This is a genomic window from Corynebacterium sp. UMB8791, assembly GCF_054166365.1.
Genome location: NZ_JBSZCG010000093.1, coordinates 1 through 41,869 on the forward strand (window position 1 = coordinate 1; position 41,869 = coordinate 41,869).

Below are 41,869 nucleotides of genomic sequence, written 5' to 3' on the forward strand. Positions count from 1 at the left end.
ATGGTGCGTAAACGCCCAGACGCCACCACCCCCGATACCCCACAGATTGGATCAACGATGTCCCAGCCAAAAGACGACCTACCTGTCAACCGCCCCGAAGTGTTTGGTGCTGCCGCCTCGGCAGATTCGACCGACCACGCCACCTGCATCCAGACGATCAACGCCGTCGCCCCAAGGCCGGACAACGCGCGGCCAGGGGTCAAGCGACTACTGCAGGGCGACGGCGCGAACCTCATCGTCTTCAATTTCTGCCCTGGCCAGACGTTGCCGGATCACAAGGCGGCCCACCCGATCACCGTGCAGTGCCTCAACGGGTCCCTCGAGTTCGAGTGCGGCGGCGAGCGTTTCCCGCTCAAGCAGGGAGAAGTTGTCCACCTGCGCGCGTACGTGCCGCACGCGGTCTACTGTCCGGATGATGCCCTGTCGCAGGGTAACATTTTGCTGATCAGCATGCTTACGGGCGAACGCCACGGCGAGCAAGACAGCTAACCCCAAACACAACCCTAAAGGTGCACGATCTCCACGTCGTCCCAAACTTCGGCGAGGTACTCGGCGGCAACTAACCGATGACAGGTGGAGGGGTCGGCTTCGGAGCAAAGGAGCACGGCGTCGTCAAAAAGCGAGCGGTCCAGCGACGAAACATCCCCAGCGTCGTACTCCTCGCGCAGCTGTTTCGAAAACTCATCGAAGCCAACCTCGTCATGCCGATACGCGCGCATCAGATCCGCCGACGGCGCGAGAGCCAGCTCGTGCGTGTACGGCATGTCCAGGATGACCCGCAGGAAGTAGCGCAGGTCGTCCTTCTTAGTAAACCCGGCGAGCTGGTTCGTGTTCGAGCGGCGAATATCCACCACGCGCCGCACGCCGGAATCGCGCAGAATGTCGAAGAACTCCTCCGCGCTCTTGTGTGAAAACCCGAGTGTGTAAATTCGCATAATCCTCCTAGATCACGAAGCCTTGCCCGCAGCCACCGGGTCGTAGCCCTGCTCGCGCAGCTCCGACGGCGCGTCGATCGAAAGGTCTTCAGGCTTCGGCGCAAGTGCATCAGTCACGCAGCCCACGGTACCGCAGGGACTCTTGCTTATCGACGCCCCACTGCCCCACCAAACGTCTCCCGCTGTGCCCTAATGTCCCTTAAGCCCGGATTACTCCCATCTGCAATTCTGTTCACAAATTCCCGACTCCGTTTGTGACGCCTATCCCTTCCCCTATCCTGTTCCCATGCCTACGATCCGCCGCGCCAGGCCCGACGACGCCGAAGCCCTCGTCGAACTGTCCATCGCCACGTTTACGGAGACCTTCGGCCACCTCTACGATCCGGCCGACCTCGCGGCCTTCCTTACCGAAGCCTACGACCTGCAGAAACACAAAATCCTCCTCGCCGATCCCGGCTACGCCACCTGGCTCGTCGAGGACAACGGCGCCCTCGTGGGCTACGCCCTCGCTGGGCCCTGCAGCCTCCCCCACCCCGACGTCCTCCCCGAAGACCGCGAACTCAAACGCCTCTACCTCCTTGCCGATCACCAACAGTCCGGCCTCGGCTCCACCCTCATCGAGCTCGACCTCGACTGGATCGGCCCGCGCACGGCGTGGCTCGGGGTCTGGTCGCAAAACTTTGGGGCGCAGCGCTTCTACCACCTCTACGGCTTCTCCAAGGCCGGCGAGTACTTCTTCAAGGTCGGCAATCATCGCGACCACGAATTCATCTACCGGCGCCCCGCCCTCTAACCTCTTCCGTTCAATCTCGAACGATTTTGGCGTCGTTATCCGACGGGCATTCCCAATTTTCGGGCACGGGCATTTGGAACTCATTCACGAGTATCTCGTATGCCGTTTGAGGACAGTCGCGTATAACGGCTGCTGTTTGGATCTTTCGCCATTTCAAGCGTGACTTATTTAGGTGCGCTTTCCATCTGCCTAGATCGGTATCGAGGTTGAACTCCTGGCGGAGGCTCTCTAAGACATCTTCCAATGACGGGCGGAAACGGTGCCCACCAGTAGGGAAATGGATTTTTGAGAGTCGAGGGAATTCCGAAGTAAATTTCTTTACCTTTTGATCATTGGTTGAATCCAACTTCTTTGTTAGGCCTAGAAGGTGGGCTACTTCGTCCCGATGCGCGTGAACGTGGAAGTGCGAACTCGGTCTGTTGCTTTTGTTGCGGTCGTACTCAACTCTGAAAAGCGGTTCGTCGTTTGATTTTGCTTGAGCGTGAACAGCGAAGCTGGAGTTCTCCACGGCCAAGAAACTGTGAGTTGAATCCCAGGTGCATTTAAACGTCGGACGCAATCCGAGTATTATGTGCCCGTTCCAAGATAGAGGAATGATGCCTACACGGTCCTCTATCTGCTTTAGGCGGATCGAAATGCTGCCGTTGTCAACTATTTTGCTACTAAACTCAAAATGCTGTCCGGTGAACGCCTCCACAGTGGCGGCCAGGTCTTCGCTGAACTCGGCGACCAGGGCCTGTAATTGCTCAGCGTTTTTAGTCATCGCCAAGGAGCCAGCGTAGTTCCGAAATACGCTCCCACACGGCGAATTCACGGGGCGTGAGATTGTAGTTGTCCGCACGCTCTTCAAACTCTTCGAACGAGTCCCCAGAAAGGGATTCGATCGACTTTTTGAGTTCAGCAAGCTCATGACGTGCAGCTTCTTTCGACAGATTTTCAACGAGCGGGGCGGTCATGATCGCTCCTTTCGGGTAGGGCAAGTGAAAATTGAAAATGAACTATATGCCTTTATCTTAACTTTGCAAAAGACAAATGGATCCTGCCACCCCCAAACGATATGGAACAAACGTGCGATATGTTTCTGGATTTTCCTGGTGAATGCGGTGCTGACCAAACTCCGTGAAACCGGCACGATCGTGCCGAAACTGCCTCTTGTGCACCACTATTCCGCACAATATACTTCAAAACGGCACGATCGTGCCGAAACTCCAAAAGGCCGAAACCCTCCAGAATCACAACACCGAAAGGCCCCCATGCCCCCGACACCCCGCAGTCTCGGCGAGCAGGCTCGCGAGCAACGCCGTGCCATGCGCCTGACCCAGGCGGACGTGGCCGACCTGTCGATGGTGTCGGAACGGTTCATTCGCGAGTTTGAACAGGGGAAACGCTCGGTTCGCCTGGATAAGGTTGAAGCCGTGCTGGCGGTGCTTGGCTTGGATGTGGTGGCGGTGCAGCACGTTCCGGAGGCGCTGCGCTAGCCAGGCGCAATTCTGTTCACAAAATCGCTAAGGACAGTTTTCGACACCTTCCGCCCAACCCTCCGCGCAGCTGGCCGTCGATAAGTTAGCTCAATTTCATTCATCGGCTAAGGTGTGTGGGGTCACATTATTGTCGAGCGAGAGAGGATTTCATGAGCGAGCGCGCCACGGACCCCGTACCTTTCAGCAGCGAGCACCAGGAGGTTGCCGCTGACGAGTTCGAGCTGGAGAACCTCACACCGGCGGACAAGCGCGAGATCCGCCGCACGCGGCGAGCCCCGTCTCCGGACGGTAGTACCTGGTCGTGGGCGATTACGCTGTTCGGTACCGCGGTCGGCGCCGGAATCCTCTTCCTCCCTATCGACGCCGGCTCCTTCGGCTTCTGGCCCCTCCTCCTTGCGACAATCCTGGTTGGGCCAATGGTGTTCTTCTCGCACCGGATGTATTCGAGGATTGTGTCGGCCTCGCCGGTCAAGGGCCTGGACGTCCTGCAGGTCATCACGTCTCTGGCCGGCCGGAAGCGTGGCTTGGCCACGGCGCTGATGTACTGGCTGGCGATCTACCCGATTGTGCTGATTTATGGCGTTTCGGTGACGAACACGATGGACAGTTTCATCGTGAACCAGATGGGCGGCCCGCACGTGGACCGTTGGCTGCTGGCCACGATTTGCGTCGGCGTGATGACGGGCGCGTACGCCCTCGGCAAGAAGGCGACGCTGTGGTTCGCAAACTTGCTGGTCTACCCGCTGATCGTGGCACTGCTGGCGGTGTCCCTGTACCTGATTCCGTATTGGGATCTGGAGAGTTTCATGGCGTATAAGTCGGATGTGCCACTGTGGAAGGCGATGCTGTTTGTGTTGCCTGTGCTGGTGTTTTCCTTTTCGCATATGGCGGCTGTGTCGCAGTCTGCGTTGGATGTGCAGAAGTCGCACGACGGTGATGTTGCCGGTACGGAGAAGGAAGTATCCAAGATTGAGCTGATCACCTGCACCCTCCTGGTCAGCTTCACGATGTTCTTCGTCTGGTCCTGCACGCTCGCCCTCGGCGCGGATGGCATGGCCGCCGTGCGCGAGGAGAACATTCCGGTCCTCTCCTACTTCGCCAACACGACGAATGCCCCGTTCATGGCGGTGGTGACTCCGGTGGTCGCGCTGTGTGCGATTGCGTCGTCGTACTTTGGGCACATGCTTGGCACGGAGGAGGGCACGCAGTACCTGTTGCGTGCGGTGGCGCCGAATGCGACGGAGAAGTGGAATCCGCGTGCGGTCCGCGCGGGCATCTATCTCTTCGTCTTCGTATCGACGGTCGCTGTCGCCATCTTCAACCCGTCAATCCTGGATTTGATCTCGGTCGTCGGCGGGATCTTCATTACTTTGCTGGTCTACATAGTGCCGATGCTCCTCTTCCGCCACGCGACCGCCTTCCGCCATTACGCCAACCAGCCGGAGGCGATCTTCGTGTTCGGCCTGGGCATCGTGATCATTTGTGTCACGGTCTGGCAGATGGTGGCGTAGTACGGCGGGTTGCACGTTTATGGTGTGGATGTTACAGTTATAAGTGTAAACCCTCTGGAGGTGAAGCGCTGTGACAACGAAAACTAATCCGGCAATTGAGGTCACTCAAGCTGTCGAGCAGCAGGCCAGCCAGGTCGTGGCTAACCCCGAAACGTTTCATGATGCCGTGCGCGGTACGTTTCCACCTGCATTAGCCTCATTTATCGAGTCCATCTTGGCCAGGGTCGCGCGTGGAGAGAGCGTCGCGCTTTCCCGCCCCTCCGAGATACTCACCACCACTGAGGCCGCTGAGTATCTCGGGATCTCTCGGCCGACTCTGATGAAACGGATTCGAGAAGGCGAAATCGATTACTTCAAAGCCGGGTCACACACGCGGCTTCGCAGGGAAGACGTCGTCGCATACTTGCAGCGGTGCCGTGCGCGCGCACGTCACGAGTTCGATGCGATTCGAGAGCTCGATAATGAGATCGAAGGCCTGTGAGTATTCCAGTCCTTTTTGACGCTAACGTCTGGTACTCGCGCACTCTCACCGACTGGTGCTTCCTTCTCTTCCTGGGCTCTGATAAAGATGTCGAGCCACCATTCTTTCCAGTGTGGACCGAGGATATTATCGCCGAAGCTCAGTATCATTTGCGCAGAAATAACCCACACGCTCCCGAGGGTGCTATTTCAAAACGCTTCAAGCGAATTCGCGGTGCGTTGGCGGAATGGGAAATCTCCGGTTTTGTTGTTGGTAATTATGGGTACGCGGACATTCATGATTATCACGTTCTCAGCGCTGCCGTGGCTGGCAACGTCCAGTGTGTCGTCACCAGCGACAGGGGACTCGTTGACTATGTCGACTCACAGCAGTTTCTGTTTGACGTGCTGACTCCGGATGATTTCTTTTGCCACATTTTTGAGGCGTTCCCAGGGCTTTGTAAGAGGGTAGCGCAGGAAAACGAGGCTTATTGGGAGAAGGTAAAGGGCGTCAAAGCGGCGGACCGGCCGATAACCGCCGTAATGCTAGAGCGCTCGGGCTGTCCGAATTTCGCAACGGTTATTGATTACGTTTTAAGGTAGCGAGTGCAGTCGGCGTTTCGCGCACCACATTCCATTGCTGATTGTTCGCGAACTGGGGAAATGGCATGCGACTCGGTCGAAAATAGAGATTGTGGTGCACAGGGAGTTCGCAGAGTGCCAAATCTGACATCGCGTAATATCTAGCACTTTGCTCACCTGGGAACTATAAATGGACAGACCAAATGGGGTTGCATCTCTTGGCATGCGTCTCACTTTGCTAGGCGCCAAATTCCCTCGCCGGAGGTCGCCGACCTGAGGGAATGTAGTGGAGCCTCGCCGAAAAGCCGGGTTTTGGTGCGCAGCGCTCCGCCGCTACGTAAATCAGACGCAGCCCGGGAATACTCTCAGCGCCGACGCGTTAAGATAGTTGACACGTCACATAAATGAGAGGGGCTAACGATGCACATCGGAATCCTGGGGGCAGGCAAGCTCGGTACCGTCCTGGGCGGGCACGCTATCGCCGCAGGCCACGAGGTCACGTTTGCTGGTTCGGGCGATCCGGCGGCGATCGACCTGATTGTGCGCGCGCTCGTACCGGGCGCGGCGACTGCCACCGGAGGGGACGTCGTCAAGGTTGCCGGCGTCGTGATCCTTGCGTTGCCGCTGCGGAACTTCCGCCAACTGCCCGCCGACGCTCTGGCGGGAGCGCTGGTCGTCGACGCGATGAACTACTGGTGGGAGACGGACGGCCACCACCCCGAGCTTGCGGAGGCGAACTCCTCGCGGCTGGTGCAGGACCACCTGGCGCAATCCCGCGTGGTGAAGGCCTTCAACCACATGGGTTACCACGATCTTGATGAGGGCTCCGGGACCGGCAAGGCGATTGCGGTGGCGGGGGATGGCGAAGGGGACGTCGAAAAGGTGGCGGGGCTCGTTCGCGACTTTGGGTTCGATCCCCTGCCCCTGCACTCCCTCGATGCCGGGGTTGCGCTGCAGCCCGGGCACCCCGCGTTCGGTGCGAATGTTGACGTGCACACGCTACGCACACTGATCAACGACAAGGAGCAGGCATGACCACGGTAGATCCCGCAGCTATTGAGTTCGGCTTAGATACGTTCGGCGACATCCCTCGCAAGGAGGACGGCGCGCTGTTCACGCACGCCGAGGCGATCCGCGCGACACTCGAGGAAGCCAAACTCGCCGATGCCATAGGTGTCGACGCCTTCACCGTCGGCGAACACCACCGGCCCGACTACGCCATCTCCTCCCCACCGACGATGCTGGCGGGCATCGCCACCGCCACGCAACGGCTCAAGCTGGCGTCCGGGGTGACGGTGTTGTCCTCCGACGACCCTGTCCGCGTCTTCGAACAGTTTGCCACCCTCGACGCGTTGTCGAACGGCCGCGCAGAGGTAATCCTCGGGCGCGGATCCTTCACCGAGTCCTTCCCGCTCTTCGGCTACAACCTCGAGGACTACAACCAGCTCTTCGAGGAGAAGCTCGGCCTGTGGGCCGAGGTGGTGAAGGAGGAGCCGGTGACCTGGTCCGGCCAGACCCGAGCCGCGCTCAACAACGCGGACCTCTACCCGAAAACCGAACATGGCCTGACTACCTGGGTCGGCGTCGGCGGTTCGCCAGAGTCCGTCGTGCGCACCGCGAAGTACGGGTTCGGCCTCATGCTCGCGATCATCGGCGGCGCACCCGTCCGGTTCAAGCCGTACGTGGACCTGTACAAGCAGGCCTCGGCGCAGTTCGGAACCACCGCGCACCCCGTGGGCGTGCACTCCCCCGGCTTCGTCGCCGACACTGATGAAGAAGCCAAGGAACTCATCTTTGAGGAGTACGCAGCTGCCCAGCACCGCATCGGGAAGACGCGTGGGTGGCCGCCGCTGACCCGCAGCCGCTTCGAGTCAGAGATCAGCCGCGGCGCGCTCACGGTGGGTTCGCCGGAGACGGTGGCGGCGAAGATCGCCAACACGGTCCGCACGCTTGACCTGGGGCGATACGACATGGTGTACTCCACCGTCGGGCACATCCCCCACGCCGCCCGCATGCGTTCGGTGGAGCTCTACGGGACCAAGGTCGTGCCCCTGGTGCGCGACATGCTTGCCGACGCCTAGCACCCTAGCCCCGCGCCACCGGCCCCGGATTGCGGCGCGGCTTCAACGTCGCGTACGGCACCTACCGCGGGAGGATCACCTCGACTGTGCCGCACCAAATTCCATTGCCGACCGGTTGCGAACTGGCCTTTTACCCGCACGGTCCGCCGTAAACCAGGGTTCTGGTGCACAGCTAACTGACAGAAACCCTTGTGTCAGCGGAGCTAGTGACAAAAGACGCATCCGAAAATTTGCGACCTGGGAAAACACATGTTTTCAAAAACGGGAAATTGCGTCCTTTGTCACTCGCGCCCTGCGGACTCACCAGAAACCCGGGTTATGGTGTGTGCTCCTTCATCGCCAACGCGGAAAACTCCAGGTAATTCTTTTCGAAGCCGATTTCCGGGCCTGAAAGATATCGGAAAGATATCGGGCCCCACGACACGCACAAAAACGATATTTGAGCAGGTCAGCGAATTGTTTCGATATCTTTCTATCTCTTTTTATCTCTTTCGGCGCGGGAACGCACCACATTCCACCCCACGCAATCAGCGACTTGGGCTTTTGCACTCCCGCCCCGCCGAAAATCCGGGTTCTGGTGCACAGCAAACTGCCAGAAATCCTGTCGTCAGCGTTGCCAGTGACAAAGGACGCACCCCAAAATTCGTGACCTGGGAAAACACCCGTTTCCAAAAACGAACGAAATTGCGTCCTTTGTCACTCGCACCCTGTGACCAAGCCACCAACTACGCGCGTTGTGTCAGCGTGTAGGTCCACTCGCGTAGTTCCTGCGGCAGCTCGCTGAGGGATGGGTTTTTGATGTGGGCGCGGTCGACTGGGGCGTAGTGCTACAGCCAGTCTGCGTAGCGGTACCAGTTGCCTTCGGCCTGATTGAACAGGTAATTGCGCAAAAGTCGGGCAGCGCCTGGGAGGTGCCAGAGTTCGTCCCAGAAGCGGCCGGTGGTCTGGATGTGTGCGGCTCATGGGCGTTCCCACGTCGTTGCCGTGTCGCGTCTCCACGGGCACGCGGAGCAGAAATTGAGTACGGCGCAACACTGCTACCTGACGCAGTCCGCAACTTCCACGATTACACCGTGGCTCGCCTGGACGTCGTGGCACGACGCCTCCGAGGCAGCCTGGTCCGCCGAAGTGAAAACCGCGCAGGGCCGCACCGTGCCCGCGTCCGAAACGCTATGGATACGCACGCGCGAGGTCTGGATCTACGCCGTTGATCTCGATGTCCGTCCAATATTCTGCGACATCTCCGAGGTCATGCCGTCTACCTTGCTTGAGGAAATCCCGAGCAAATGGCGCGCCGGGCTTGTTCGGTGGGCTGCCAGCCGCGGCACGTCAAGCGTTGACGTCGACGTTGAAGCGCTTCGCTGGCTCTAGCAACCGAAGCACAGAGCACCATCGCTTGCGCCGTGGAGATCCGGTGAACGTGATGGTGTTTTCTTCGCCCCTAACGTGTATAAATATCAGGATTCAACTTTGATTGGGCAGCTCTTGAGCAGACCAGATACTCTGTTATACGAGGTTAAAAGACTATGGATGTCTTCATCGATAAGGCTAGAAAGTCGAAAAATATCGTGTAAGCGTTCCCGGAGAGCGTGCGACGCCGGGATTGTTAAAGGCTTGAGTAATACGCATTCGTGGTGGGCTACGCGATTCCGGAAATACGACAATCGGTATAGGAGCCAACGAACCTCGTCTGGGTCGGTGGCGGGGTTATAAAATGCCCTGTGGAGTGCGTCGTCCCAAATGGTTTTTCTGTAACTGTTAGTAATCTTGTCCTGGCGTTCACCTTCAGTGAACGGAACAAGGTTGTGCCACTTTCCAAAACTCACCTGGGACAATATGTCCCCCTCCGTGATTGGCGCTTGACTACGTGCGTGAGTGGGATTTTGGTCTCTTTTGCTTTTTGCCTCCACAGCCAGGCTAGTGGCGCCTGCTTTTGCGGACTCGAACAATTTGTTGAGCGGGTGCGGTAAGCCATTTTGCATAGTGAGCCAGTCCGGGTCGTGTGTTTGCTGGCGACACCACGATGAAAGCTGCTCATAAAATGCATTTCTCGTGACTACTTCTACTACGGCCAGGAGTTCCAGAAAAGCAGCGGAGATTTCGACATTCCACTTGTAGAGTGCAAGCGCGTCTTTCCTTCTCCCATCGGCCAAGATTAGATACGGGCGAGTACGTTCTCCGCCAAACCGATCGAGCATTGCTTGATGCCGGTCATAGTTGTGCTTCACAAGATCCCCCAGTCTTTCATTGTGTTTCCACAGAGTATGCTACAGTGAACTGCGAAAAGGCTCCTCGGTACTTCCCGAAGAGTCAGAGAGTGAGGGAGCGTTCCGTAGTTTTCACTACAGGGGCGCTCCCTCTTTAATTGTTATCTAAGCCGCCTTCTGTATGAGAGTGCACCAAATTCCACCCCGAGCAATCAGCGACCTGGCCTTTTACCCTCCTGCCCGCCAAAAACCCGGGTTCTGGTGCACAGCTAATTGCCAGAAACCCTTTCGCCAGCGGAGCCAGTGCCAAAGGACGCACCCGAAAATTCACGACCTGGGAAAACAGCCGTTTCCAAAACCGAAATTGCGTCCTTTGGCACTTGCTCCCTGTGACCAAGCCACCAGCAAGCCACCAACCTGCCACCAACCCGTCGTGCGCATTCCCTCACAACCGATGTGCGAGTAAAGTAGGCCCGTAATTTATGGGCAAACAGCCCAGAAGCCACGAGCCCAAAGGGCCACGAGGAAAGGGAGGCGCATTATGCGTGTTGGCATTGTCGGCTATGGAAACTTGGGCAAGAGTGTGGAGCAGCTGGTGAAGCTGCAGCCGGATATGGAGTTGTCGGCGATCTTCTCGCGCCGCAGCAAGCTGGACACGGACACCCGCGTGTTGCCGGTGGCGGAGTTTGGCCAGTTCAAGGACGAGATTGACGTCGCGATTCTGTGCCTGGGTTCGGCGACGGATATTCCGGAGCAGGCGCCGGAGTTCGCGAAGTACGTGCCTACCGTGGACACCTACGATAATCACCGTGACATCCCACGTCACCGCAAGGCGATGGACGAGGTCGCGCGCGAACACAACACGGTGTCCATCGTTTCCACTGGTTGGGACCCGGGCATGTTCTCGTTGAACCGCGCGATGGCGGAGGCAATTCTGCCGAATGCGCAGCAGCACACGTTCTGGGGCCCAGGCCTGTCGCAGGGGCATTCGGATGCGGTGCGCAGGATTGAGGGCGTCGCGAAAGGTGTGCAGTACACGATTCCTGCGCCGGATGCGTTGGATCGCGCGCGCCGCGGCGAGACCGAGGGTCTCGACGGCAAGTCCGCCCACAAGCGCGTCGTTTACATCGTGCCGGAGGATGGCGCCGACACCGCCGCCATCGAGCACACCATCCGCACGATGCCTGATTATTTCGTCGGCTACGAGGTCGAGGTCAACTTTATTGACGACGCCACCTTCGTCCGCGAGCATTCCGGCATGCCGCACGGCGGCCACGTGATCACCACTGGTGGCGTCGGCGAGAACCACCAGCTTGTTGAGTACACCCTGGAACTCTCCAGCAACCCCGACTTCACCGGCGCCGTCGCCGTCGCGTACGCGCGCGCGGCTGCCCGCCTCGCGGAGGACGGCAAGTCGGGTGCCTTCACGGTGTTGGAGGTTCCGCCGTACTTGCTGTCCCCGGTCGCCCTCGACGACCTGATCGCCCGCGACGTCTAACCCCGGCGTTGGGGTAGAAAGTGCGATAAAAGCCCCTTAGGGAATTTGTGAACAGATTTGCATGCGCAACAGGGCTACACTTCCTGGAAACACTGTTTTCAGGAGGCCTCCGTGAAGAAGTTTGTAGCCCTGATACTGCTCGCATTCGCCGTTTTCATCGCGCCGAGTGCTTCGGCGATCTCCGTGCGTGGCGACGCCGCTTCGCCCCGGTCCGCGGTGGCTGTGGTGTATGCGGGTGGGGGAGTGGAGGCGTCGAGAAATGGGTGGGAGGCGCGGCCGGCCCTGAGCCTGAGCAAGCTCTACCTGGGCTATTGGGTGCTGTACCACGGGGCGCCGCGGCATAAGGCGCAGGTGGAGGAGATGGTGCGCACCTCGAACGATGGCATTGCGAGCACGCTGGATGCTGCGTACCCGCAGGCGATTGACGCGATCGCGCGCGACTTCAAATTGAGCGCTACTCAACGGCGTGGTAATTGGGGAGTGGCGAGTACGTCGGCGGTGGACGTCGCGAGGTTTGTGCAGGCCATCAGGCATGATCCGGTGGCCGCGCCGCTGCTGCGCGGCATGGCGCACGCGGCACCCGTCGCCGCGGATGGCTTCCCGCAGAACTACGGCACGTCGGGACTGCCCGGTGTCCAGAGCACGAAGTTCGGCTGGGCCGACGACCGTCGCAGCTCCACCGCGACGGTCAGTTATGGCAATGGGTTCGCGGTCGCGGTGCTCACGTACGGTGATGCGCATGCGAACACGGTCGATGCGCAGCGTGCCGTCGATACCTCGGTGATGCCGGGGCCGGGCGGTGGCCGCAAGGTCGTTGACATGTTGCCGCCGCAGACTCCGAACGAGATCAGGAACATGGTTCCGAAGCATTGGGAGGTCCCGGCGGGCTCGTCGGTGCCGTGGTAAGGCGAGGTCCTGACCAGCCATTACGAGAATAGAGTGGTCTAATCTCCCAAGGTTTCGACGTTTCAAGAAAACCTTGGGAGATTAGGGGGCAGGCGCAATTCTGTTCACAAAATCCCGAGCAAGCTTGTCAGCACACCTTCCACCACAGAACTCCGAAACCCGCGCCACTACTACTCACCCTTGCGGTACCTGCGGGAGCGCCCTCCTCCCACGGCGACGAGTAGTCCGTCATCTTCCCATCCGCTAATAAGGTTGGAGGCCGTTGAGCGGGACACGTCGCAGAGTTCGACGAGGTCCGTGGTGCGGATTTCGCCGAATTCGGAAAGCCATTGCAGCACAACGTTGCGTGCGTTATCCGGATCGGTACCGAGGTACCAGGCAGGCCGCGCGGTGGGGGATTCGTGATCGCGGAGCACCGCGCGGCTCGTCTCGTTGAGGAGCCACGCGTCCCCATGCTTGCGGATAAGCGGTTCGCCATTGACCGTCGTTTGGTGCGCCGCGGTCAGGGCCAGTTCGGCGGCTTCTTCCGTGGACTGCAGTGCTTCGGCAACGCTTCGGCGGGTGATGAAAGGGTGGTTGAACAGGAGGTAGAGGATGATGGCGATGCGTGTGTCGCGCTGGCGGGGCGTCGGCACGATGCGTGAAACGAGGTCCAGTACGGGTAGCTCAGGCTGCCCACCCACGAGCGTCGTTTCGATGTACGGGCCTGGCACCTGGATGATCTCCGGCGGCCGGTGGCCGAGTGTGATCATGGATTGGTACATGCGGTCAACGCCGACGCCCTGCTTGTCCACGAGGCCGATTGCTCGGTAGAGGTCGGCAAGGGCGGGGTAGCGGGCTTCCCGGTTGCTGAGCACGTTTGCCGCAGAAATGGCGGGCATGAATGGGCCGGGGCTGCGCACGATGAGGGTGCTATCGAGTTCGATCCAGCGGACGTCGACTGGTTCTTGTCGGTTCCAGTCGCGGTGAATCATGGCGTTGAGCAGGGCTTCGCGCACGGCGCTGTGCGGGATCTGCGGAATTGGCTGGTGTACAAACCCAGAAACGATGGTGTTGTTCTTGTTCACGATGCGCAGTGCCTGCTCGATATCTTCAAGCTGTTCAAGTGTCGACGTCCCCGCGTTGCCACTGACACGATTCAGTATGTTGCCGCCATGGACGTCGAAAATTGTCAGTTCGAGTACCGCGCGCGGGGTGGCGGCGAAGAGGGTGACACCTGCTTGGGTGAGGTTGTTGTTCGCATCGAGTGCTCCGAGGCCACGCAGTAGCTCCTCGTCGGTGAACTCGCGGAAGGCTTCTTGTTGACGCCGAACAATCTCAAGCGCTCGCGGCCGAACGTCGCTAACGCTGAGGTCGGACGCCTGCGCCATCGGGTCGAAGTTCATTTGCGAGCGCTGGTACTCCCACCATTCGGAGAGGTCCACCGGCTTGCACGAGTCGCCGACGCGCCAGCGCAGCTGATCACTCGTGTTGGGGACTGGTTGCTGGGACGCTGCCACAAAGAGGATCAGCAGCCGCTGCCCTTCAACTACTCGTTCTTCGATGGAAGGGGCAACCTGCACACGCTGGTAAATTTCTTGCCGCAGCCAATCGACGTCCAACTCCGTCCCAATAATGTGCCCCGTTTTGTCTTCGACACCGACGATGAGTGCGCCACCACCTGGGGTGTTAGCCATGCAGGCGACTTCGTCGGCGAGTTTGGTGGCCGCCATCGGGTTCCGGGGTCCGCCCGGCTCGATCTCAGGCCCGTTGCGACGCCCAGCTTCTTCCTTGAAGTCGACATCCTGGGTTTCGGTCGTCCTATGGACGCGTCCGTCCGCCGCCGTCGCCAGAATTGCGTCGACCTGTTCAGCCAAATCTTGCCGAAGGGGGTGAAAGCCGGGCTGCATACGACCCCTCCGACCTGCGATTGTTTGAATAGATATGTCTAATCTACCAAGGTTTCTGCGTTTCGGGGAAACCTTGGACGATTAGGCAGCTGTATTCGGTTAGGGTGGCAGGGGCCGTGATGGTGTTACGGCAGCATCGCTGCGATGTTGGCTGGCAGCATTGGCTTGAGCGCTGGCAGCGCGACAGCGCCGAGCACACCCGCGATCAGCAGTGCAACCGGTGTCCAGAATGCCGCAGCGCGTTCGGACTGCGTCATCTTCGAGGACTGCTGCAAGAGCTTATTGGTCTCGTACTCGCGGCCAGTAGCACAGGCTTCCAACGCCCGTTGTGCTTCGCGTAGGTATAACTGGTTTTTGTGTTTGGAACTTTCCTAGTTACGAGGTCGAGGTCATCCCTGTTGGCGTCAGTGCCAGTAATAAAGCGGAGAAGGTGTGCGGTTCCCGCGTACCCCTTTGCCTCAGCCTCCTCGGCGTATTCCTTAAGCTCACGCAGCTCCTGGGTTGCTTCAGCTGGGGTGTAAGAGCCGCTGTAGCCGACGTATTCTCCGTAAGGTCGTGCCTCAATCCAGCACTTATTGTTCTCAAACTTGTTGACCGCATAGGCGCCAGGAATGTTTGAATACTCGTGGGCGCCAGCGGTCGGCGCGAACGCCCCGACGGTCATGGTTGCGGCGAGGGCTACGGCTGCAATTTTCTTCACACCGAAAACTCCTTTGGGTGACAGGAAAAACAAGGTTCTTGTATATTCAAGCCCCCTCAGCGGTTGTCAAGGCTGCGGCCCGGGCGCGAAGTCAAGTGCAATTCTGTTCACAAAATCCCGAGCAAGCTTGTCAGCACACCTTCCACTCCAAAACCCCGGAACTCGCAGCGCCCCGGCCTACCCAAGCAGCGCGTTGTCGATGAGCCGCACGCCGTCCACCGTCGCCGCAACGAGCGCCAGGCCGGGCTCGGACGTCGGCTGCAACGTATCCGGATCGACGACCACCAGGTAGTCCAGCGTCACGCCCTCCGAAGCGGCAAGCTCCGCGCGCACGGCATCCACGTCCAACGCGCCCGCCTCGGCCTGCTCCTGCAGCGTCCGTAGCGAACGCGACAGCGCCAACGCCTGCGAACGCCCCGCCTCCGAGAGGCGCACGTTGCGGGAAGACTGCGCCAGGCCGTCCGCGGCGCGCGCGATGGGCAGGGTGCGGATCTCCACGTCGTGGTTCAGGTCGCGAACCATTCGGCGCAGCACCGCGACCTGCTGCGCGTCCTTCTGCCCGAAGTAGGCGATGTCCGGTTTGGCTAGGTTGAACAGCTTGTTCACGACGGTCGCTACGCCGTCGAAGTGCCCAGGCCGCGACGCGCCCTCCAGGACGGTGCCCATCTCGCCGGTGCGGACCCAGATCTGTGGAATCCCGCCGGGGTACATCTCCTCAACGCTGGGCGCGAACACGATGTCCACGCCGAGGCTTTCGCAAAACGTTGAGTCGGCCTCAATGTCGCGGTGGTAGTTGCGGTAGTCGTCGCAGTCGCCGAGGTTGTCGAACTGCAGCGGGTTGAGGAACACGCTGGTAATCAGCGTGTCCACCTCGCCTCGCGCGCGCTCGATAAGGGTGCCGTGCCCGGAGTGCAGGGCGCCCATTGTCGGCACAAGCCCGACGGTTCCGGTCGCTTCGGCGCGCGCCGCGCGCAGTTCTTCAACAGTGGTAATGACTCGCATGGTGGCCTTCCTTAGTCCTCGAACGATTCGGCAGCAGCAGGGAAGTCTCCCTTTTCGACGTCCTCCCGGTACCTCCGCGCCCCCTCCAGCAGCTGCGCGCCCAGGTCCGCATACTGACGTACAAACCGCGGCGTTTTGCCGCCGGCGCGGAACCCGAACGCGTCCTGCCACACCAGGATTTGCCCGTCAGTGCCGTTGCCTGCGCCGATGCCGATGGTCGGGATGGGAACCTCCTGGGTCACCCGCGTCGCGATTTCGGCGGGCACCATCTCCAGCACGACCGCGAACGCGCCCGCGTTTGCGACGGCGGTGGCGTCCTCAAGCAACTGCTGGGCCGCGTCACCGCGACCTTGGACCACGTAGCCTCCGAGTGCGTGCTCGGACTGCGGCGTGAACCCTATGTGGGCGCAGACGGGAATGCCGGCGTCGACAAGCGTTTTGATCGTCGGCGCCATCTCGACGCCGCCCTCCAGCTTCACTGCCTGCGCCCCGGTCTCCTTCATCACGCGGACCGCCGCGGCGAGCGCCTGCGACGGCGACTCCTCATACGTGCCGAACGGCAGGTCAACCACCACAAACGCACGCTGCGTCGAGCGCACGACCGCGGAGGCGAGCGTGATCATCTCATCGAGCGTAATCGGCAGGGTAGTGGTGTGGCCGAGCACCACGTTGGCCGCCGAATCCCCGACGAGCAGGAAGTCGATCCCGGCCTCGTCGAAGATCTGGGCGGTCATGGTGTCGTAGCTGGTCAGCGCCGTAAATTTGCGGCCCTCTGCCTTCGCCTGCGCGAAGTAGCGAGTACGGAGTCGTTTCATAGGGCCTTATATTAGGACGCTGGGTGGCGCCTCGCTGGCGGTTATTGAAAATCGGATGTCCACCATGGTGTACACAAAACCCTTTACAATCGTGCGAAATGCACTAGGTTGTGTAGAAACACTTTGAAAAACGGGGGGACACTTTGCGCACCTATACCTTGGCACCACTGCTCGCCGCCACACTTCTCGCTGGCTGCTCCAGCACCACTCTTATCGACGCCCCCTCCGCCCCCTCCAACGCCCCTCCCTCAGATTCTGCTGGTCAAAAAGCCTTCGTCTTCGAATCCGGTACCGTCCCCATCGGCGACTTCGACCCATTCACCCTCGCACCCGAGGACTACTTCGATCCCTGCAACGACATCACCGAGGACGAATTCCGCCGCGCGGGCTTCACCGGCGAAATCAAGAGGAGCACGGACGGGGAGATTGAATCCTTTTACGGGGCGTCAGCCTGTACATTTATCGACCGAGAAACGCTTTCTTTCATCGGTATGGCAAACGTGGATGCTAATCGAGAGGTTGCAGAAGATCAGGACGTAATTCAGGAAGGGTTTTCGTCTGAGCTGCTTCCAGAAATTTACGCTTATCATCAGGGACACTTTTCTTCGATGCCCAACACCTGCGTCGCGCAAATCGACACTGAGCAGGGAGGAATAGCAGTCTCTTATTACACACACGACGAGTCTGTCTCAGTGGATGATCATTGTCGTATCGCTGCAGAGTCAATTGAATCACTTTATCTATTAGGCAATAGCTAGTTTTTGGGGGGAAAATGACAAAAGTATTTATTGAAGTTGAAGATGTTGAAAGCGCAGTATCATCACTGAATTCCGTAGCACTGGATTCGATGTCTTCTCTGCATACCGGGTATATGCTGACTTCGGGAACCTTCTCCGCCGTCTCCGGCCTCCGCGAGGCAGGGGAGAAGCACGGGGCGATCTACTCGGAGCACGCTCCACTTGCGACGGACGCGTTCACGGGGAATGTGAAGTCGTCGGCAAAGGTGCTGAAGGTCTGCCTGGACAATACGGTGATGGCGGACGATTCGATCGCGGGGATTGTGAACGCGGTCGGGCTTAGTGGAACGCCTGGGTTGAGCGGGTTGGGTTCAAATCTGGGGATGTCGTCGGCGGCCGCGGTTGCGAAGAGTTACAAGACGCAGCCGTTCAGCAACAGTGCGGTGTATGCGTCGACGGATGGGAGCTTCGAGTCGCTGGTGAGCAACATCCTGACCACGAATACCGCGGTGCCGACGGGGTTAGCGTCGAATTGGACGTCGAATGCGCAGCGTATTTACGAGATGGTGGAGGCCATCGCCCCGGCCATTGCGTCCCTCGAATCTTCGGCGGAGACCGAGTTCGTCGCCCAGGCGATTGCGCGTCTCCAGCTGATTCAGGCGGCGGGTTCCGAGTACGCAGCCAACTCGGCGGCGCTTGCTGGGAATAACACGGGGTTGGCGGCGCTGGCGTCGTCGTCGCAACTTATGGCGGCGGCAGCCCAAGCTGCGGCGATAGCAGCTGAGGCCGTATCCCCGGCCGCGGTGAAGGCCGTGAAGGAGGCCTTCGTCAGTTCCTACCCGATGTACGTCAACTCGTACCTGCCAGCGACAAACCCGACGTTCGTCAAACTGCTTCCGGACCTCACCGACGTCACCGGTTCCGACTTCTCTATCAGCGGCCCGCCGAGCCCCACCGCCCCTGAGTTTGCAGACGCCCCAATGCCAGCGGGGCTCGCCAGCATCTTTGCGCACAACGGCTACACGGATCTCGCGAACGCGCGTGGCCCGCAGGATGTGTTGCAGCAGTTTGGGAAACCGAACCCGGACATGCTCAACGCTATCGCGTCCGGCGCCACCCCGACCCAAGTCGCCTCGGCGCAGGCCCCGACGCTTCCTCCACCAGGGGCGCTGAATGCCCCGGCGGCGAATGTCGCGCCGGGCGCTGGTCTCCACGGCGGTCTCGCATCCGGTGCAGGCGGGCTCAGCGGTGCGACGACCGGCGCCGCCTCCGCAGCAGGCTCCGGCGTAGGCGCAGGCCAAGGCGCATTCGGTGGCATGCCAATGGGCGGCGCAGGCGGTGGTGGCCGCCATCGCGCCGGGTCACTGCACCAGCAATCAGCAGGGTTCGGCTCCTCAGCAGGCGCAGCCTCAGGCTCAGCCACAGGCTTCGGCTCCAACGCTGGCCTCGCCGGCGGCGGCGCGGGAGGCTTCGCCGGGCGGCCGGGCACCGGGTCGACAGGCGGCTTCGGCGGCCAGACCAGTGCAGCGAGCGCCGCAGGATCTTCCACCAACACCGCAGGTCAGCAAGGTCAGCGAGGCGGCTTCATGGGTGCGCCAATGTCGCAGGGCCGCGGCAAAGATGACAAGAAGCAACGCCCGAGAGCGGTCACCAGTGCCGTCGAGAGGGAGGGCAACATCCACGCCCTGCTTGGCGACGCCCCCTTGGTCAACCCCGGCGTCATCGGCTTCAACGTGCGTGGTCGGTAGGCAGTCCAGCGCGCTGGCGTAGTTCGGCGGCGCGCTCGGGGCGTGGCCGCAGCCGCCAGATGTGCGCGCTCACCGCAACACCAATCGCGGCGAGCAGCAACGCCACCGGCCACAGCCCGACCACCACAATCACTACCCATATGGAGGCGCCCATCCCCAACCACAGCAGCCCCAGAATCCGCAGCTTCTGCGCGCGCGTCAGCTGTCCTGAGTAGTAGTCAATAATGAACGGGCCGAACGTGTCATGGCGCAGGAGGTAGCGCTCCAGCCTCGGCGAGCTCCTCGTAAAGCACACCAGCGCAAGCAGCAGAAACGGCGTCGTGGGCAGGATCGGCAACCACACGCCGACCGCGCCCAGCCCAAGCGCCACTAGCCCCACAATCATGTACACGTACCGCATCGTCGCCACATTCTAGCCGGAACATGCAACAATAGTTGTATGACTGCCTGCACTATCCTGTACGCCTCGTTCTACGGCTCCACCAAGGAATATGCCGATGAGCTGGCAAAACGCCTCGACACTACCGCCGAACCAATCTCCGACGCCGACTTCACCCCCGAAGGCCCCATCGTGGTCCTCGCGCCAATCCACGGCCCGAACAACCCCGGCGCCAGCTTCATCCGCAAGCTCCCCGACCCACTTTTCGACGCCCACTCCGTCTCCCTCGTCACCGTCGGCATGAGCCTGGACGAAGTGGCCGTCGATAAGGACTTTTCTGCCAAACTTTTGGGCAGCCGCGCGGACAACGTGACGCGCTTCTATCTGCCCGGACGCATGAACTACTCCGAGCTGTCAGCCGCCCACGCCGCCACGATGGCGGGCGTCGTCGGCGCCCTGCGACTCAAGCCGCGCAAGTCCGCGAACGACCGCATGATGATCGACACCTATAACAAGGACGTCGACCGCGTCGACTTCACCCGACTCGCCCCCGTCGAAGCCTGGGTGCGCGACAATGCTTAGCGGAGCAGCCTTGCCTGCTGCGCGAGTCCCCCGAGCAGGCCGAGGATGCCAAGCACGAAACCGATAATGATGCCGGCCTTCGTGCCGTCACCCATCGGCTCAGCCTTGAAATCCTTGCCCTGCAAGCAGGCCTGGAGCGCCATGCCATCGTTGAGCGCTGCGGTCTCCGCTGCGTCGGATGAACCAAACGCCTCGCTGAGCTGTGACGACTGCTGCGCGTTCGTCAGGTCCGTATCGGCCAGCTTCTTGAGACCATCTTGTTTTGAAACCCAGTTTTTGATGGCGCTCTGAGTGTACGTTCCGTTGTTCTGGGTCCAGCAATATTAAGAACGCGATCTCAGATCTGTATGACGCACGAAGTCTTCGCGTCCGCCCTGCGATTCATCAGGGAGTCGAACTTCTCACCGGAACCATGCTTAGCGACGACCAGCTCCGCGAATACCTGCGTAAGGGCTCGCCCGCGGACGTCCAACCGCTCGTTTCCTACATCACCGCGATCGCAAATGCCGACGGGGCGACCCTCGACCCGAAGACAACAACTCCACCGGACTCCGCCGAGCGGATCGCATGGATTTTGGAGCAGTTGCACCTGGGCGAGTTCTCTGAGGACATCGACGAGCTGCTCGTGTCGCCGGAGCCTTCAGTGATCGTTGACCAGGTTTTTGATGATTGGTACACCCCCGAGCGTGCCGCCAAGAACGCAAACTATTGGACCGACTACAAGAAAGTCCTGTCCCGTAATAATTGGGATGCGGCCTCCATCGCCGCCGTTGACGAGCAAGCAACGGAGGTGCTCCGCCGCCTCACCGACCCGACGAAGGCTGAGTACCAGTCCTCCCGCGGACTGGTGGTGGGCTACGTGCAGTCGGGAAAGACCGCGAACTTCACTGCACTTGCCGCCAAGGCCATCGACGCCGGGTATCGCTTCATCATCATTCTTGCCGGCACGATGAACAACCTTCGCGAGCAGACGCAGCGCCGAATGGATAAGGAGCTGTGCGGTAAGGAAGCAGTGCTTGATGGTTTGGATTACGAAAACCTCACGAAGGAAGAGGTCAATTACGAGACCTACTTTAACGAGGACGAAGAATGGGAGCGGGACTGGAACGATCGCGGTGGCGCGTTCCTGAGCCACGGGCCGCGCTACGGCGAGCCAGGCTTCCCGCGCATCCGTCGCGTCACGACGTCGAAAATTGACTACCAGCGTAGAGTCTCCAACGACATCGATATTGAGCGCCCGGACAAGTCAAAGCCCATGTATGACCCCGCCAACTTGGACAACATGAAGTGCTTGGTTGCTGTGGTGAAAAAGAATGCTACCGTGTTGCGTCACTTCAACTCTTCCCTGCGGCGTGCCGCCGGTGTGGATCCCGAGTTTAAGAACCTCCCAGTGCTGGTCATCGACGATGAGTCCGACCAAGCGTCGATTAACACGCGCCCGCAGAAGAGCCGTGGGAGCAAGGAGGAAGTCAACCGTACAGCAGTGAATGAGCAGATTACGGAGATCCTGCAGAACTGCCCGCGCGCACAGTATGTCGGCTACACCGCTACCCCATTCGCAAACGTTTTCATTGACCCCAACGACCCCGTTGACCTGTACCCGCGCCACTTTGTACTCATGCTGCAGGAGCCGCCAGCGTATCGTGGCGCGCGTTGGTTCCACGACCGCGCAGAGTTCGCGGATGGAAGTGAGATCCCGACGATTCAGAACTCGCAGAGCAAAGCGTTCATCCGTGATCTCATCGACGAAAGTTCAGTGAGCGATGAGTTTTATGACGAAACGCGCAGGGACGAGCTCCAAACAGCCCTGGATATGTTTGTCCTCACCGGCGCCCTGAAGAAGTACCGTGAGGCGAAAGATCCGAAGTACTCCTTCCGCCACCACACGATGCTGGTACACGAGGGCGTCGATACTGCCATTCACCAAGACGCAGCGCAGATGCTTCGTGAACTGTGGAGGGAGCGTGGCTATAACCTTGGCCGCCCGATTCCTGAGATGAAGCAGCTCTTCGAGACCGATATCCTGCCCGTCATGCGAGAGGAGCGCTACAACCCCGGCTACCCGTATCCCGAGCGCTACGGAGAGTTGTTGCCGTTCATCAACGAAGCGTTCGCAGAGATGATGGTTGGCGTCACCGATAGTTCGGGCCCGGTGATGCAGGTAGACACGGAAGGCAACGATTCGCCGAACTTCGAGGCCGGCAAAGTCTGGAAGGTTTTAGTCGGCGGTGCGAAGCTCTCGCGTGGTTATACCGTCGAGGGGCTCACCGTCTCCTATTTTCGCCGCAGAGCCGGCAGTGCCGATACGCTCATGCAGACCGGGCGCTGGTTTGGGTTCCGCAAGGGCTACCAAGACCTCGTCCGGCTCTACGCACCTGCTGACCTGGTGGAGATGTTCGAGGCCGCCATGCACGACGAAGAAGTCTTCCGCGACAACATCAAGGCGTTTTCCGAACTTGACGACGACAACGCTCCCCGCCTCACCCCGATGAAACTTGCACCGCTCGTCCGGCAGTCGTTGCCGTTCCTGAAACCAACGAGCAGTTCGAAGATGTTCAACGCGTACATCATGAAGCAGGCAGCGGCACCGCACCCAGTGGAGTTCAACTCAATTCCCGTCCGGGAGCAGAAGGAAGCGTTGCGCCAAAACTTCCACAACGTCGCGATTCCCATGCTCAAGACGATGAATCCGGACCCAGTCTCAGCTGCCTTCTACCGCAAGGAAGGCAAGTGGAAAGATGAAGTGAGCCATCGCCACGGAATGAAGGATTATTACTGCGGCACGATGCCTGCCCAGCAATTCATCCAGATTTTCGATGCCATGAACTGGAACGATTCCATCAATTACAAGCAGAACATCGTCCAACCTCTCGTCGAGTACCTCCGCGGCTTGCTGGGGAGGGGGCGCCACGCCGACCCGTCTCGCTCTGACCTACTCGAGGTGGGCATCCTGCTCCCCAAGAACAAACAGCGCGGGAATACTCCGGAAACCGTTAGCATCTCAGGCGTTCCATTCGATGTGCCCCTCGTGGTTCGTAAACGCCGTGAAGATCGTAACGACATCACCGGTACGGACAGGAAGGACACTTACGTCCTTGAGAGTATTGCCTCCGGCAATCCGATCTCGGTCCACCGGCAGCCAGAAATCGAAGCAATGGCGGCGGACGGCATACATGTCAACACCGACTACGACCCAGACGCCGAGCCATTCGACATCTCAGGCGAGCACGCCCACAAACGCGCCGCCGTCCTACTCACTCTTTTCGACGACCGCGACCCCGTCGACGTCAAAGTTGCCAAGCAGCTCGGCACCTACACAAAACCGGATTGGGAGAAGGGCGAGATCGGTGTCGCCATCGCGGTCGGCTCGCCACACGCCGCTGTCAAGGGCAGCGAGGGCTTCCTGGAGTGGGGCGTGCACCTGGCCGCACCTGAGGGAGAGGAGGAATCCCCGATCGTCGACGTCGCTGCTGTCAAGGACGCGGAGTGATTGGGCATCAATGCTTAGAAATACAGAGCAAAAGAGCTGGAATGGCGTTTGGTATTTACCGGGTTCGTCCGAACGCCATCATGGGACGTTGACTTATAGCCCGGAGGACTCATTTCAGCTAATTATCTTTTCCGAAGGATTTGAGTCTCCATTTGTTGAGCTCGATGTTCCACCAAAGATATTTAAAGGTTCCGAGCAAGCCAGAGTGATAGGCATACGGGACAAATCACAACCCTATGATGCTGTGTACGGCGAGGCTGATGGAAAAGAAGTTACCCTGTTAGGTGTCTTCGATGGCGGTCATACAACCAAATACTCTGCTGGGGGCGAAAGTTCTGAAGCGACATATTATCCTGGGCTAATGCTCATCGGAGCTCATATTCCCAGCAAACGAGCCAAGATACTTACTAGGCTTGATGTGTCTTTCGACTATCTGAGCTACTGGTTAAACGACATGGGATGGTTGGATGTCGTACTCAAAACGACCGAAGCCGATCCCACGTACCACGAGTATTTTGTTAGAGCTCGCGTGCCTGGGCCACCGGGTCCTGTCGCCGGGCTGGTAATCAATAAGGAAGTCGCTCTTACTATTGGCTTTCAAGGTGTGCTTCCAAGCCTTTCTACTAGTGCCTATGGTTTTCAAGCTCGAAGTCGAATTGAGGCGTTTACGAAGTTTGTGGCAATCGACGAACCTGTTGAACTTGATGACTTCTTAGCTGAAGTAGCGAAGGTAGAGGCGCTGCTAACGATTTGTATGGACCGTCCATGCAAGGCGCATGCGTTTGGCTGTGAATTGGAGTTTGAGGGCAGGAAACGTCAAGTCGATTTGTTAGTGCCCCGAGTTGGTCGCGTGGTACCAGAAAATGAACGAACCCATCGCATGAAGGAATTGGTTAGGTGCAGCGAAGAAAACAGTTTTGTTGATCTTTTCCGTAAGTGGTTCGCGTTGTATTCCCGGAATCCAGCAATTGGAGTAATAGGCGGATTCCTAAACGAAGCCTCGGGACAACCATTGGAGCCTTCAGTAGTGATGGCGCTGGCGCTCGTTGAATCATTTCACAAAACACACGTGGGAAAGAAGTCCAAGGATCTACTTCCCGAGACAGTTAAACACAGCAAAAAGATAGGTAGGTGGCACGACGGTAAGCAAGCAACAACATTTCAACGTGCGCTTGACCTCTATTTCCGGTTGCCTGAAGCCGTTCAGAAAGAGCTATTACCAACTCCGGACTGTTGGGCAAAAGCGTTAAGCGACGCAAGAAACGACATTTCCCATGAAGCAGTGCTCAAAAAGCGATCAGGGTTGGAAGCTTTTGCCGCTGCAAAAATGGCGGTCTCAGTAGTTACGATTCATCTTCTGATGGAGCTCAACGTTAGTGAGCAGGACATCCTGGATTTGTTTCAACGCTCAAATAGCTTGGCAAAAGCGAGGAACCTAGTTCAGAAGCATCTGCTGCAGTCTTCTGAAGGATGAGTCTTGTGAAGTTTTAGGCCAGAGCAAGACTAAAAACTGAGCAAGACTAAAACGCCGTCGCTAACTTCCGTGCACACTGGGCTCGCAGCGCCTTGGAGTATTTGAGGCGGAGGTGTTTTTCGTCGAGGCATCTATTGCTTCTTCCGCTTCTGCATGATGATGTAGGCCAGCGTTCCTACCAAGAGCACATCGGCAATGATCAAGATGGTGTAGGTAGCGCTCATCTGCCATGCGCCGGAAAATGCGTAGACGGTGATTGGCAAGCCAAGCACCGCTAGCACCGTACTTAAGTAGAACCGGAATCGCTCGGTTCTTTCCTGCGCCTGTGCCCTATCGATCTCGCCCGTGATAGCGATTTTTTCTTTGAGCTTCTCCAGCCGAGAGTCCAAGTGCTCCTTGGTATTACCCAGCGCGAGAGAATCGAAGAGTTCGGAAGCTATTGCCTTGTGCGTGCGGTTTCTCGTATTTGTGAACGTAGAAACCACGTTGTTGAGCGCATCGAACTCGCTATCTAACGCCAGCACATTCTGCAGCAATGAAGTGTAGTTAGCGCTTTCTGCAGAGGTTTCTAGGATTTCATCTTCGATCTTGTCGGCAGTTTCTCGGTAGAGAATTTCGGCAAGAAACATAACTGCAAAGATCCGTGAGTAGATAACCGATACGTAGAAAATTTGAGCGCTGTACTCGTGTGTGCTTTCACCAGCGGAGAAAAACGCTGCACCGCGATTAAGGATTTGTGCGCCCCAGGAGTCAGACAACTTCAAGTTATCCGCGCGAGCTCGCTGAACTCTTTGCGGGGCTTCGTCCTTGTTGTTCTTGTCCTTTTGCCCAGTGGTGGTCGCAATTTTTCGGGCAAGGAGCATGTCGTCGGCATTCTTCTCTGGATTCAGCGACAACGCGGTGGTAACCGGGTAACACTGGTAGTGAGTTTCTCGGTTCGCTTGTTGCCCGCCAAGATGGGCTGCGAAGTAATCATCTACCGTTTTGAGGAACTGACGCCGTTCGTTTGTGTGGCGCACGCCGTCTTCCAGCAGCGAGGCAAACCTCTCCAGGTCGTTGCCGTGGGTAGCCATAAAATCCTGAGAGATGTGGGCAATAATGATGCAACGCCTGGAGGCTTCTGAGGTTCTTTCGTTCCTGAATATTGGGGTAGGATAGAACAATTCAAAAGCTGAGAAACGAATTTCCGAACTAGCAAGGGTGAACGTCTGATCGGCGTTCGGTACGTGGTGGAACACGGAAAGGAAACCGGGAGCCGATTCGGGAGGTTCGTGCTCTAAGCACTGGAAAGCAGCGTTCCGGGTCTTGGGATCAAAAGAGTTGACTGCATTCCGATTTGAGTTGGAAACCGCCAGCACCGTGCCATCTGGGTTCTGTCTTATCGATTGCTTGTCGGCAACATACGGAGCAATCGCGGCTGCCGCTGCACCCGATATTGTCAGAGGGGCCACTCCGGGTGCCCAAAATCCAGGTGCAGCATCTGGGCAGGGGAGCTCAGCATCAATGATGAAAAAACACCCGGTTGCCTCGAGCTGATCGTACTTATTCACTATCTTCGTCTCGTGCTGAGCGGTATTCCCCTAGGGTTTCACCCGTATCTGTCTTCCATAGCTGGTTTCCATTGGTCGCAGCGCCTTTCACCACGCTGGAAGCCGCGGACGGCGAAGTAAACGTATAGTTTTCGGTGAATTCAAAGGGGCCGTTCTCCGTGCTTCGGTCGTCGCCCTTGAATTTGAGTACGCCTTCTTCCTCCAGCTTGAGCGCTAAATCCCGGTAGCTCTTCGGCATCGATGGAGCCCATCCAGAATCAGTTACAGAACCGGCTTGTACTACACAGCGGCCGTCAGTATGAATCGTCGCAGTAGCACGAACCTTCCCCCACACAGTGATGTAGAACTCGTCGGGGTATGCCGTCGTCTCTACTGCAGATTTGGCGGTAGCGGTAACCGTCTCGTCTGAAATGCCCAACTCTGGAAACTCGCGTTGTACAGCTTCGATGAAGCCTTGAGGAGTCAATTGGATGTATCGGCTGGCAGTATGTGTATACATTTCCTGGACTAGCTCTTTACGGGGAAACCGTTTTGCTTCTGGGACATCATCAATTTTGATTCTCTCCCACCAATCATCCTTGAGATCTCCGGTGACGAAGACAACATACGGATATGTGGACTCTGTCGAGTCGGCGTTCAGGTTTTTTGCCAGACGCAGTATTTCTTTCCAAACAACTAGGTCGCCGTACTGTTTGTCATCCTTCTTCCCGTTTTTGTTGTGGGCCTGATCGTCCTTGTAGCCTGGCGGGATTTCCTTTTCGAAGCGCTCCTTGCCTTCTGTGTAAATCTCTTCGAGCTCCTGCTCAGTGAAGGAAGGACAGACATTGGCCGAAGATTCTGACTGCTTCGACGTCATGAGGGCGAGAGCTTGAACAATCTCATCTTCTTCAACACGGTGGTCAAATCGCTTGTTATGAGTGTCTATTGACTCTTGCAAAATCGCCGTCAGTTTCTCGGCGCTTCGCGTCACTTCGTCGAGCAACTGCGCATATTCTTCTTTAGATGCCACGGCCTGGGTTTCTAACCAGCCTTCGAACTCTCGCCTGATTTCTTCAGCGTAGCTCTCGATCTTGCCTTTCGATGATTTGGTATCAGGACTGCCAACTAACCCTGATCGGGCGCTCCAAAACTCTTTGAGAACATGATGCGGAATCCAAAGGCGATTGCCGAAATGCTGGAGCGTCTGCAGCCAGTTGTTGGTTACGCCTTCGTCATACTTGTATAGGTTCAGTAAGACGTTCGTATCGATTGCGATGAAGCCCTTCTTGAGCGCTTCGGCGCATTCATCTTCATTTTGAAGCACATACTGCGAAAACTGCTCAAAAATCGGTGAGGATTGGCACAACTGCTGAACGGTCAGTGTACGAAGGTCGGGCGTTCGAGCGTATGAATTCATCGGCTGTACAATCTTTCTGAATTTGGCGGGACCTTTTAAGCCTGAATATTACCTGAACGTTCGTATCTATTCTTTAGTTCTGGCACTACCCTTCCGAGGCGCACAGTCGTCAGCTTACTTCTCGGCAACATCATCGCGTGGCTCTGCAGGGTGAGGAGCGTCCTTGGCCTCGCGGTTTCCAGTGCGCCCCTCCTCACCCGCGATTTACTCCCATCTGCAATTCTGTTCACAAATTCCAGACTCCGCGCCTAGGTAAAAATTCTGCTGATGATAAACGAAGCCAACAACCCCAGTCAGGCTGGGAGAGGTGATTTCCAGCTTTCAAGCTGAGCGATGACGGTGGGAACTGTTTGCCCAATCCGTTCTTCAGACATATTCGCGCGACGGATTTCGCGATCTAAGAAATAAACAATTCTTTTTCGGAGTCTAGGGAATTCGAAACTGCTGAGACTCGACCCAGTCGATCACGTCGGACACGGCGATATCTTTCTGTTGGTGACAAATAATGCCCAAAGCGCTATTGCCGTCTGACTCCAGCAGGTCTTTGCATTGAAGAAGGTGCGACAAGTTAATTATTGGACTATCCGCAGTTTCTATAGGATGCTCTATATCCCAACACTGGGCTGGCGCCGTGCGATGCGCTGCTGTTTGTTCTCATGTGGCTTCGGCTGGTGCTCTTACTGAGTTGGGGTATTTGTCTAATGTTTTCTTTTAGGATTTATTTGGCAGTTCAGCATAATGATGTGTTGAAAGCCCCTTCACAGAGGCACTTTTGTCTTTCGATTGGATTCGAATGGTCATTGCGGAAATTATTGGATCTTTCATTGGCGCAGCTTTGGGCGCGGTAGCACTTTGGGCCATCTACCGTTGGATTGAGAGTGAGTGGCCAAGTTCGTACACCAAACCGGAGACCTCGGCGGAATCGAGTTATAAGCAAAACCCAGTCCGAGCATTTTTGTTTTTTCGCGGAGGTCCAGTCGCACTTGTAAGTTTGTTCCTGGCGGTAATTCTTGAGAGAGGTGGAGCGAATCCCTGGCTGGGCGTGGGAATTTTATGTTTATTGCATATTTTGACTACAAACTTCAGGGCCTTGGTGGATCTTCTTCGCCCACCGAAACCCTCTACATGGGTAATTTGGACGCTTTACCACTTGTTCACAATTGTGATAGTTGTAGGAACTGCTGTACTTGTTACATTTTTTCGCGCCAACCTTCAATGGATGATCCCCGGTTCTGAGGAACTTTTACAAGCGGTTTGGGCTGGTATTTTCGCAGCCATTATTTGGTCAATTGCGCGTTCTCTTTTGAACGCTCAGAAGCTCGACGGTGCGGAACTCATTGATTCATTGATCGATGATATGGGCCGAAAGAATTGGGAGTTGATCGAACGGCTCGCGGCAAAGAATCATACTGAGGAATTTCTCGTGAAAGCGATTGTGCTGGCGGAAGTAGAACAGCGACCACGGTGGTTTAGGCGGCTTGAACGGTTGGCTGGTTCGTTTCGGAAGCGCGGGACCTACGGTCCTGCACAGGTTATGGCGACGAGTCCGATCAGTGATCCGGAATCAATCGAACTGCTATTTGACAATATTAGGCGTGGAGAGTTGTCCGCCTTGGACAAGGATCAGGGGTATGTGGAGCCCAGTGCATTAGAAGAAGTCTTCCTAGCGCATAACCAAGATAGCGGGCATGCGAATCGGATGATTTACTTTTTCCGATTGCTAGAAGAGCTAGAGGGCGGGATGGGTTATGGGTAGGAACTCTACTTTTCGTCGTCGGCTGCTTTCGTTGCAAATGATCAGGCGTATGACGTCTAAAATATATCAATTTTCCAAATCTAGATCTGTTTACCCTGGTAGTTCGTGGGGTGTGTGCCTACGGAAGCTGAGGTCCAGGTACGGCTACACGGTGCAGTTCGGGCTAGTACCGCTATGCAGCCCGCATTCCACTAGACTCTGGCACGGCCTTACCCGTGTTCGAACAAAAATTCCACAGCCCGCCAGTAATGTCCGGACCGTCTTTTATATTGGGGTCTATGACAAATGACATCCCTACATACGCGCGGTATGTGCTCACGTTGCCGTCGAGAGCCGTCGAGAAAATCGCGACAGACCACGGCGCTGGCCACCGCCTTTTGATGGCCCTGCTTCCTGATGGAGTGCTTGATCACCAATCTCCACGACAGTCCGCACACCTGCTGTGGACGATGACGAAACCAACTGAGATGCTCGTCAGCTCCTGCATCCCGTTGAAGCAGACAGCCGATATTTCGGTGGTGGCCGCAGAACACACTGAACCGCAGGCTGGAAAGCGCTATCTCCTCCAGACAACGGTTGAAACCACTTACACCCCTGCTACGTGGGTACCGGAAGAAATCTGGAACCTTCCGAACCGGCCGGCAATCCATGGCAAACGTGTCCCGGTGCCAGGCGAAAAGCTCGAGCAATGGTTGGTGGAAAAACTTGAGCGGGCCGGCTTCTCGGTCGCCAGTCTTGATGCTGCACGCTCGTACCGGCTGCCGATCAGGAAACGTACGGTGCCGGTTGCAGATATTGCTGCTGAAGTCACAGTCGCGGACGCTGAGTTGGCGCTGAGGGCGTATCGCGAGGGCTTCGGCAGGTCGAAAAACTTTGGCTGCGGCCTTTTGCGGCTCTCGCCACTCGCATAAACCCACTTGAACTATCTGAAAGGACTACTTCTTATGTCTCATGATTCCCTCTCAAAGAACTACGCGGCGATCACATATGTTGGGGACATGGTGCCCACAGCTGGTCGTGGCTCACCGATCGCACCGCCGACCTACATTGGAAGCTCTGATGGGGCTGCGTTTGCTCGTTCTGAGGCGCAACCGGTGCCTACTCCTGAATCGGGCTATCGCGAGTTCGCGAAGGACCCTGATTCTGGTGCGCTCGTGCTTCGTCCGTCGGTTGTTGTGAATTCGCTTGGTGCTGAGGCAACGCGGATTGAAACGGCGATCATCGAAAATGAGGATCTCTTGGGGCTAAAGCTGCCAGGTATCTTCTTGGATCATGAAAAGACCAGCGACGAGAAGCTACTCGAGGTGGCAACGAAGGCGTTGAAGAAGAAGGATGCAGCACCGTATGACGAGAAGTTCCTCGCTGAAATGCTGCGTAATGACCTACGCCAGGCTGAAGCGAGCACGTGGGTGACTTCTCACCGTCATGCGGATGCGTACATCAGGCACAGCGAGATTGATGGCAAGCAGATCTGGGCAGATCGCGATAGCGAGGTGTACAGGATCATCACTAACGCCTCAGCCGATCGTGCAGACTTGCTGTTCCGCTACTTCCCTAACTCCGCGCTGTTTGGGTTCTGGCTGTCGTCGGTCGCTCCGCGGCGTCACAAGCTGGCGCGTTCGCTCTCGTCGGTGATGACAGGCTATGACGCGCACGATATTGCGTATGGCGCGACGAAAGGTGACGTACTTGGCGGCATCTCGGCCGAAGTGAATTTGCAGCGGGATGATAAGACACTGGAGCTTTGCGAAGGCGGCGACCAATCCCCATCGGAGTTCGGTCTCGGTCCTGTACCAAACGCACCGACGACAAAGGCCTTTTCGTGCGGTTCTATTCTGCGCCAGTCCTCTGTATCGTTGACCAACCTGCGGCACCTTAAGGTGCCTGGTAACCGCGAAGCGTCGCATCTGATTGCTGATGTACTGGCCTGGCTAGGAATCTTCGGGTTGCTTGTTACGCAGGATGACAACTTCCTCCGTTCAGGGTGTGACCTGGTCACGGTGCAGTCGACATCAGGATTCAAGCGCATCACCGCTGCTGGTACTGCTGAGGATTGGGACATTGACTTGGACGCAGCGATCGCTGGTTTCCAGGCAGCATATGGCCGACTGCCTGAGGAGCTGCGCTTCGCAGAGCCGATCTATACCGAGTACCCGGAGGCCATTTTGGCTGCACGAGCGACGACTATCCTGAACGAGTCCAAAGCTTCGAAGTCTGAGAAAGGCAAGAAGAAGTCTGAGAAAGGCAAGAAGTAGTGGCACTGACATTTTCCGTTCAATTTGTCGCGGGGATGTACTCGGGGCATCACGAGGATCATGTCGTGTTCCCGCCGTCGCCAGCGAGGTTGGTCGCAGCGCTGCTTGCAGCGGCACATCGCTTACCGGAGGTCGAAGAGGCTCGCGCGATTTTGAGTGAGATATGCGCTGCGGCGGATCCGCTCATCGTTGTCCCGCCCGCGTATGCAGGAGGCTCAGGAGAAACGTATATGCAGCCGATTACCGCAACCCCGGGCGGTAAGAAAGCTAATCAAAAGGTGTTTGAAGGTCCGCAGAGAATCATGGGGCAACGCGGTGGAAAGATTCGCAAGCGCTCCAGTGGGCATTTTGTGGTCACTGGGGACCTGTACTTCGTGTGGGAGCAGCTCGACATCAACGATGAGCAGCTTGCGCTGGTGCAGCAGCTCGCCAACGACGTCGGGTATTTCGGCCGCGAGTCTGACCTGGTGGTGATCAGCGCAGGCCGCACCTCCAAGGTTGACTTGATCCGCGAGTGTGCGAACTCGCATGAGTTCTACTCGCCGATGCCGCGGGGAGGGAAGCAACTCCGTGTGCTCTCACCGGGTTTTCTGAGCTGGCTCGATGATCGCTACGCGTCCACGTTCGGTGAGGATGCACGGGTCACCATTCCCGTGGATCACCGCGTGCGGACAGCTTCGTATGCTCCCGCCGCAGTGGTTCCGAACAGCGACAGTGTGCTCGTTCCCCTCGCTTTTCGACGCCCACTTCCCCTCGAGCAGGCGCTCAAGTACGCGAAGTCGGTTCGTGGCGAAGGCGGCGTCGCAGCCTTCCCTCTAACCCGTTCCGGCAACCGTTACCTGGATGGCTCCGCGGTAGGCCTAGGCGTCGTGACCACCGGTGGAGTCGTTCTTGATCCGTCATTCGATACTGAAGTACTCGGCGAGAATACAGGGGCGATCACGCTGCAACCGAGCTATTGGCTTCGCCCAGCACAGGTATGGACGACTGCGGTTCCGTTCATAGGCCACCCGGACAAATGGGTGGCTAGCCAGCAGATTCTTGCCGCGGTACCCGATGCCGAAATCCTTGAGATGTCTGCAGCGCCTGTTCGCGCCGGGCAACAGCACGTTCCTACGTCACCCACGCAGCGCGCGTGGCATCTTGCCTTGCACACCCCGGATGTCGTCCACGGCCCACTATTGCTGGACCCCAAGCGTGGCACTGGGGTATGCCTTCCCGATTATCGAGCGAAAGAGGCACAATCATGAGCACCTTCCCAACATTTGCCGCGTTCTACGAGGCAGTGCACGGATTCGCGCCGTTCAAGTGGCAAGATGAGCTCGCCCAGCAAGTGTGGGAGCGCAAGAGCTGGCCTGAGCAGGTCGCTGCACCAACCGGTGCCGGCAAGACCTCGACGTTGGATATTGCCGTCTGGGCGCTAGCAAAAGACGTTGCCGAGCACGGCGTAGGTGCGCGCCATTTTCCGCTGCGTATTTTCCTTACAGTTGAGCGCCGCTTAGTAGTGGATGGTGCTGCTGCACACGGCGCCATTATCGCGAACAGACTCGAGACACAGCCGCAGCTTGCGCCGGTACGAGACGCGCTACGCCAGCTGCTTCCACGAGATCACAAGGGGCCGGTGCTTCGTGTCACGTCGCTCCATGGTGGCAAAGCCCCCGAACGTGAGTGGCTTACTCCGGTGGGCGCACAAATCATTACGGCAACGGTAACGCAGCTTGCTTCCCGCACGCTGTTCCGAGGCGTCTCTGTCTCCCCACGCACACTGTCCATGCATGCAGGTCTTACGGGTGTTGATCGCCTCATTCTTATCGACGAACCCCACCTTGCCCCGGCCGCCGTCAAAATGTGGCGCGAGGTGGAGCAACTCCAACGCCAGTACCCGCGTTCGCCTCTCGTAGGCTCGACCGTTGTTCTCGGAGCGACAATTCCTGAAAGCCTGAGGTCAGTTGATTGCTTCATTGGTTCTCTTGCCGAGGATCCGTCTCCAGCGGCGAAGGCCCGGTTGGGGATCAAGAAACCGGTCCGATTAGTTGAGACGTCGAAGCCGGTAGACGAGCTGGTAGCGGCTGCGGAAACCGCATTTCAATCACGCTCCCAAGACCCAGACAGCGATGGCGTCTTGGTCGTAGTGAATACGGTGAAGCGGGCTGTTGATGTGGCGAAGAAATTGCGTACGAAGCTGAAGCGTAGTTCTGCCAATGTCGTGTTGCTGACTTCGACGGTTCGACCCATTGATCGGGTACTGCCGGATGATTTCACTCCGGACACGGTGATCGTCGCAACGCAGACTGTCGAGGTCGGCGTGGACATTGATGCAGAGGTACTGGTGACGGAGTTGCCGTCGCTACCTGCACTAGTGCAACGCTTTGGGCGTGTGAATCGTACCGGCCTGCGCCAGCAGCGCGAGTCCACTGTTGTGATTCCGGTAAAGCCTGACGGTGCCGCGAAATCCATTTATGGACGCGAGCAGATGCAGGCATCGCGTGACAGTCTCTTTGCACAGGCAGAAGACGGTCTGATCGGAGACGCAAGCACGCTCGTGGTTCCCTCTGAGGCATGGGAACCTGATCCTCGTACCTGTTCGGTGGAGGAGTACTTGCCTCGTTTGACTTCGACCAGGCCTCCGGCGCAGGTTCCGTGGGAAGCGTTGGCGTTCGGACCTGATGCGACAGACCGCGCTAGTGTCACATTGGCGTGGCGTGAAAACCTGGATGAGATACTTGACCAAGCGCAAGTATTTCCCGACGAAACGATCGCTATTCCGATCGGGCAGGCGCAGGCGTTTCTCTCTGGAAAGTCATCGGATGCGGCGTTCGCGGATACTGTGGCGAGGAGTGGCGACAAACCGAAGTCGCAGCGTATCACCATCAACTGTCGTATTCGTGTTGGCGAAGAATGGGTGCAGCCCGAGTCCATCAGCCAGGTGGAACCGGATGCGCTAGTGGTTATCTCTGCGTCCGAGGGAGGCTACTCCCCAGAGACGGGGTTCTCTACGAAGCTGCAAGCGCCGGTGGAAGACCAATCGATGCAGATCTGTGTTCAGCAGGGACGTGGTTTCTTCGATATCGGGCTTCTCGATGAGCAAGACCTCTTCATGCTTGCCGAGCAACTTGGCCTCGAACCAGCCGATCTCATCTTGCAACGCATAGCGGAGCGCTTCTCCGACGTTGACGTTGAGAACCTCGACGTTGTGCTCAGCGGCCGTGCCGTTGGCGTCCGCTACTCCACAGCTGCAGCGCGACGCACCCCCAAACGCGTCACGCTTGCCGACCACAGCGTGCAGACTTCCCAGCTCGCCGAACAATACGCGACGCTTTCCGGTATTCCCGACGACATGGTTGAAGCAGTCTCTCGCGCTGGGCTCCTTCATGACGCCGGCAAGGTTGACCCCGGATTCCAACACAGTTTCGGCAACTATCTGCCTGAACCCGTTGCGAAACCGGTCGGTCGCGTCATGCCGTCGTTGCTTGATCGCGGTCAAACGACGTGGCGTCACGAAGTCCTTTCAGCGACCGCGGTTCGTGGTGACTCTTTCGCGGAAGAACTCGTGCGCCACCTGATCCTGTCCCACCACGGTTGGGCTCGGCGCCTGAGCCCGCACGATGGCACAACCTACACGAACTCACTGCGCTACCGACTTCTCGAGGAACAATTTGGACCTTGGGGCGTGGCCCTTTACGAAACGATGCTGCGGAGCGCGGATTGGGCGGCATCGGCCTCTCCACGCAGTGGACTAGCCGAGTCGTGGGAGTCCCTCAACATCCATGTCAACCCCAATTCCCTCGTCGATGTCTCCGAGTACGCGGTGACGCACGTGTTCACAGGCCCACGGCCGTATTCCCTCACGATGCTTCTCGCAGGCATCGGAGCGCTCGCTTCTTGCGTCCGCAATGGCGATACCTCGGCGAAACTCAGGGTGGTCGACGGCAAGGTGGAACTGTCGTCGACAGTTGATCCTTCTTGGGACATGCAGCTCTATAACTCGATGGCCTTTTCTCTAGAGGTCGGGGCCGGTTTCAAGAGTCCGGATGGCACTTTGTGCGATAGTGATGCAAAGGATCGAGTGAAGGGGCGAAATAAGTGGTACCTCCAACACCGGCAGTCGGCGCTTGAACAGTGCCCGGAGGCCGCTCCTTTGTTTTTCGATGCCTTCACTGATGATGGGGAGTCGAGGTTGTTCTCAATCCCGATTTTCCACGGGAACGGAAAGCCGTATTTTGCCATTGTCACCGATGACCCCGTTCAACGAACACAATCACTTTACGACCCCACCATCGGCCTCGTGGATGGCAAAGGGACCGGAGGACTCGACGTCAACACAGACGATCGCTTCTCTGGTGACATGGATCGGCGATACTCCGAAGACCATCTGGCCTGGGCAATCGCGGGCATGGTTGCACTCGGCATGCCAGGTGACGAGAACGGGTCCGGTGTCCGCGATAGGCAATTGACACTGACCGCGCCTACCGAATGGTCGACTTTGGAAGAAATCCAAGACTTCGTCATGAGTCCCATTTCGACCTTGCCAATCTACAAGTGGCGCGACCAGCCAACCCGGCAATCTGGCCAAATCAAAGTATGGGAGCCCATCATGGACAGTTCTTAATCCCCGTAGTGTCACGGTTGTGCTCCGGTTTAAGACTACTAGTGCTCCTGCCTTGCTGACGGGGCAGTCGTATCTAAAATGGTCGGTGGTGTGACATCACTCCAGGTCAGTAAGCGTCTTCCCCGCATGCGCGGGGGTGGTCCGTTGATTACTGGCTCACCTGTGGTCTCTGGGAAGTCTTCCCCGCATGCGCGGGGGTGGTCCCCCCGATGCGGACAAGCGCACGCAGAATACGTTGTCTTCCCCGCATGCGCGGGGGTGGTCCCAGCACATCATTCTGCGCGATGAGATGCTCCAAGTCTTCCCCGCATGCGCGGGGGTGGTCCCACAATTTGTGCAGTCCCAGGCTGTCCATCTGCGTCTTCCCCGCATGCGCGGGGGTGGTCCCCAGGCTGTTGCCGCTTCCGGGGCGCTTGAGAAGTCTTCCCCGCATGCGCGGGGGTGGTCCCCACCGGCGAGGGCAACGAATACCGCTACCAGGGTCTTCCCCGCATGCGCGGGGGTGGTCCGTCGGTGCAGGTCTGCACGTCACTGTCCCCGTAGTCTTCCCCGCATGCGCGGGGGTGGTCCCGCCGCGAAGAAGGCCCGTGAGCTGTGGTTTGAGTCTTCCCCGCATGCGCGGGGGTGGTCCCTAATGCAGACCATCAGCCCAGACACCATTGAGGTCTTCCCCGCATGCGCGGGGGTGGTCCGTTGATTACTGGCTCACCTGTGGTCTCTGGGAAGTCTTCCCCGCATGCGCGGGGGTGGTCCCCCCGATGCGGACAAGCGCACGCAGAATACGTTGTCTTCCCCGCATGCGCGGGGGTGGTCCCAGCACATCATTCTGCGCGATGAGATGCTCCAAGTCTTCCCCGCATGCGCGGGGGTGGTCCCACAATTTGTGCAGTCCCAGGCTGTCCATCTGCGTCTTCCCCGCATGCGCGGGGGTGGTCCCGGTCTGTCGCAGACATGATCAGGTCAGTCGCCGTCTTCCCCGCATGCGCGGGGGTGGTCCCGGTGCCCCATCAAAGTTCTTGGCCGGGCCACGGTCTTCCCCGCATGCGCGGGGGTGGTCCCTATCGCGACCAGGCAGGCACCGTCCACCCGTTGTCTTCCCCGCATGCGCGGGGGTGGTCCCACTCGTAGCGCGCCGGGCATGGCTCCCACGAAGTCTTCCCCGCATGCGCGGGGGTGGTCCCTATCAGACGCGGTAGGCGGGCTGTTTGGTGGCGTCTTCCCCGCATGCGCGGGGGTGGTCCGGTAGACGCGGATACCGCACTGGCCGAGGCGAAGTCTTCCCCGCATGCGCGGGGGTGGTCCCCAAAGCAATGTTCTCGCCACCGCAGGCGAGATGTCTTCCCCGCATGCGCGGGGGTGGTCCGCAGGGCTTTAAGCGCAAAACAGACGCGCAAGCGTCTTCCCCGCATACGCGGGGGTGGTCCCTCATCGATGACGGTCGCGTCGTAGTCGTCTTGGTCTTCCCCGCATACGCGGGGGTGGTCCCGTGGGCGTGCAATCCAGGAGGGTGCAGCGCAGGTCTTCCCCGCATACGCGGGGGTGGTCCCAACAAGCTGCAACAGCCGCAACCCTTGATCACGTCTTCCCCGCATACGCGGGGGTCCCGAGTCCAACGGGCGTGAAACGTCCGGCCAAATGTCTTCCCCGCATGCGCGGGAGTGATCCCTTGGTTATGGTGGCCTTGATCAGCTGCGAGGTGTCTTCCCTCCATGCGTGGGGGGTGGTCTCCGAATCAGGCAAGCCGTACTTTGTGTCGGAGCGTCTTCCCCGCATGCGCGGGGGTGGCCCCAGCCGGGATGGTCACGGCGCGGGGGTTCGATTGTCTTCCCCGCATGCGCGGGGGTGGTCGAGGATGACCTTCCCAACCTGCCCCGGCCACGACCTCTCTACCCCCATTACTCTCCTCTGCAATTCTGTTCACAAATTCTCGACTCCGCGCGTGAAGCACGTCCCCACCCACTACCTAATCCCTCTTCTGCCCCCATGTCTCCGATTCGCCGATCCACCCCTCGAACGCCAGCATTCAGGCCTCGGATCTGTCCCCATCGATCTTGCCTGCGACTGGGGAGCGGTCCGAGCGTGATGTGGGTCCGAGTGCGGTCGCAAGATGTTAGGTTGTAGCACTTCGGCCGCCATCATTGCTCGCCTAAAATCCGCTCCGGTTAACCTCCTATGGTCGACCAACCCCGGTACGCACTTTCGGCGATTAGGCGATCGCCGAACCGCGAAATCGGCGCAGATACTCGAAACTGGTCGAAAACCCCGTGACCAGCATTGGTCGACGAGACCAAAGCAGCACGCGAGGCGCGCCGAGCACCCGGGGTGCGGAGGGGGCGTCGATAATTAAAGCTCTATTAAAACCGTCTGCAAAGGGTTATTGTTATCCGTGTAAGTCGCCTGTGTTCGGCGTTGTGCAGATTTGTGGAGAAATAGAGTATGAACCGGAAGAAACTGGTTGCGCTGTGTGGTGCTATCGCTATTGCGTGCGGGTCAATTACTGCGGTGGGTGGCCCGGTGGCGGGCGCGTATGTGGAGAAGCAAGACACTGCAGGCATGCAGCCGAGCCCCGATGTGACTAACCCGGCGAAGATTCCGGCCGTGGACGTGGAGGTCGAAACGGATAAGGCGGACGAGGTCAAAGCTGGCGACACGTTTAATATAACGATTTCGGGAACAGCGGAGGCGCCGTTTCCTGCTGGGGACGCAGCTGCTCAACCTGGTCAATCCAACATTCAAGGCTTCACTGTTGAGGTAACACTGCCGGACGGCATCGAGCTTGCCGACCGCGCAGGAGTAAACATCAACGGCCAGTCTTTGGGGACTCAGGGGTTTAATGAACTCCCATCAGGTTCGTACGAAGTAGACCTTCGCGGCGCTATGGGCGAGAAAGGCAACTTCCAGATCACCGTCCCCGTCAAAGCAACGAAAGATGCTCCCGCGGGTGAGACTTTGACGTTTTCTGGCGCTGCCCAAGCACTGATTAATCCGGAGTTCTCTTTCGACGCTGTCCCGGGTAAGCGTACCGTTTCGCCTCAGGTAGTTGACGGCAAGTGCACCTGGATTGCCAAGACGGAATACGAACTCCACGCTGGTGAATACGGCGCCTGGCTTACCGAGCTTTTCCTCGGCGTCACCGACCCAGCCAATGTTCAGCTTGGCGACGCCACCATTACCATTTTTGACGCCGACGGCAAGGAGATTACCGGCAAAGCTGGTGAGTTCAATGCTGAGGGACGGTTGACGGACCCGAGAACGTTGGAGAAGCGCAATGAGCAGTATAAAAACACGACTTGGCAGCAAACTTACGACTGGGGTTTGAACCTCAATCGCGCCGACCTGAACAAAACGCTTGGGCAGGTGTTCCTTCCTAGCGGTAGCCGCGTAGTCATCGAGCAGCCCGTATACGATAACCAGCGTCATTGTTCGATGACGGAGGTGTACCCGTCGGATATTTACAGCAGCTACGTCGGCGGCGTCATCATGAACCCAATCAAGCGTGAGACCGCCGAGATCCAAATCCCAGCGCCGGAAGCCCCGACCTCGCCTGCCGAGACGCCAACGCCCACCGTAACTACGACGGCAACTACGACGGCGACTACCACCGCAACCACCACGGCGACGATGACGGCAACTACGACGGCGACTACCACCGCAACCACCACGGCGACGACGACGGCGGACTGCGATTGCTCTCCAACGACGGTGACTGAGACCGCGACGACGACGGAGAAGGCCCCTGAGCCGACCACCGAAACCGCCACGGTGACCACCAAGGAGACCACCCCGACCACCGTAACGGCCACAGCAACCGAGACCACTACGGCGACCACCACAACGACCGAAAAGGCCACGGAGACCGTCACGACCACTGTCACCACGACCCCGGCCACCCCGGTGGACCCGCAGGAACCCACGCCGACCGCCACCGCAACGTCGACCCCGACCGCGCCTGGCAAGACTGCCGAGCGCTGCTTCGCTAACGCGATTGCGTCGCCGCTGTTTTACCTGGTGCCGGTTGGTGTGCTTGCGGCGGTTGGCGGTGAGCTCGCCCGCCCGTACGCCGGTGCGCTGAATGAGCAGCTCGCACGCATCAATGCGGATATTCAGGCAGCGTTCCAGCAGGATTCGCCAGATCGCGGTCGCAATGGTCGCACCCCGCGTAACGACGACCCCTCCGCCGCCCTCCGCGCCCAAATCGCGGACGCGAATCGGAGGTTCCAGGAGATTGCTTCTGACCCGAACGTCCAGCGTATCGGCACGGTCGCCGCAGTGATCTTCGGTTTAGCTGCCGCCTCCGCCATCCTTTACGACTGGTGCTCCTCCGAACCCGGCAAAGCCTTCACCGCCATCGAGGGCAGCAGTGCCGCGGAGCGTTTCCTGAACCGGAACCGCTAACCCCCGCTGTCCTGCTCCAACCGGAAACGGGATATCAGTGAACTGAATTGAGCGGCGACTGTGTAGTGCCTCAACCCCCATTACTCCCATCTGCAATTCTGTTCACAAATTCCCGACTCCGCTGGAGGCAACTACTTCAGAAGGCCTCCAGCCTCCGCACCCACTGGGCGAGCGTGCCGTCGATAATCGCGGCATGCAACATAGCGGGGCCAACGATCCGCCGCCCGGTGAACTCGCTTGAGCCCCCATCGCTTCGGTGGGGAGCACGGTTTGGGGCGGGTGAGCGTAGTCGTCGCCATGCGCCGTAGAATCCGGTTGATCGCAGTGCAGTTGGCGCGATTCGGCCCCATCATCACCTACGGTGGGTCGTGTTGACTCAATTTTGACTAGCGGGCGTCGATGAGTAGCTCGGTTGCGTAGTTCTTTGACCGCAAGCGCCTGGCTTTGGAAACGCCTGCGATTACTGGAGCTTCGGCCATAGGGCGAGAGGTTCGGTTCAAGCGCCTCATTCCAAAGAATTACGCGAGCATTGCGTTCTCCCGCATGAGGCTTGGGGAGAAGATGCACCCACTGACCAAACGTCAGCCCCGCTAACGAGTCATCCTGCGTACGCCACACACTGCGGACTGAGCCGATAAA

35 protein-coding genes and 1 CRISPR repeat array are annotated in these 41,869 nt (G+C 58.4%); of the genes, 22 read left to right on the top strand and 13 right to left on the bottom strand.

Annotated elements, in window-relative coordinates:
- On the top strand, positions 1-489 hold a 489-nt coding region (locus ACXIUA_RS02430), incomplete at its 5' end, for a cupin domain-containing protein (protein ID WP_457976017.1).
- A 14-nt stretch (positions 490-503) separates the two neighbouring features.
- Here the strand turns inward: ACXIUA_RS02430 and ACXIUA_RS02435 are convergent.
- The gene (locus ACXIUA_RS02435; RefSeq protein WP_457976018.1) at positions 504-935 is read right to left on the bottom strand and encodes a DUF488 domain-containing protein; all 432 of its coding nucleotides are present in this window, start codon (positions 933-935) and stop codon (positions 504-506) included.
- Between the two features lie 286 nt (positions 936-1,221).
- On the opposite strand from ACXIUA_RS02435, the gene ACXIUA_RS02440 reads away from it, so the two are divergent.
- A complete protein-coding gene (locus ACXIUA_RS02440; protein ID WP_457976019.1) occupies positions 1,222-1,728 on the top strand; it encodes an N-acetyltransferase family protein in 507 nt (168 codons plus the stop codon).
- Between the two features lie 10 nt (positions 1,729-1,738).
- Here ACXIUA_RS02440 and ACXIUA_RS02445 read toward each other — a convergent pair whose 3' ends face one another.
- Both ACXIUA_RS02445 and ACXIUA_RS02450 read right to left on the bottom strand, forming a co-directional pair.
- Positions 1,739-2,491 carry a hypothetical protein gene (locus tag ACXIUA_RS02445; protein ID WP_457976020.1) on the bottom strand — a complete coding sequence of 251 codons (753 nt, stop codon included), beginning with the start codon at positions 2,489-2,491 and terminating at the stop codon, positions 1,739-1,741.
- Positions 2,484-2,684: a hypothetical protein gene (locus ACXIUA_RS02450; RefSeq protein ID WP_256001199.1), complete on the bottom strand. Its 201-nt coding sequence runs from the start codon at positions 2,682-2,684 to the stop codon at positions 2,484-2,486. Before ACXIUA_RS02450 ends, ACXIUA_RS02445 begins: the two co-directional genes overlap by 8 nt.
- Before the next feature lie 24 nt (positions 2,685-2,708).
- Between ACXIUA_RS02450 and ACXIUA_RS02455 the strand changes: the two genes are divergently transcribed.
- From ACXIUA_RS02455 to ACXIUA_RS02485, 7 genes are all read left to right on the top strand, one after another.
- Entirely contained in the window at positions 2,709-3,206 is a 498-nt protein-coding gene (locus tag ACXIUA_RS02455; protein ID WP_457976021.1) for a helix-turn-helix transcriptional regulator, read from the top strand.
- Positions 3,207-3,358: 152 nt separating this feature from the next.
- Positions 3,359-4,720, top strand: coding sequence for an amino acid permease (locus ACXIUA_RS02460; protein WP_457976022.1), 1,362 nt, complete (start codon positions 3,359-3,361; stop codon positions 4,718-4,720).
- Between the two features lie 70 nt (positions 4,721-4,790).
- Complete coding sequence (locus tag ACXIUA_RS02465; RefSeq protein WP_070361684.1) at positions 4,791-5,201, top strand: helix-turn-helix domain-containing protein; 411 nt, start codon at positions 4,791-4,793, stop codon at positions 5,199-5,201.
- A complete protein-coding gene (locus ACXIUA_RS02470; protein WP_457976023.1) occupies positions 5,198-5,782 on the top strand; it encodes a PIN domain-containing protein in 585 nt (194 codons plus the stop codon). The genes ACXIUA_RS02465 and ACXIUA_RS02470 overlap by 4 nt, the downstream gene beginning before the upstream one ends.
- 399 nt (positions 5,783-6,181) lie before the next feature.
- A complete protein-coding gene (locus tag ACXIUA_RS02475) occupies positions 6,182-6,796 on the top strand; it encodes an NADPH-dependent F420 reductase (RefSeq protein ID WP_457976024.1) in 615 nt (204 codons plus the stop codon).
- Positions 6,793-7,842 carry an LLM class flavin-dependent oxidoreductase gene (locus ACXIUA_RS02480; protein ID WP_457976025.1) on the top strand — a complete coding sequence of 350 codons (1,050 nt, stop codon included), beginning with the start codon at positions 6,793-6,795 and terminating at the stop codon, positions 7,840-7,842. The genes ACXIUA_RS02475 and ACXIUA_RS02480 overlap by 4 nt, the downstream gene beginning before the upstream one ends.
- A gap of 1,017 nt (positions 7,843-8,859) precedes the next feature.
- Entirely contained in the window at positions 8,860-9,213 is a 354-nt protein-coding gene (locus tag ACXIUA_RS02485) for a hypothetical protein (RefSeq protein WP_457976026.1), read from the top strand.
- Between the two features lie 86 nt (positions 9,214-9,299).
- Here ACXIUA_RS02485 and ACXIUA_RS02490 read toward each other — a convergent pair whose 3' ends face one another.
- The gene (locus ACXIUA_RS02490; protein WP_457976028.1) at positions 9,300-10,070 is read right to left on the bottom strand and encodes an Abi family protein; all 771 of its coding nucleotides are present in this window, start codon (positions 10,068-10,070) and stop codon (positions 9,300-9,302) included.
- A 520-nt stretch (positions 10,071-10,590) separates the two neighbouring features.
- Between ACXIUA_RS02490 and ACXIUA_RS02495 the strand changes: the two genes are divergently transcribed.
- Positions 10,591-11,547: a diaminopimelate dehydrogenase gene (locus ACXIUA_RS02495; RefSeq protein ID WP_457976029.1), complete on the top strand. Its 957-nt coding sequence runs from the start codon at positions 10,591-10,593 to the stop codon at positions 11,545-11,547.
- A 111-nt stretch (positions 11,548-11,658) separates the two neighbouring features.
- The gene (locus tag ACXIUA_RS02500) at positions 11,659-12,453 is read left to right on the top strand and encodes a hypothetical protein (protein ID WP_457976031.1); all 795 of its coding nucleotides are present in this window, start codon (positions 11,659-11,661) and stop codon (positions 12,451-12,453) included.
- A 170-nt stretch (positions 12,454-12,623) separates the two neighbouring features.
- Here the strand turns inward: ACXIUA_RS02500 and ACXIUA_RS02505 are convergent, their stop codons facing one another.
- The 5 genes from ACXIUA_RS02505 to panB all read right to left on the bottom strand — a co-directional run bounded on the left by ACXIUA_RS02505 (position 12,624) and on the right by panB (position 16,859).
- Positions 12,624-14,342 carry a DUF5635 domain-containing protein gene (locus tag ACXIUA_RS02505; RefSeq protein ID WP_457976032.1) on the bottom strand — a complete coding sequence of 573 codons (1,719 nt, stop codon included), beginning with the start codon at positions 14,340-14,342 and terminating at the stop codon, positions 12,624-12,626.
- 125 nt (positions 14,343-14,467) lie between these two features.
- Positions 14,468-14,599, bottom strand: a complete 132-nt coding sequence (locus ACXIUA_RS02510; protein WP_457976033.1) for a hypothetical protein — start codon at positions 14,597-14,599, stop codon at positions 14,468-14,470.
- Positions 14,596-15,042: a hypothetical protein gene (locus ACXIUA_RS02515; RefSeq protein ID WP_457976034.1), complete on the bottom strand. Its 447-nt coding sequence runs from the start codon at positions 15,040-15,042 to the stop codon at positions 14,596-14,598. The genes ACXIUA_RS02510 and ACXIUA_RS02515 overlap by 4 nt, the downstream gene beginning before the upstream one ends.
- A gap of 177 nt (positions 15,043-15,219) precedes the next feature.
- A complete protein-coding gene (gene panC, locus ACXIUA_RS02520; protein ID WP_457976035.1) occupies positions 15,220-16,044 on the bottom strand; it encodes a pantoate--beta-alanine ligase in 825 nt (274 codons plus the stop codon).
- 11 nt (positions 16,045-16,055) lie between these two features.
- Positions 16,056-16,859, bottom strand: coding sequence for a 3-methyl-2-oxobutanoate hydroxymethyltransferase (gene panB / locus ACXIUA_RS02525; RefSeq protein WP_457976036.1), 804 nt, complete (start codon positions 16,857-16,859; stop codon positions 16,056-16,058).
- Between the two features lie 143 nt (positions 16,860-17,002).
- Here panB and ACXIUA_RS02530 point away from each other — a divergent pair, with 143 nt between their 5' ends.
- Positions 17,003-17,617, top strand: a complete 615-nt coding sequence (locus tag ACXIUA_RS02530) for a DUF3558 family protein (protein WP_457976037.1) — start codon at positions 17,003-17,005, stop codon at positions 17,615-17,617.
- 89 nt (positions 17,618-17,706) lie between these two features.
- A complete protein-coding gene (locus ACXIUA_RS02535; RefSeq protein WP_457976038.1) occupies positions 17,707-19,344 on the top strand; it encodes a hypothetical protein in 1,638 nt (545 codons plus the stop codon).
- Here the strand turns inward: ACXIUA_RS02535 and ACXIUA_RS02540 are convergent.
- The gene (locus ACXIUA_RS02540) at positions 19,325-19,744 is read right to left on the bottom strand and encodes a YbaN family protein (protein ID WP_457976039.1); all 420 of its coding nucleotides are present in this window, start codon (positions 19,742-19,744) and stop codon (positions 19,325-19,327) included. The genes ACXIUA_RS02535 and ACXIUA_RS02540 overlap by 20 nt on opposite strands.
- A 39-nt stretch (positions 19,745-19,783) precedes the next feature.
- On the opposite strand from ACXIUA_RS02540, the gene ACXIUA_RS02545 reads away from it, so the two are divergent.
- Positions 19,784-20,305, top strand: coding sequence for a flavodoxin domain-containing protein (locus ACXIUA_RS02545; protein ID WP_457976040.1), 522 nt, complete (start codon positions 19,784-19,786; stop codon positions 20,303-20,305).
- Here the strand turns inward: ACXIUA_RS02545 and ACXIUA_RS02550 are convergent.
- Positions 20,302-20,448 (bottom strand): hypothetical protein, encoded by a 147-nt coding sequence (locus tag ACXIUA_RS02550; protein WP_457976041.1) that lies wholly within the window; start codon positions 20,446-20,448, stop codon positions 20,302-20,304. The genes ACXIUA_RS02545 and ACXIUA_RS02550 overlap by 4 nt on opposite strands.
- Positions 20,449-20,717: 269 nt before the next feature.
- Here ACXIUA_RS02550 and ACXIUA_RS02555 point away from each other — a divergent pair, with 269 nt between their 5' ends.
- Entirely contained in the window at positions 20,718-23,795 is a 3,078-nt protein-coding gene (locus ACXIUA_RS02555) for a Z1 domain-containing protein (RefSeq protein ID WP_457976042.1), read from the top strand.
- Positions 23,796-23,805: 10 nt separating this feature from the next.
- Positions 23,806-25,269: an ApeA N-terminal domain 1-containing protein gene (locus ACXIUA_RS02560; RefSeq protein WP_457976043.1), complete on the top strand. Its 1,464-nt coding sequence runs from the start codon at positions 23,806-23,808 to the stop codon at positions 25,267-25,269.
- Between the two features lie 131 nt (positions 25,270-25,400).
- On the opposite strand, the gene ACXIUA_RS02565 is transcribed toward ACXIUA_RS02560, so the two are convergent.
- Positions 25,401-26,819 (bottom strand): hypothetical protein, encoded by a 1,419-nt coding sequence (locus ACXIUA_RS02565; RefSeq protein ID WP_457976044.1) that lies wholly within the window; start codon positions 26,817-26,819, stop codon positions 25,401-25,403.
- Positions 26,812-28,215 carry a DUF4357 domain-containing protein gene (locus ACXIUA_RS02570; RefSeq protein WP_457976045.1) on the bottom strand — a complete coding sequence of 468 codons (1,404 nt, stop codon included), beginning with the start codon at positions 28,213-28,215 and terminating at the stop codon, positions 26,812-26,814. Before ACXIUA_RS02570 ends, ACXIUA_RS02565 begins: the two co-directional genes overlap by 8 nt.
- Before the next feature lie 772 nt (positions 28,216-28,987).
- Between ACXIUA_RS02570 and ACXIUA_RS02575 the strand changes: the two genes are divergently transcribed.
- The 6 genes from ACXIUA_RS02575 (at position 28,988) to ACXIUA_RS02600 (ending at position 41,230) form a co-directional block, all read left to right on the top strand.
- The gene (locus ACXIUA_RS02575; RefSeq protein ID WP_457976046.1) at positions 28,988-29,971 is read left to right on the top strand and encodes a hypothetical protein; all 984 of its coding nucleotides are present in this window, start codon (positions 28,988-28,990) and stop codon (positions 29,969-29,971) included.
- A 278-nt stretch (positions 29,972-30,249) separates the two neighbouring features.
- The gene (locus ACXIUA_RS02580; RefSeq protein WP_457976047.1) at positions 30,250-30,882 is read left to right on the top strand and encodes a type I-E CRISPR-associated protein Cas6/Cse3/CasE; all 633 of its coding nucleotides are present in this window, start codon (positions 30,250-30,252) and stop codon (positions 30,880-30,882) included.
- Positions 30,883-30,915: 33 nt separating this feature from the next.
- Positions 30,916-32,226, top strand: coding sequence for a type I-G CRISPR-associated RAMP protein Csb1/Cas7g (gene cas7g / locus ACXIUA_RS02585; protein ID WP_457976048.1), 1,311 nt, complete (start codon positions 30,916-30,918; stop codon positions 32,224-32,226).
- Positions 32,226-33,476, top strand: coding sequence for a type I-G CRISPR-associated protein Csb2 (gene csb2, locus ACXIUA_RS02590; RefSeq protein WP_457976050.1), 1,251 nt, complete (start codon positions 32,226-32,228; stop codon positions 33,474-33,476). Before cas7g ends, csb2 begins: the two co-directional genes overlap by 1 nt.
- Positions 33,473-36,835: a type I-G CRISPR-associated helicase/endonuclease Cas3g gene (gene cas3g, locus ACXIUA_RS02595; protein WP_457976051.1), complete on the top strand. Its 3,363-nt coding sequence runs from the start codon at positions 33,473-33,475 to the stop codon at positions 36,833-36,835. Before csb2 ends, cas3g begins: the two co-directional genes overlap by 4 nt.
- A 115-nt stretch (positions 36,836-36,950) precedes the next feature.
- Positions 36,951-38,382: direct repeats of the CRISPR family, unit length 28 nt; unit sequence GTCTTCCCCGCATGCGCGGGGGTGGTCC.
- 889 nt (positions 38,383-39,271) lie between these two features.
- The gene (locus ACXIUA_RS02600; RefSeq protein ID WP_457976052.1) at positions 39,272-41,230 is read left to right on the top strand and encodes a hypothetical protein; all 1,959 of its coding nucleotides are present in this window, start codon (positions 39,272-39,274) and stop codon (positions 41,228-41,230) included.
- Positions 41,231-41,869: the final 639 nt, after the last annotated feature.

Coding starts and splice junctions, on each gene's coding strand:
- ACXIUA_RS02435 (WP_457976018.1), bottom strand. CDS start 935: ATGCGAATTTACACACTCGGGTTTTCACACAAGAGCGCGGAGGAGTTC.
- ACXIUA_RS02440 (WP_457976019.1), top strand. CDS start 1,222: ATGCCTACGATCCGCCGCGCCAGGCCCGACGACGCCGAAGCCCTCGTC.
- ACXIUA_RS02445 (WP_457976020.1), bottom strand. CDS start 2,491: ATGACTAAAAACGCTGAGCAATTACAGGCCCTGGTCGCCGAGTTCAGC.
- ACXIUA_RS02450 (WP_256001199.1), bottom strand. CDS start 2,684: ATGACCGCCCCGCTCGTTGAAAATCTGTCGAAAGAAGCTGCACGTCAT.
- ACXIUA_RS02460 (WP_457976022.1), top strand. CDS start 3,359: ATGAGCGAGCGCGCCACGGACCCCGTACCTTTCAGCAGCGAGCACCAG.
- ACXIUA_RS02475 (WP_457976024.1), top strand. CDS start 6,182: ATGCACATCGGAATCCTGGGGGCAGGCAAGCTCGGTACCGTCCTGGGC.
- ACXIUA_RS02480 (WP_457976025.1), top strand. CDS start 6,793: ATGACCACGGTAGATCCCGCAGCTATTGAGTTCGGCTTAGATACGTTC.
- ACXIUA_RS02495 (WP_457976029.1), top strand. CDS start 10,591: ATGCGTGTTGGCATTGTCGGCTATGGAAACTTGGGCAAGAGTGTGGAG.
- ACXIUA_RS02505 (WP_457976032.1), bottom strand. CDS start 14,342: ATGCAGCCCGGCTTTCACCCCCTTCGGCAAGATTTGGCTGAACAGGTC.
- ACXIUA_RS02510 (WP_457976033.1), bottom strand. CDS start 14,599: ATGACGCAGTCCGAACGCGCTGCGGCATTCTGGACACCGGTTGCACTG.
- panC (WP_457976035.1), bottom strand. CDS start 16,044: ATGCGAGTCATTACCACTGTTGAAGAACTGCGCGCGGCGCGCGCCGAA.
- panB (WP_457976036.1), bottom strand. CDS start 16,859: ATGAAACGACTCCGTACTCGCTACTTCGCGCAGGCGAAGGCAGAGGGC.
- ACXIUA_RS02535 (WP_457976038.1), top strand. CDS start 17,707: ATGTCTTCTCTGCATACCGGGTATATGCTGACTTCGGGAACCTTCTCC.
- ACXIUA_RS02540 (WP_457976039.1), bottom strand. CDS start 19,744: ATGCGGTACGTGTACATGATTGTGGGGCTAGTGGCGCTTGGGCTGGGC.
- ACXIUA_RS02545 (WP_457976040.1), top strand. CDS start 19,784: ATGACTGCCTGCACTATCCTGTACGCCTCGTTCTACGGCTCCACCAAG.
- ACXIUA_RS02550 (WP_457976041.1), bottom strand. CDS start 20,448: ATGGCGCTCCAGGCCTGCTTGCAGGGCAAGGATTTCAAGGCTGAGCCG.
- ACXIUA_RS02555 (WP_457976042.1), top strand. CDS start 20,718: ATGCTTAGCGACGACCAGCTCCGCGAATACCTGCGTAAGGGCTCGCCC.
- ACXIUA_RS02560 (WP_457976043.1), top strand. CDS start 23,806: ATGCTTAGAAATACAGAGCAAAAGAGCTGGAATGGCGTTTGGTATTTA.
- ACXIUA_RS02570 (WP_457976045.1), bottom strand. CDS start 28,215: ATGAATTCATACGCTCGAACGCCCGACCTTCGTACACTGACCGTTCAG.
- ACXIUA_RS02580 (WP_457976047.1), top strand. CDS start 30,250: ATGACAAATGACATCCCTACATACGCGCGGTATGTGCTCACGTTGCCG.
- cas7g (WP_457976048.1), top strand. CDS start 30,916: ATGTCTCATGATTCCCTCTCAAAGAACTACGCGGCGATCACATATGTT.
- cas3g (WP_457976051.1), top strand. CDS start 33,473: ATGAGCACCTTCCCAACATTTGCCGCGTTCTACGAGGCAGTGCACGGA.
- ACXIUA_RS02600 (WP_457976052.1), top strand. CDS start 39,272: ATGAACCGGAAGAAACTGGTTGCGCTGTGTGGTGCTATCGCTATTGCG.